52 protein-coding genes and 1 pseudogene (1 of these 53 only partly in view) are annotated in these 56,504 nt (G+C 67.0%); 26 read left to right on the plus strand and 27 right to left on the minus strand.

The window, feature by feature from the left end; translation table 11 throughout:
* Window positions 1-38: 38 nt before the first annotated feature.
* The 6 genes from ACERIM_RS05315 to ACERIM_RS05340 all read left to right on the plus strand — a co-directional run bounded on the left by ACERIM_RS05315 (window position 39) and on the right by ACERIM_RS05340 (window position 4,832).
* Window positions 39-1,127: a hypothetical protein gene (locus tag ACERIM_RS05315; protein WP_373631618.1), complete on the plus strand. Its 1,089-nt coding sequence runs from the start codon at window positions 39-41 to the stop codon at window positions 1,125-1,127.
* A gap of 379 nt (window positions 1,128-1,506) precedes the next feature.
* Window positions 1,507-1,881 (plus strand): translation initiation factor IF-5A, encoded by a 375-nt coding sequence (locus tag ACERIM_RS05320; RefSeq protein WP_006180210.1) that lies wholly within the window; start codon window positions 1,507-1,509, stop codon window positions 1,879-1,881.
* Window positions 1,881-2,729: an agmatinase gene (speB, locus tag ACERIM_RS05325; protein ID WP_373631620.1), complete on the plus strand. Its 849-nt coding sequence runs from the start codon at window positions 1,881-1,883 to the stop codon at window positions 2,727-2,729. The genes ACERIM_RS05320 and speB overlap by 1 nt, the downstream gene beginning before the upstream one ends.
* A 261-nt stretch (window positions 2,730-2,990) precedes the next feature.
* Window positions 2,991-3,488, plus strand: coding sequence for an 8-oxo-dGTP diphosphatase (locus ACERIM_RS05330; RefSeq protein WP_373631621.1), 498 nt, complete (start codon window positions 2,991-2,993; stop codon window positions 3,486-3,488).
* A 160-nt stretch (window positions 3,489-3,648) separates the two neighbouring features.
* Window positions 3,649-4,173, plus strand: a complete 525-nt coding sequence (locus tag ACERIM_RS05335) for a hypothetical protein (RefSeq protein ID WP_006647919.1) — start codon at window positions 3,649-3,651, stop codon at window positions 4,171-4,173.
* A gap of 146 nt (window positions 4,174-4,319) precedes the next feature.
* Window positions 4,320-4,832 carry a hypothetical protein gene (locus tag ACERIM_RS05340; RefSeq protein WP_172704494.1) on the plus strand — a complete coding sequence of 171 codons (513 nt, stop codon included), beginning with the start codon at window positions 4,320-4,322 and terminating at the stop codon, window positions 4,830-4,832.
* A 189-nt stretch (window positions 4,833-5,021) separates the two neighbouring features.
* Here ACERIM_RS05340 and ACERIM_RS05345 read toward each other — a convergent pair whose 3' ends face one another.
* Window positions 5,022-5,996 (minus strand): NADPH:quinone oxidoreductase family protein, encoded by a 975-nt coding sequence (locus ACERIM_RS05345; RefSeq protein ID WP_006647917.1) that lies wholly within the window; start codon window positions 5,994-5,996, stop codon window positions 5,022-5,024.
* Between the two features lie 460 nt (window positions 5,997-6,456).
* Here ACERIM_RS05345 and proS point away from each other — a divergent pair, with 460 nt between their 5' ends.
* Together proS and gltB are read left to right on the plus strand one after the other, a co-directional pair.
* Window positions 6,457-7,938, plus strand: coding sequence for a proline--tRNA ligase (proS, locus tag ACERIM_RS05350; protein WP_373631622.1), 1,482 nt, complete (start codon window positions 6,457-6,459; stop codon window positions 7,936-7,938).
* Window positions 7,939-8,436: 498 nt separating this feature from the next.
* Window positions 8,437-12,996, plus strand: a complete 4,560-nt coding sequence (gene gltB, locus ACERIM_RS05355) for a glutamate synthase large subunit (RefSeq protein WP_373631623.1) — start codon at window positions 8,437-8,439, stop codon at window positions 12,994-12,996.
* A 60-nt stretch (window positions 12,997-13,056) separates the two neighbouring features.
* Here gltB and ACERIM_RS05360 read toward each other — a convergent pair whose 3' ends face one another.
* The 5 genes from ACERIM_RS05360 to ACERIM_RS05380 form a co-directional block, all read right to left on the minus strand.
* Complete coding sequence (locus ACERIM_RS05360; protein WP_373631624.1) at window positions 13,057-13,707, minus strand: class I SAM-dependent methyltransferase; 651 nt, start codon at window positions 13,705-13,707, stop codon at window positions 13,057-13,059.
* Between the two features lie 48 nt (window positions 13,708-13,755).
* Window positions 13,756-14,370: a peroxidase-related enzyme gene (locus ACERIM_RS05365; protein WP_373631625.1), complete on the minus strand. Its 615-nt coding sequence runs from the start codon at window positions 14,368-14,370 to the stop codon at window positions 13,756-13,758.
* Window positions 14,371-14,418: 48 nt separating this feature from the next.
* Window positions 14,419-14,829, minus strand: a complete 411-nt coding sequence (locus tag ACERIM_RS05370) for a DUF123 domain-containing protein (protein ID WP_373631627.1) — start codon at window positions 14,827-14,829, stop codon at window positions 14,419-14,421.
* Window positions 14,830-14,905: 76 nt separating this feature from the next.
* Window positions 14,906-16,033 (minus strand): hypothetical protein, encoded by a 1,128-nt coding sequence (locus tag ACERIM_RS05375; RefSeq protein WP_373631628.1) that lies wholly within the window; start codon window positions 16,031-16,033, stop codon window positions 14,906-14,908.
* A gap of 157 nt (window positions 16,034-16,190) precedes the next feature.
* A complete protein-coding gene (locus ACERIM_RS05380; RefSeq protein ID WP_373631629.1) occupies window positions 16,191-17,195 on the minus strand; it encodes an RAD55 family ATPase in 1,005 nt (334 codons plus the stop codon).
* A gap of 714 nt (window positions 17,196-17,909) precedes the next feature.
* Between ACERIM_RS05380 and ACERIM_RS05385 the strand changes: the two genes are divergently transcribed.
* Window positions 17,910-18,899, plus strand: a complete 990-nt coding sequence (locus tag ACERIM_RS05385) for an NAD-dependent epimerase/dehydratase family protein (RefSeq protein ID WP_373631630.1) — start codon at window positions 17,910-17,912, stop codon at window positions 18,897-18,899.
* On the opposite strand, the gene ACERIM_RS05390 is transcribed toward ACERIM_RS05385, so the two are convergent.
* Window positions 18,896-19,972, minus strand: a complete 1,077-nt coding sequence (locus ACERIM_RS05390) for a peptidase (protein ID WP_373631631.1) — start codon at window positions 19,970-19,972, stop codon at window positions 18,896-18,898. The genes ACERIM_RS05385 and ACERIM_RS05390 overlap by 4 nt on opposite strands.
* A 197-nt stretch (window positions 19,973-20,169) precedes the next feature.
* Between ACERIM_RS05390 and ACERIM_RS05395 the strand changes: the two genes are divergently transcribed.
* Entirely contained in the window at window positions 20,170-21,231 is a 1,062-nt protein-coding gene (locus tag ACERIM_RS05395; RefSeq protein WP_373631632.1) for an NAD(P)-dependent glycerol-1-phosphate dehydrogenase, read from the plus strand.
* A 40-nt stretch (window positions 21,232-21,271) separates the two neighbouring features.
* Here ACERIM_RS05395 and ACERIM_RS05400 read toward each other — a convergent pair whose 3' ends face one another.
* From ACERIM_RS05400 to ACERIM_RS05410, 3 genes are all read right to left on the minus strand, one after another.
* The gene (locus ACERIM_RS05400; RefSeq protein WP_006647905.1) at window positions 21,272-22,111 is read right to left on the minus strand and encodes an ABC transporter permease subunit; all 840 of its coding nucleotides are present in this window, start codon (window positions 22,109-22,111) and stop codon (window positions 21,272-21,274) included.
* On the minus strand, window positions 22,108-23,076 hold the full coding sequence (locus ACERIM_RS05405) for an ABC transporter ATP-binding protein (RefSeq protein WP_006647904.1): 969 nt from the start codon (window positions 23,074-23,076) through the stop codon (window positions 22,108-22,110). The genes ACERIM_RS05400 and ACERIM_RS05405 overlap by 4 nt, the downstream gene beginning before the upstream one ends.
* A 75-nt stretch (window positions 23,077-23,151) precedes the next feature.
* On the minus strand, window positions 23,152-24,969 hold the full coding sequence (locus tag ACERIM_RS05410; protein WP_373631633.1) for a prolyl oligopeptidase family serine peptidase: 1,818 nt from the start codon (window positions 24,967-24,969) through the stop codon (window positions 23,152-23,154).
* Between the two features lie 193 nt (window positions 24,970-25,162).
* On the opposite strand from ACERIM_RS05410, the gene ACERIM_RS05415 reads away from it, so the two are divergent.
* The 3 genes from ACERIM_RS05415 to ACERIM_RS05425 all read left to right on the plus strand — a co-directional run bounded on the left by ACERIM_RS05415 (window position 25,163) and on the right by ACERIM_RS05425 (window position 27,505).
* Window positions 25,163-25,765: a hypothetical protein gene (locus ACERIM_RS05415; protein ID WP_373631635.1), complete on the plus strand. Its 603-nt coding sequence runs from the start codon at window positions 25,163-25,165 to the stop codon at window positions 25,763-25,765.
* Window positions 25,766-25,987: 222 nt separating this feature from the next.
* Window positions 25,988-27,049: a glycosyltransferase family 4 protein gene (locus ACERIM_RS05420; protein ID WP_006647901.1), complete on the plus strand. Its 1,062-nt coding sequence runs from the start codon at window positions 25,988-25,990 to the stop codon at window positions 27,047-27,049.
* 45 nt (window positions 27,050-27,094) lie between these two features.
* The gene (locus ACERIM_RS05425; protein ID WP_006647900.1) at window positions 27,095-27,505 is read left to right on the plus strand and encodes an HIT family protein; all 411 of its coding nucleotides are present in this window, start codon (window positions 27,095-27,097) and stop codon (window positions 27,503-27,505) included.
* Here ACERIM_RS05425 and trpB read toward each other — a convergent pair.
* From trpB to ACERIM_RS05440, 3 genes are all read right to left on the minus strand, one after another.
* Complete coding sequence (gene trpB / locus ACERIM_RS05430; protein ID WP_373631637.1) at window positions 27,500-28,651, minus strand: tryptophan synthase subunit beta; 1,152 nt, start codon at window positions 28,649-28,651, stop codon at window positions 27,500-27,502. The genes ACERIM_RS05425 and trpB overlap by 6 nt on opposite strands.
* Window positions 28,652-29,052: 401 nt before the next feature.
* Entirely contained in the window at window positions 29,053-30,036 is a 984-nt protein-coding gene (locus ACERIM_RS05435) for a YeiH family protein (RefSeq protein WP_373631639.1), read from the minus strand.
* Window positions 30,037-30,040: 4 nt separating this feature from the next.
* On the minus strand, window positions 30,041-30,181 hold the full coding sequence (locus ACERIM_RS05440; RefSeq protein ID WP_373631640.1) for a hypothetical protein: 141 nt from the start codon (window positions 30,179-30,181) through the stop codon (window positions 30,041-30,043).
* A gap of 351 nt (window positions 30,182-30,532) precedes the next feature.
* Here ACERIM_RS05440 and ACERIM_RS05445 point away from each other — a divergent pair, with 351 nt between their 5' ends.
* Window positions 30,533-31,468, plus strand: a complete 936-nt coding sequence (locus ACERIM_RS05445; RefSeq protein ID WP_373631641.1) for a phosphatase PAP2 family protein — start codon at window positions 30,533-30,535, stop codon at window positions 31,466-31,468.
* 23 nt (window positions 31,469-31,491) lie between these two features.
* On the opposite strand, the gene ACERIM_RS05450 is transcribed toward ACERIM_RS05445, so the two are convergent.
* On the minus strand, window positions 31,492-32,286 hold the full coding sequence (locus ACERIM_RS05450) for a hypothetical protein (RefSeq protein WP_373631642.1): 795 nt from the start codon (window positions 32,284-32,286) through the stop codon (window positions 31,492-31,494).
* A gap of 214 nt (window positions 32,287-32,500) precedes the next feature.
* Between ACERIM_RS05450 and ACERIM_RS05455 the strand changes: the two genes are divergently transcribed.
* A complete protein-coding gene (locus tag ACERIM_RS05455; protein WP_373631644.1) occupies window positions 32,501-34,084 on the plus strand; it encodes a sulfatase in 1,584 nt (527 codons plus the stop codon).
* A 41-nt stretch (window positions 34,085-34,125) separates the two neighbouring features.
* On the opposite strand, the gene ACERIM_RS05460 is transcribed toward ACERIM_RS05455, so the two are convergent.
* A complete protein-coding gene (locus ACERIM_RS05460) occupies window positions 34,126-34,302 on the minus strand; it encodes a hypothetical protein (protein WP_373631646.1) in 177 nt (58 codons plus the stop codon).
* Between the two features lie 380 nt (window positions 34,303-34,682).
* Here ACERIM_RS05460 and ACERIM_RS05465 point away from each other — a divergent pair, with 380 nt between their 5' ends.
* The 4 genes from ACERIM_RS05465 to ACERIM_RS05480 all read left to right on the plus strand — a co-directional run bounded on the left by ACERIM_RS05465 (window position 34,683) and on the right by ACERIM_RS05480 (window position 40,319).
* Window positions 34,683-35,021, plus strand: coding sequence for an Hsp20/alpha crystallin family protein (locus tag ACERIM_RS05465; protein ID WP_373631647.1), 339 nt, complete (start codon window positions 34,683-34,685; stop codon window positions 35,019-35,021).
* A 115-nt stretch (window positions 35,022-35,136) separates the two neighbouring features.
* The gene (locus ACERIM_RS05470; protein ID WP_373631648.1) at window positions 35,137-36,444 is read left to right on the plus strand and encodes a hypothetical protein; all 1,308 of its coding nucleotides are present in this window, start codon (window positions 35,137-35,139) and stop codon (window positions 36,442-36,444) included.
* Window positions 36,445-36,495: 51 nt separating this feature from the next.
* Window positions 36,496-39,000, plus strand: a complete 2,505-nt coding sequence (locus ACERIM_RS05475) for a heavy metal translocating P-type ATPase (protein ID WP_373631649.1) — start codon at window positions 36,496-36,498, stop codon at window positions 38,998-39,000.
* A gap of 74 nt (window positions 39,001-39,074) precedes the next feature.
* A complete protein-coding gene (locus ACERIM_RS05480; RefSeq protein ID WP_373631650.1) occupies window positions 39,075-40,319 on the plus strand; it encodes a CynX/NimT family MFS transporter in 1,245 nt (414 codons plus the stop codon).
* Window positions 40,320-40,503: 184 nt separating this feature from the next.
* Here ACERIM_RS05480 and ACERIM_RS05485 read toward each other — a convergent pair whose 3' ends face one another.
* Window positions 40,504-40,902: a DUF393 domain-containing protein gene (locus tag ACERIM_RS05485; RefSeq protein WP_373631651.1), complete on the minus strand. Its 399-nt coding sequence runs from the start codon at window positions 40,900-40,902 to the stop codon at window positions 40,504-40,506.
* A 162-nt stretch (window positions 40,903-41,064) separates the two neighbouring features.
* Here ACERIM_RS05485 and ACERIM_RS05490 point away from each other — a divergent pair, with 162 nt between their 5' ends.
* Together ACERIM_RS05490 and ACERIM_RS05495 are read left to right on the plus strand one after the other, a co-directional pair.
* Window positions 41,065-42,315, plus strand: a complete 1,251-nt coding sequence (locus tag ACERIM_RS05490; RefSeq protein ID WP_373631652.1) for a hypothetical protein — start codon at window positions 41,065-41,067, stop codon at window positions 42,313-42,315.
* A 159-nt stretch (window positions 42,316-42,474) separates the two neighbouring features.
* Window positions 42,475-42,876 (plus strand): hypothetical protein, encoded by a 402-nt coding sequence (locus ACERIM_RS05495; RefSeq protein ID WP_373631653.1) that lies wholly within the window; start codon window positions 42,475-42,477, stop codon window positions 42,874-42,876.
* Between the two features lie 18 nt (window positions 42,877-42,894).
* Here ACERIM_RS05495 and ACERIM_RS05500 read toward each other — a convergent pair whose 3' ends face one another.
* Complete coding sequence (locus ACERIM_RS05500) at window positions 42,895-43,158, minus strand: helix-turn-helix transcriptional regulator (protein WP_006647886.1); 264 nt, start codon at window positions 43,156-43,158, stop codon at window positions 42,895-42,897.
* Between the two features lie 225 nt (window positions 43,159-43,383).
* Here ACERIM_RS05500 and ACERIM_RS05505 point away from each other — a divergent pair, with 225 nt between their 5' ends.
* Window positions 43,384-43,791, plus strand: coding sequence for a hypothetical protein (locus tag ACERIM_RS05505; protein ID WP_373631654.1), 408 nt, complete (start codon window positions 43,384-43,386; stop codon window positions 43,789-43,791).
* Between the two features lie 126 nt (window positions 43,792-43,917).
* Window positions 43,918-44,289 (plus strand): hypothetical protein, encoded by a 372-nt coding sequence (locus ACERIM_RS05510; RefSeq protein WP_373631655.1) that lies wholly within the window; start codon window positions 43,918-43,920, stop codon window positions 44,287-44,289.
* A 144-nt stretch (window positions 44,290-44,433) separates the two neighbouring features.
* Here the strand turns inward: ACERIM_RS05510 and ACERIM_RS05515 are convergent, their stop codons facing one another.
* From ACERIM_RS05515 to ACERIM_RS05545, 7 genes and pseudogenes are all read right to left on the minus strand, one after another.
* Window positions 44,434-44,712, minus strand: a complete 279-nt coding sequence (locus ACERIM_RS05515; protein ID WP_373631656.1) for a HalOD1 output domain-containing protein — start codon at window positions 44,710-44,712, stop codon at window positions 44,434-44,436.
* A gap of 152 nt (window positions 44,713-44,864) precedes the next feature.
* Complete coding sequence (gnd, locus tag ACERIM_RS05520) at window positions 44,865-45,764, minus strand: phosphogluconate dehydrogenase (NAD(+)-dependent, decarboxylating) (RefSeq protein WP_373631657.1); 900 nt, start codon at window positions 45,762-45,764, stop codon at window positions 44,865-44,867.
* Between the two features lie 63 nt (window positions 45,765-45,827).
* Entirely contained in the window at window positions 45,828-48,245 is a 2,418-nt protein-coding gene (locus ACERIM_RS05525) for a PAS domain S-box protein (protein WP_373631658.1), read from the minus strand.
* A gap of 69 nt (window positions 48,246-48,314) precedes the next feature.
* Entirely contained in the window at window positions 48,315-48,749 is a 435-nt protein-coding gene (locus tag ACERIM_RS05530) for a hypothetical protein (RefSeq protein ID WP_049905350.1), read from the minus strand.
* A gap of 90 nt (window positions 48,750-48,839) precedes the next feature.
* Window positions 48,840-49,304, minus strand: coding sequence for a hypothetical protein (locus tag ACERIM_RS05535; RefSeq protein WP_006647880.1), 465 nt, complete (start codon window positions 49,302-49,304; stop codon window positions 48,840-48,842).
* An 80-nt stretch (window positions 49,305-49,384) separates the two neighbouring features.
* Window positions 49,385-49,939, minus strand: a complete 555-nt coding sequence (locus ACERIM_RS05540; protein ID WP_373631659.1) for a metal-dependent hydrolase — start codon at window positions 49,937-49,939, stop codon at window positions 49,385-49,387.
* A gap of 42 nt (window positions 49,940-49,981) precedes the next feature.
* Window positions 49,982-50,467: pseudogene (locus tag ACERIM_RS05545) on the minus strand (deoxyuridine 5'-triphosphate nucleotidohydrolase); the annotation flags it as partial.
* A 299-nt stretch (window positions 50,468-50,766) separates the two neighbouring features.
* On the opposite strand from ACERIM_RS05545, the gene ACERIM_RS05550 reads away from it, so the two are divergent.
* A complete protein-coding gene (locus tag ACERIM_RS05550; protein WP_049965779.1) occupies window positions 50,767-52,740 on the plus strand; it encodes an aconitate hydratase in 1,974 nt (657 codons plus the stop codon).
* A gap of 166 nt (window positions 52,741-52,906) precedes the next feature.
* Window positions 52,907-53,830, plus strand: coding sequence for an LLM class oxidoreductase (locus tag ACERIM_RS05555; RefSeq protein ID WP_373631660.1), 924 nt, complete (start codon window positions 52,907-52,909; stop codon window positions 53,828-53,830).
* A gap of 3 nt (window positions 53,831-53,833) precedes the next feature.
* On the opposite strand, the gene ACERIM_RS05560 is transcribed toward ACERIM_RS05555, so the two are convergent.
* A complete protein-coding gene (locus tag ACERIM_RS05560; protein WP_373631662.1) occupies window positions 53,834-54,274 on the minus strand; it encodes a hypothetical protein in 441 nt (146 codons plus the stop codon).
* An 85-nt stretch (window positions 54,275-54,359) separates the two neighbouring features.
* Entirely contained in the window at window positions 54,360-55,598 is a 1,239-nt protein-coding gene (locus ACERIM_RS05565; protein WP_373631663.1) for an MBL fold metallo-hydrolase, read from the minus strand.
* Between the two features lie 124 nt (window positions 55,599-55,722).
* Here ACERIM_RS05565 and ACERIM_RS05570 point away from each other — a divergent pair, with 124 nt between their 5' ends.
* Window positions 55,723-56,241, plus strand: a complete 519-nt coding sequence (locus ACERIM_RS05570) for an Lrp/AsnC family transcriptional regulator (RefSeq protein WP_006647872.1) — start codon at window positions 55,723-55,725, stop codon at window positions 56,239-56,241.
* Between the two features lie 109 nt (window positions 56,242-56,350).
* Here ACERIM_RS05570 and ACERIM_RS05575 read toward each other — a convergent pair whose 3' ends face one another.
* Window positions 56,351-56,504 carry the end of an acyl-CoA dehydrogenase family protein gene (locus ACERIM_RS05575; RefSeq protein WP_373631664.1) on the minus strand. The gene runs 1,016 nt beyond the window's last position, so the window shows 154 of its 1,170 coding nt (coding positions 1,017-1,170); its start codon lies off the right edge, out of view; the stop codon is at window positions 56,351-56,353.

A 56,504-nucleotide genomic window follows, 5' to 3' on the forward strand; every position in this document is an offset into this window, starting at 1 on the left:
CCGCAAACGCTCTTGGGGCTCGCTGTCGTCGGGTCAGTATGGAGTACGATCGGATCGCCGACCTCTCATTGTCGATCGACGACGTTTCGACTGCCCGCCTCGAGCGCGAGACCACGAGCGATTTCACCCGGGTAACGACGGTGATCTCGCTGTCAGGGCCCACGCCGGACGGGGACGGGACGATCACGGGACGCGGCGAGGACGTCACCTACGAGACCGCCGATCACGACCGGCTGGCCGAGACCGGGCTGCCGGATCTCACCGGCGAGTACACGTTCGACTCCTTTGCCGACCGGCTCGACGACCTCGACCTGTTCCCCGGCGGCGCGCCCGATCGGGAGGTCTTCCGCAACTACCGGCGCTGGGGACTCGAGAGCGCTGCACTGGACCTCGCACTCCGGCAGGCCGAGACCGACCTCGGGAGCGTTCTCGATCGCAGCCTCGATCCCGTCCGGTTCGTCGCCAGCACCCGGCTGGGCGATCTGCCGACGGCCGACCGGCTCGCGGGACTGCGCGATCGGATCCCGGACCTCGAGTTCAAGCTCGATCCGACCCCCGAGTGGGACGCGGGCCTCGTCGACGCGATCGACGAGACGGTCGGGACCGACGCCGTCCGCATCCTCGACCTGAAGGGCCACTACGAGGGGACCGACGTCGACGTGCCGGCCGATCCCGAACTGTACGAACGCGTCCTCGAGTCGTTCCCCGAGGCCGTCATCGAGGACCCCGACCTGACCGACGAGACGAGACCGCTGTTCGACGATCCCGAGGTCCGAGCGCGGGTCTCGTGGGACGCGCCGATCCACGGCGTCGCGGACGTCGAGGCGCTGCCCTGGGAGCCCGACTGGCTCAACATCAAACCCTCGCGCTTCGGCTCGCTCGAGTCGCTGTGCGAGACGTTGCGCTACTGCGACGACCGCGACATCAGGTGTTACGGCGGCGGCCAGTTCGAACTCGGGGTCGGTCGCGCTCAGCTCCAGACGCTGGCCGCGGTCGGCTATCCCGACGGACCCAACGACATCGCGCCGCGGGCGTACAACGACCCCGGGGTCGCGGACGGACTGCCGGCGAGCCCGCTCGAGCCCGCGACCGATGCCGTCGGGTTCGGCCAAGCGTTCGACGGCTGAGCGGGCGCTGGATCGATCGACGCTCGAGTCCCCAACTGGTCGGCCAGCAACACTTTACTCGTGTGACCGCAATCGAAGATGTCCGGGTTGGACTGGATGGATGTGAGCGTGCGGTCCAGCCTGGATGTGAGTTTTTCACCCGGACACTCGTTCGGTTTCTGATCCTCCTCAAAAATAGATGCGGTTCCGGCAGCCAGCGAGACACCGCCCGGGCCGCGATACGGCCGGCGGTTCCATGCCGATACTGGCCGTCGGCTCCTGACCCACTGTCGGGCGGAACGGCCGTTCGCGACGAACCCGACCGGCCCTGTTAGCACATCGAACGCACGCCAGCGGCCATTCCAAACGGTTTATGCACGTCGATTGATTACGCCGGGACATGGCGAAACAGCAGACCGAAGTTCGCGATCTCCAGGAAGGCAGCTACGTCATGATCGAGGACACACCGTGTAAGATCAACGCCTACTCGACGGCCAAGCCGGGCAAACACGGCAGCGCCAAGGCCCGCGTCGAGGCCGAGGGCGTCTTCGACGGTAAGAAACGCTCGCTCTCCCAGCCCGTCGACGCGAAGATCTGGGTCCCGATCATCGAGCGCAAGAACGGGCAGGTCGTCTCCGTCGACGGCTCGGACATGCAGGTCATGGACCTCGAAACGTACGAGACGATCACGATGCGGGTCCCCGAGGACATCGATGTCTCCCCCGACGAGAACATCGAGTACCTCGAGATGGAAGACCAGCGAAAGATCGTCTGATGTTTCCCGGGGCGGCCGACGACGGCGAGGTGACCGACGCGGCGGACGCTGCCGACCGTGGAGTCACGAACTTCGTGGTCGTCGGTGCGCCCCTGGACGCCACGACGACCTTTCAGCCGGGGACCAGATTCGGTCCCGACCGGATCCGTTCGTTTGCCGAACCGTTCGACGATTACGATCACCGGACGGACCAACACTTCTCCGACCTGGGCGTCGTCGATCGCGGCGACGTTCGCGCGTGGAACGACGTTGAAGCCTATCTCGAGTACCTCACGAGTACGCTCCGCGAGGCCGTCTGGAACGACGCCGTCCCGCTGACGCTGGGCGGCGAACACACCGTCTCGCTCGCGGGCGTCCGCGCCGTCGAACCCGAGGTGGTCGTCTGTTGTGACGCCCACCTCGATCTGTACGACGCCTACGACGGCGAGCGGTTCTCACATGCCGCCGTCACCCGGCGGATCCTCGAGGACGTCGACTCGGTCGAGGCGGTCATCCTGCTCGGCGTCCGCACGGGCAGCGAGGGCGAGTGGGACCGAGCAGCCGACGACGACGTGACCGTCATCCCGCCCGAGGACGTGGGCGACTGGACGCCCGACGGCCGACTCGAGGACCGCGAGGTCTACCTGAGCGTCGACATCGACGCCGCCGATCCCGGCTACGCGCCGGGGACGGGCACGAAAGAACCGTTCGGGCTCGAGCCCCGCGAACTCCGCGACGTCGTTCGGGCAGTCGCCCCCCACGCCGGCGGGTTCGACGTGGTCGAGGTCAACGACCGCGACGACGGGCAGGCGGCCGCACTCGCGGCGAAACTGGTCCGGGAGTTCGTCTTCGCCCACGCCGACGGGTGAGCCGTCGGCTCGTTCCCGTCGGTGTCCTGCGGTGGCGCGTGCTGAGCGACGGTGAGCCGACGGCGAACCGTCGTTCGAAGCCGCGCGAGGGATGAGCGAGGACGGAGTCCGAGCGAATCGGCTGGGGAGGGTGTGGCCACTCCCTGTTGCCACGATAGCAGAGCAGCCTTTTCGATTCCTCTCGTTGAGATCTATCCGTAACCCGAGCGTCCTCTCGAAGCGAGCGTACACCCTTTTCACGCTCCGAGCGAATCCCCGCGTATGATCGAGGCGACGCTGTGTTTTCCGCTCCGCGAGGCTGGCGACGCCGACGAGGTCCTCCTCATCGAGAAACGCCGTGGCCTGGGCGAGGGCTGGTACAACGGCCCCGGCGGCAAGTGCGAACCCGGCGAGACCCCCCGCGAGTGCGCGGTCCGCGAAACCGAGGAAGAGGTCGGCCTCGAGGTTCGTGCCCTCGAGAAGGCCGGCGAACTCACCTTCCTGCTCGACGGCGAGGGCCACACGCGCTGTCACGTCTACCGCACCCGGTCGTTCGCCGGCGAGCCGACCGCCTCCGAGGAGGCGTACCCCGAGTGGGTCTCCGTCGACGACGTGCCCTACGACCGGATGTGGGACGACGACTCCCTCTGGCTACCCGGCGTCCTCGCGGGGAAAACCGTGGCCGGCGAGTTCCGGTTCGAGGGCGGCGAACCGTTAGACGAGGCCGAGTTCACCGATCACGACCTCGAGTGGGGTGTGTCGCTCGAGGGTCGCGAATAACGGAGCATCGGTTGTCCGTGGACGAGGTAGCGTGAGCGAAATAACCGTCCGGGTGAACGCTAACGGAACGATCGAAACAGCGTTCCCCGAAGACGGTCCGGCTGTTCACGTCTGGATTCGTGATCAGCAAGAATGGCGGGATACTCTGTCGACTACTGAGATGACTCACATCATGGATACCTTCGAACTCGTCGTCCGGTACGACAGCGAACTCAGAGAGCAGTTAGAAGCCGGTTCCGAGGACCCGCTCGGATGGGTTGACGCTACCTACGCAGGTGACCGAGCGTTGATCGGTGGCACAGATACTGAGGGGATGAAGGAATATCTCGTCAGCTTCTTCGGCGGACTGCTCCAGTCGGTCCCGGACATCCTCGAGGGCGATCGTGTAATCGTTCGGACGGGTAACGGGCCGGTGTATATCGTTCTCGAACCACGAGAGGAGTCGGCTATCACGATTTCAGTCTGTTATTCTCAAGCGACTGCTCGCTCACCGGACGCACGAGAATCGTACGAGCCAACCGCGACAGTTCGTACTCGTCCATTCCTCATGGGACTGCTCGAGGCTGTGACTGAATTCGAAGCGTTCGCTCTCTCCGTGAATCCAGCTCTCGCCGAACAAAGCGCATACCAGGGACTTCGTGCGGACATCGAACGCATCGAAGCCATCTACGAACAACGCTCGTAACCGATAGACGACTAAATCACAGCTCACCAAAGGAGTGAAGTCATAATCAGAAACGGTAACATCTAGCTGCCTATCCGAAAAAGGGTCCAGCAGTCTGGAAGTACATCGGTGAAAATGACGGTGGCTGGAGACAGCAGGGTGAAACCATGGAAGGCAAATATAGTGACATAGAGCTGGAGTTCAAACCTCCGGCAGCGGAATGTCTCGAGAAGGCACGGATGCCGTCGACCTCCCTACGAATACACCCGGGTGGAATCGAGGGTGGAGAAGACCGGGTCTGGCACGACGCGAGCCTTCCGAACGAAGTGTTCTCTGATTGTCTCCGATGTGTGGCTGCAGTTCTTGAAAACAAAGAATGCACTGCAGAATTCGATATGGGAGAACTCGAGTTCACACCTGTCCCAGAGAACGACGCGGTCGGCGTGTATTTCCACATCGATGGGGTACCGCGAGAGATCCGAGATGACTCGCCCCAGCTCGTTGATCGCGCTGCTCTCGTCGAGGCGACCTATAGTTGCATCCGAGACTGGTACGAGGAAGCGTATTCTATCAATCCCAACGTGGAAACGACGGATTGGTTCCAAGAGATCGAGAACGCTGTAGACGGAGCGACCACGACTCTCCAAGAATACGGATTCCAGGTTCACGAAATCGAATGACTGTTTCCCGTCAGCCGCGGCCGAATCACTCGCGAAGAAGACTTCGCTGTCGCCGATATCCGAAAAATGGAACAGTACCGGTTTCGGTTGCGGTCCGTCGTCGGACGAGATGACGGTGATCCAACATCGGTTCGCTTCTCGTTCTCTGAAGACCCGACTCTAAGGCTTCGGCCGCGTCGAAGCCCGTTTTCAGGGGTTCAGCACGATTTTCCCGGAACTCTTCCGGTCCTCGATGTACTGATGGGCCTCGGCGGCGTCCTCGAGCGCGAACGATTCGCCCAGAATAACCTCGAGATCGCCGCTCGCGAACCCTTCGGTGAGTTCGGGGACCGCTTTCATCACCCGGTCCGGGTCGTGCATGGTGGCCTGCCCGAGGTGGAATCCCTTGACCGTCTTGTTCTCGAAGAGCAGCCGCTGGTTGCTCACTTCTGCGGGAACGCCGCTGGCCACGCCGTAGGTGACCATGCGTCCGAAGTGGCTCATCGCGTCGAGGCTACGATCGAAGACGTCGTCGCCGACGCTCTCTAAGACGAGGTCGACGCCCTCGCCGTCGGTCTCGGCCTCGACGACCTCGCGGAAGTCCGTCTCGGTGTAGTTGATCGGGTGATCACAGCCCAGCTCGGCCGCGAGGTCGAGTTTCTCCTGTGTACTCGCGGTGCCGAAGACCTCCGCGCCGTGGTTCGACGCCAGCTGGACGGCGGCCGTGCCGACCCCGCCCGCGGCGGCCTGAATCAGGACGGATTCGTCCGTCTCGAGACCGCCCCACTCGAACAGACTCGCGTGAGCGGTGAGGAACTGGACGGGGAAGCCGGCGGCCTCGTCGAAGCTCATCGCCTCGGGGACCGGAAAGAGCATGGCCGCTGGGGCGGTGACGTACTCGGCGTAGCCACCGGTGTCGAGCATACCGACGACGCGGTCGCCGACCGAGAGATCGTCGACGCCCTCGCCGACCGCGTCGACCGTTCCCGCGGCCTCCATGCCGGGAACGTAGGGGGCTTCGGGTCCGTCCGGGTAGTGGCCCCGTCGCTGCATGATGTCCGCGAAGTTGATGCCCGCGGCCTTGATTTCGATTCGTACCTCGCCCGCGCCGGGCTCGGGTGTCGGGACGTCGACGACCGATAGTTCGTCACTGTCGCCATAAGAGTCGACCTCGATTGCTTTCATGTCGATCCCCTATAAGACGGTCGCGTCCATAAACCTGTGAGAACCGGATGAAACGAAGCAAGGGTTTCCGAGTGTTTCGCTCCGATTGCTGTCGGCGGACGTGACTGCTCGAGTCGCCCGCGGTCCCGCCGGTACCGGTTCGGTGGTGGGTGCAGGTACGATATAGTAGTCGCTGAAACGATTCACACACTGATCGCAACGCTGTCGGACGATCAGGTGTGCAATGACTTTCAGCGGCTACTATAGCTGACGCTCGAGAGTGTTAGAGAGACGGTGTAGGTCGGACAGCGGAACCGCCACGGAAACCGCGACGGCTGAAAGGGGCCGGCCGACCGTGCCGCCTACTCCCACCGAGTGGCTATCGGTACAAAACACCTCCGGTACGCGGACCCGAACAGCGGCTGCGAGCGGGCGTTGCTCTTCGCATGGTTTAAGCCCGCGCTGACTGCATGTCGTACTAATGAGCGACGAGAGTCAGGAACTCGGCATCACCGAGTCGAAATCGCACAAGCCCGGCGAGTGGTACGCCGAGGTCGTCCAGAAGGCCGACCTCGCGGACTACGCACCGATGGGCGGCTTTATCGTCACCAAGCCCCGCGGCTACGCCCTCTGGGAGGCGATTCAGGACTCGCTCGACGGCTGGTTCAAGGAGACCGGCGTCGACAACGTCTACTTCCCGATGTTCATCCCCGAGAGCTTCCTCGAGCGGGAGAAAGACATCGTCGAAGGGTTCGACCCCGAGGTCGCGTGGGTCACTCAAGGTGGCCACGAGGAACTCGAGGAACGACTCGCCGTACGACCGACGAGCGAGTCGATCATCGCGCCGTTTATGGCTGACTGGACGCGCAGCCACCGCGACCTCCCGATGCGGCTCAACCAGTGGTGTTCGGTCGTCCGGTGGGAGGCGACGGAGACGAAGCCGTTCTTCCGCACGAAGGAGTTCATGTGGCAGGAGGGCCACACCGCCCACGCGAGCAACGAAGGCGCATGGGAGGAGGTCTGGACCCGTCTCGGCCAGTACGAGCGGGTCTACGAGGACGTGCTGGCGATCCCGGTCCTGCGGGGCAAGAAGCCCGAACACGACAAGTTCCCCGGCGCGGACACCACGACGACCGTCGAGGCGCTGATGCCCGACGGGAAGTCCGTCCAGGGCGCGACCAGCCACAACCTCGGCCAGAGCTTCGCCGAGGCCTTCGACATCTCCTTCGTCGACGAGGACGAGGAGGAACAGACGGCCTACACCACCTCGTGGGGGCTCTCCTGGCGCGCGCTCGGGGCGCTCATCATGACCCACTCCGACGATCAGGGGCTGGTGCTGCCGCCGACGGTCGCGCCCACGCAGGTCGTCATCGTCCCGATCTGGCAGGAAGACACCAAGGAGGAGGTCCTCGAGTACTCGGAGGGGATCGCCGACGACCTCGAGGACGCCGGCTTCCGCGTCGAACTCGACGACCGGGACGAGCGCAATCCCGGCTTCAAGTTCAACGAACACGAACTCAACGGCGTGCCACTCCGACTGGAGATCGGTCCCTACGAGGTCGAGGACGAGGAGGCCACGCTGGTCCACCGTCCGGACAACGAGGAGACCGTCGAGGACCGCGACGGGATCGTCGACGCCGTCGACGAGCATCTCGAGGAAATCTACGACAAACTCTACGAGGCCGCCGCGGAGACTCTCGAGGACAACGTCCGTGAGGCCCACAGCCCCGAGGAGATCCTCGGGACGATCGGGAAACACGGCGGCTACGTGAAGACGCCGTGGTGTGGCGACGAGGCCTGCGAGGAGGTTATCAAGGAGAAGATCGCCGCCGAGATCGTCATGCAACCCCTCGAGGACGAGGGCGGGTCGTCGGGCGGTGAGGTACCCGAACCCGACCACGACGAGTGTGGTGTCTGTGGCGATCCCGCCGACGAGATCGCTTACTTCGCGAAGTCGTACTGACCGCTCCCGGCCGATCTCCGTTTTTCACCGCTGTACGGACTCGACGTCTGCTCGAGATCGGGCGCAGTTTCGTGGGGACCCACGTATGACGGTGCGGTTCGTAAGCTAGCTGGCATACTCCAGCGACGGCATCCATCTCACCCCCCGGGACGCCAGTATCCGTTGTGACGGACCGTTTTCACGGGTGACTGTTTCACGCACACCTAATTCTTTAGCCCAAGATTGCTTAGGGGAGGATACCGTTCCAATGGATGTGGTGTTCACTCTGGTGGGTGAACACTACGTGCCTCTGACATTTCGTCCCGTCACCGGGAACTCGCGTTTCCGGGTCGGGATTTCGATCGTCGCTCCGACGACTGCGTGTTTTCCCGTCCGATAATCGGCACCGGTAGTCGAAACTAAGGTGTTTACATATACCTTATATTGGTCTATATGTGTTTATAATACACTTAGCCATAATGGATTAGCCTCTTATATCTGTTCCCGCTACGGGGGTGTATGTCACAGCCACATATGGAGTCATCCACCGAGCGTTCACAGGGGCTCGCCGACCCCGCGGACGCACGGTCGAACTGCGGCGTCGGTGTCGTCATGGATCTCGATGGGGATGGGGGCCACGACATCGTCGCCGACGGACTCGAACTGCTCGAAAACCTCGAACACCGCGGGACGACCGGCGCGGAGAAAGACACCGGCGACGGTGCCGGCATCATGCTCCAGACGCCCGATTCGTTCTTCGAGAGTGTCCTCGAGACCGATCTCCCCGAGACCTACGCCGTCGGCTCGCTCTTTCTGCCGCAGGACGACCGGGCACGTGAGCAACTCCGCGATCTCGCTGCCGACACCTTCGACACCTACGATCTCGAGGTCCTCGAGTGGCGCGACGTCCCGACGAACAACGACGATCTCGGCCGGACGGCCGTCGACTCGGAACCCGACGTTTTCCAGGTCGTCGTCGCACCCGAGGACGATCTCTCCGAGGACGACTTCGACCGCCGGCTCTACGTCGCTCGACGCGCGCTGGAAAACGCCGTCGAGGACGCCGACATCGAGAACAAAGAGCGGTTCTACGTCGTTTCGCTGGATGCCGATACTGTCGTCTACAAGGGGCTGCTCAAGGGCGTCCAGGTCCCCGCCTACTACCCCGATCTCACCGACGAGCGGATGGAATCGACGTTCGTGATGGTCCACGAGCGGTTCTCGACGAACACGCTCGGCGCGTGGCACCTCGCACATCCGTACCGCAACATCATCCACAACGGCGAGTTCAACACCATTCAGGGCAACATCAACTGGATGCGGGCCCGCGAGACCGACATCGAGAGCGACGTCCTCTCCGATCTCGAGGCGGTCAAGCCGATTATCGACGATCCCGATCAGTCCGACACCGCAAGCGTCGACAACGCCCTCGAACTGCTGATGCAGGACGGTCGCGACCTCGCACACGCCCTGCGAATGCTCGTTCCCGAGGCCTGGCGGGGCGACGACGCGATGGATCCCGATCGGAGGGACTGGTACGACTTCCACGCGTCGCTGGTCGAACCGTGGGACGGTCCCGCGCTCGTGGCGGCGACCGACGGCGAACGCGTCGGCGCGGTGCTGGACCGTAACGGACTGCGCCCGTGCCGGTACGACGTCACGACCGACAACCAGCTCATCATGGCCAGCGAGGCCGGCGCGCTCGAGACCGAGCCCGGGAAAATCGAAGAACGTGGCCGTCTCAAGCCCGGCCAGCTCTTCCTCGCCGATCCCGAGGAGGGGCGGGTCATCCCCGACGAGGAAGTCTTCGACGACCTCACCGACGACCGATACGGCGAGTGGGTCGACCAAGAGCAGGTCCATCTGGACGACATTCGGACCACGAACGATCGTTCGCCACAGACGGAAATCTCGGCACTGCGCGACCAACAGGCCGCGTTCGGTTACACGCACGACGAACTCGAGAACCTGATCGAGCCGATGACCCAGAAGGGGAAAGACCCCGTCGGCTCGATGGGCGACGACACGCCGCTGTCGGTGCTGACCGAGTTCAACCGACCGCTGTTTTCCTACTTCAAACAGCTGTTCGCACAGGTTACGAACCCGCCGCTTGATTACATCCGCGAGGAACTCGTCACCTCGATGGAGTCGCGGCTGGGCTTCCAGCGCAACCTGTTAGACGAATCGCCCGAACACGCCCGCCAACTCGTGCTGGACTCGCCGATCCTGACCGACGCCGAACTCGAGTCGATCCGTGACTGTTCGGCCAACGGGATCACGTCCGCGACGATCGACATCACCTACGAGCCCGAGGGCGACGAACTCGGCGCGGACCTCGAGGCCGCGGTCGAGCGCGTCCGCGAGGACGTCGTCGACGCGATCGAGAACGGCGGCCACGACGTCATCGTCCTCTCGGATCGGAACGTCGATGAGGACCGGGTCGCGATCCCGAGCCTGCTGGCGACCGGCGGCGTCCACCACCACCTCGTGCGCAACGGCCTGCGCAATCACGTGGGCCTCGTCGTCGAGTCGGCCGACCCGCGGACCGTCCACCACTTCGCGACGCTGGTCGGCTACGGTGCCGGCGCGGTCAACCCGTACCTGGCCTACCAGACCATCGAGGACATCACCGCCGGCCCCGACGGTGCCGACACCGAGGTCGCCATCGACGCCTACGTCAACGCCGTCGAGGACGGTCTCCTGAAGATCATGGCCAAGATGGGAATCTCGACCGTCGAGAGCTACCAGGGCGCCCAGATCTTCGAGGCCGTCGGCCTCGATTCGGACCTCGTGGCCGAGTACTTCGAGGGCACCGAGAACCGTACCGAGGGGATCGGCCTCGCCGAGATCGAGGAGGACCTCCGCGAGCGCCACGCGACCGCCTTCGGCGACGACGGCGAGGAGTCCGACCTCGACCGCCACGGCGAGTTCGAACACCGCTCGGGCGGCATCCACCACCAGTGGAACCCCGACACCGTCGGCGCGCTCCAGCAGGCCGTCCGCTCGAACGACTACGAGCGCTACCAGGAGTTCGCTGCAAAGATCAACGACCAACAGGAGAACCTCCAGACCCTGCGTGGCCTCCTCGAGTTCGACTCCGACCGTGATCCGATCCCGGTCGAGGACGTCGAGCCGATCAAGGACATCGTCCAGCGGTTCTCGACGGCCGCGATGTCGCTTGGCTCGCTCTCGCCGGAGGCCCACGAGAACAACTCGATCGCGATGAACCGGCTCGGCGCCAAGAGCAACTCGGGCGAGGGCGGCGAACCGCCGGAGCGGTTCAACACCGAACGCGAGTGTAACGTCAAGCAGGTCGCCTCCGGCCGGTTCGGCGTCACTTCGACGTACCTCTCGAACGCCGACGAACTACAGATCAAGATGGCCCAGGGCTCCAAGCCCGGCGAGGGCGGCCACCTCCCCGGCTCGAAGGTCAACGAGATGATCGCCCACGTCCGCAAGTCCACGCCCGGCGTGGGGCTGATCTCGCCGCCGCCGCTGCACGACATCTACTCGATCGAGGACCTCAAACAGCTGATCTTCGATCTCAAGGCCGCCAACGAGACGGCCGACATCAACGTCAAACTCGTCTCCGAGGCCGGCATCGGGACGGTCGCGGCGGGCGTCGCGAAGGCAAACGCCGACGTGGTCCACATCTCCGGCCACGACGGCGGGACCGGTGCCTCGCCCAAGACCTCGATCAAGAGCGCCGGCCTCCCGTGGGAACTCGGCCTCGCGGAAGCCAACCAGATGCTCTGTCGGACCGGCCTCCGGGACCGCATCCGCGTCTCCGCCGACGGCGGGATGAAGACCGGGCGCGACGTCGCCGTCGCCGCCCTGCTGGGTGCCGAGGAGTACATCTTCGGCACCGCCTCGCTGGTCACCGGCGGCTGCGTCATGGCTCGGCAGTGTCACAAGAACACCTGCCCGGTCGGCGTCGCCACCCAGCGCGAGGACCTGCGCAAGCGGTTCCCCGGCGAGCCCGAACACGTCATCAACTACATGACCTTCATCGCGCAGGAACTGCGCGAGATCATGGCCGAACTCGGCTACGAGACGATCGACGAGATGATCGGCCAAGTCGACGCCCTAGAGCAGCGCGACGACGTCGACCACCCGAAGGCCCGCAACGTCGACCTCTCGGAGGTGCTTGCCGACCCCGGCAGCGAGGTCCGACGCAAGATCCGCGAGCAGGACCACGAACTCGAGGACCAGCTCGACCGCGACCTCATCGCCGCCGCGGCCGACGCCATCGAGGACCAGGAGCCGGTCAGTCTCGAGACCGAGGTTACCAACGTCGACCGCACCGTCGGCGCGATGCTCTCGAACCGGATCACCGACCGCTACGGCGAGCCCGGCCTCCCCGAGGACACCATCACCGTCGACGCGGAAGGGACCGCCGGCCAGAGTTTCGGCGCGTTCCTGGCAAGCGGCGTCTCGATGCACTTAGACGGCAGCGCCAACGACTACGTCGGTAAGGGCCTGTCCGGCGGCAAGCTCACGATTCGAACGCCCGAGACCGCCGCCTACGACCCGACCGAGAACGTCTCGATCGGCAACGTCGCGCTCTACGGCGCGACCGACGGCCAGCTGTACGTCAACGGCGTCGCCGGCGAGCGCTTTGCAGTGCGCAACTCCGGCGCCAAGGCCGTCGTCGAAGGCGTCGGCGACCACGGCTGTGAGTACATGACCGGCGGCGTCGTCGCCGTGCTGGGCGAGACGGGCAAGAACTTCGCCGCGGGGATGAGTGGGGGCGTCGCCTACGTCTACGATCCCGACGACGAGTTCGAAGCCAAGGCAAACACCGGCATGGTCTCGCTCCACGACGAACTCGAGGAGAAAGACGAGCGGATGCTCCGTCGACTCGTCGAGAACCACGTCGCCTACACCGGCTCCGAGCGGGGTGAACTCCTGCTCGCAAACTGGGAGCGCGCGCTCGAGGCCTTCGTGAAGGTCATGCCCGAGGCCTACTACGAGGCGATCACCGAACAGGGCAGCGACGACGTGCGCAACGAACTGCCCGGCGAACCCGAGGCCGCGGCCGCGGCCGAATCGGCCAGCTTCGCGGCGAGCGACGACTGATTCCGTCGGCGCGTTTTTCTTCGGTTCGCGCCGGCCGACACGCCCGTCCCCGGCGCTCGACTACTCCGACAGCCGCGCATGGAAATACGGGAACCGAGCGTCCTCCTCGTCGGCGAGCGCGTCAGTGAACTCCCCCGCCGTGACCAGTTCGAACCCGGCCGATTCGAGCTGCTCACGTGTCGCTTCCGCCCCGGCCATATGCCACTGCATCTCGGTCCCGGTCTCGAGCCAGTTCGGGTTCGAACCAGTCCACTCGGTCCACCCTTCCGTGAGGAGGAGCCGTCCGCCGGGCTTGAGAACGCGTTCGAACGCCTCGATCGCCGTCTGATGGTCGTCGGTCGGGACGTGAATCAGCGAATACAGTACCGTGACGGTGTCAAACGTGTCCGCAGCGAACGGCAGTTGACTCATCTCTCCCTGACACAACGCTGCGTCGGGAACGAGTCGCGTTGCCGTCTCGAGTTGCCCCCGCGAGAGGTCGAGCCCGACGGCTAGCTCCGGATCGCACTCGTTGGAGGGGTCGAGGGCGTACTCGAGCGCCGGGGTTCCGTGTCCGCAGCCGGCATCGAGGAGGCGACACCCGTCCGGCACCGCATCGAACAGCGCCGCGAGCGCTGCCGACTCGGACTCGTCGTGCGTTGCGACTCGCTCGCTCGTGTACGTCGCCGTGATTTCGTCGTACGCACAGCGGACGTCTTCCCTGTCGACCATGGCTGCCCGTCTCCCGTGAGCGACAAGTGCCTTTGGTCGCCGTGCGGTTCACTCCTGCCCGAGCGTGTGAAACTCGTCGTTGGGCCGCATCTCGGCGAACGTCGCCATGCGATTGCTCATGTTGTAGTACGCGGTGACGGCTCCGATGTCCCAGATCGCCTCCTCGCTGAAGCCGGCCTCCCGTAACGCCTCGAGGTCGGCGGGCTCGACTTCGGTCGGCCGCTCGGTCAGCTTCACGGCGACGTCGAGCATCGTTCGGTGGGCGTCGTTGATGTCCGCGGTCCGATAGTTCGCAACCAGCTGGTCCGCGAGGTGCGGGTCCTCGGCGTAGATCCGGACGAGCGCGCCGTGGGCGACGTTACAGTAGTAGCAGTGGTTGACGCCGGAGACGGCGACGACGATCATTTCGATCTCCTCGCGCTCTAAGGCGGTGTCCTCGACGAGCGCGTCGTGGAACTGGAAGAAGGCCCGGAAGTGCGAGGGCTTGTACGCGAACGCCGAGAACACGTTGGGCGTGAACCCGGCCTCCTCGGTCTCCTCGGCGATTCGCTCCCGCAGGTCCGCAGGGAGGTCGTCGAACGCGGGAACCGGGAACCGAGCCATCGCGTCGTCGTCCAGTTCCGCTGTCGGTTCGGCCGTCGAGTCAGTGTCGGAATTGGCCATAGCTACCGTTTTACAAGGAGGCGTAAGAACGCACCGGCGAAGTGGGCGTTACTGGTCGACGACGCCGCCCGCGTCGACTGCGGCGGTTCGAACTGTCGGTGCGTCGGGAACCGCGAGGAGGTGTGCCTTGCAGTCACAGTCCGACGCGCCGAACCCGTCGACCGGATCCCCCGGCAACCCGGCCGCCAGTTCGCACTCCCGATCGGCATCGGGGAACGTGATCACGGTCTCGAGTCGTGTCGCGGGATGGCCGAGCAGGTAATCGACGTGCCAGTGGCGCGTCTCGCGGTCGCCGGCGGCCAGTTCGCGGTGGCGATCGACCCGGCTGAAGCCGCCGGGGCCGAACGCCGACCCGACGTACGCATACGCGCCCGCGGCAAATTCCCGCTCGCCCAGCGCCCCGACCTCGATGGTCGCCGCTCGCGCCGCCTCGATTACGAGAACGTACGTGCCGCCCATGTCGCACCCTCGGAACGGGGCCGACAAAAACGAGGGTGATGTCGCTCGGCGGGAGTTGGCGTCTGCGGGCCGCGTCTCAGCGCGACCGCTCCTCGTCCCGGTCTTCGGGGGTCGGATCGCGCTCGTGAACGTGCCGTCGGTTGCCCATGTCGTCGTCCTGGAACTGGCGGTTCTCATCGCCGCTCGAGCCCCGCGACTCGCGGGACTCGGTCCAGTCCCCCTGTTCGGAGCGGCGTCCCTGCTGGCGGTACTCGAGGCCGCCGCCGGATTGCTGCTCGCGGTTCATGCGCTCGCCGGTGGTATCGCGGTCCTCGCCGCGGTCGAACTGCTGGGTGTCGCCGTAGTCCCGTTGCGAACGGCCCGTTCCCTGCACACTGCGGTCCCGCTGCCGTCCGGGTTCGTGGCCCGCGCTCCGCTGGTGGCGACGGGACTCGGGCTGGCCCTGTTGGTACTGGCTCCCGTGTTGCTGCCCGCGGTGCTGTCGGCCCCGTTCGCTCGTCGTCGCGCCCGGCTGGGCATCGCGGTTCTCGTGCCAGCGCTGCTGGGCTCCCTGCCGGTCGTCGACCGTCGCCGTCTCCTCTCGGTGCTGTTGGGACTGGCCCCCCGTTCGGTGTCCCTGTTCCGTGGGGCCGCGCTGGCCGTGTTGGTCCTGCTCGCCGGGTTGTCGCCGCTGCTGGCCTTGTTCGTGCTGTCTCTCCATCCCGCCTCGCTGCTGGCTCCGTTCGCCGTAGTCGCGCATCCCTCCTTGCTGCTGTCCCTGTCCGCGTCGGCCCTGCATGCCGCGTTGCCCGCCACGGTGTTTCTCATGGCGGGCCTCGCCGCCGTACTCGAGGTTGGCCTCCTGCATCGCGTTCGTTTCGAAGCCGCTGTCCCCCCTGCGGCCGCCCTGCTGTCCGGCCCCGCCTCGTCGTCGGCCGGACTGCTGGCCGCGCTGGCGGTCGGCCCCCTGACTCCGCTCGCGACGCTGGCCCGACCCCTGCTGCTGGCGGTCGGGCTGGCGACCTTCGGCCCGGCGCTGTTCCTGTCCGCGTTCAGGGCCCTGTGTCCCTCGATCCTCGCTCTCGCCGCGGCTGAAGAGGCCGTGGAGCCAGCCGCGGTCGCTGTCCTCGCGGTTCCGGTCGCCGCCTTGGTCCCGCGTGCCGCGTCCGCGGTCGGTCGATCGCTCGGTACGCCGTCGATCTCGGTCCCGGTTTCGGTCGGTCATGGTGTGGCTGTAGATCGTCTCTCACTGACGCTCGAACGACGCGCCCGCCGCTGGTCGGTGTGTGACTGCGGTCGGTCCTATACCGAACGTCGGGATAAAGCCTGAGCGTGCGTTCGCGTGCAGTCGGCATCGGAACTGACCCTCCACTCCCCGGCCGCTACCGGCGCTGGGCCGACTGGGTGGACCCGTTCCCGAGGTCGCGGGCCTGTCGGGTGTCCGTGTTCGGGCCAAACGCGAACAGCCCGCGGGCGGGCTCGTAGTCGTACGTTACCCACTGGGGGAGAAACGCCGCCCCGGTCAGTTTCCGGACCGCGAGCTGTTTGTGCCGAGTCTCCGCCGCGCTCCCATCGCGCAGCCGCAGGTCGACGATCCCGTCGAAGACCCGCTCGGTTTCGGGATACGCCGCCTGCCCCGCCGTCGTGGCTGCGGCGACGATCGGGACGAACCGTGCCGTACAGACCGTCGCCCGAACGTCTTTCACGAAGTCGTGGACGAGCCCGGAACCCGAAAGCGACTCGAGTTCGTCCAGCGAGTCGATCGTCACCAGCCCCGTCTCGGTCATCTCGAGGTCGTCGAGCGCCCGGTGAAGCCCGGTTGCCACCTCGCGGCGGTCGCCCGGATCCTCGACCTCGATGACCGCGTCGGCGGCGGCCTCGCCGAGAAAGGTCGCCCACTCGTTTCGCCCGGCGCGAAACTCGTCGCGGTCGTCGAGCCGATGGGTGAAACAGTCGACGATCCGCAGGCGGTCGCTCTCCAGCGCCGGCAGGACGTTCCAGCCGTTCTCGTAGAAGCGCTCGAGCGTCGCCGTCGGCGGGTTCGCGACCGAACAGACGACCGCGGGTTCGCCCCGCTCTAAGGCGCGCCAGACGAGTTCGGTCCCGAGTTCGGCCCGGCGGGTGCCCTCGTCGCCCGATAGGAGGAGCATCGAGTCGGCCGGGATCCCGTTCGGAACCAGCGAGTCCAGCGGTTCGACTCCCGTCATCACCCGCTTGTAGGCGTCGGGGTCGGGCATCGTCGCGCCGTCGTCGACGGCCTCGCGGCAGGCGGCCGAACAGTAGCGCCCGTCCTCGTCCGCTTCGGGCTCGCCGGGGATCGGATAATGGCAGTGATCGCACTCGAGGGGGTACTCCCGGGCGCGATCCGTCCAGAGCTGGTCGGACATATCGACCCGCCCTACCACCGACGGCGGCAAAGAACCCGTCCCTGCAGGCGACCGTACTGACCGGCTGGGCCTCGCTCGAGTCGGTTTCGTCCGCTTTTCAGTGACGCTTTAGTCCGACTATAGTAGCCGCTGAAACGATTTACACACTGATCGCAACGCCGTCGTTCGATCAGGTGTGCAATGACTTTCGGTGGCTACTATAGCGAACGTCGACGGGGGTTCGCGGGGGATTCCAGCCGATGCCATCAGTGCCTCTCACTTCGGCCCGATCAGTCGATCTGCGGTGGCGCGCGCTGTCGATCGGCCAAACGATAGTGAGGTCGATCGACGACACTGTGCGAGGGATGAGCGAACGAAGTGAGCGAATCGGCTGGGGAGGGTGAGGCCCTTCCGTGTTGCCACGATAGCAGAACACTCGTTGTACCGTCCCTTTCGATCGAGGCCGTTCTGCTATCGTGGCTACTAGGGAGTACCACGTCCTCCCCAGCCGATTCATTCGTTCCCGTTGGTCACTCACTCATCCCTCGCACAGTGTCATCAACTGCTCTCGCCGTCGTTCGAGCAGTTGAGAGCGCGCGCCACCGCACGTTCGAGTCGGATGGCATACGCAAGTCTGCTTTCAACACGGCGCTCGAGCGGCCCCACTGCTCTCGACCCGATACCCACCGACCGCTCGTCCGCCATCGTTTTCCCCGACAGCGGTGACGGGCCGGTATGGACGACGCCTTAGTCATCGGCGGCACGCGCTTTATCGGCCGCCACCTCGTCGCGGACCTACTCGACCACGACTACGACGTGACCCTGTTCACGCGGGGCACCCGCGAGAACCCCTTCGCGGACGACGACCGCGTCACCCACGTCGAAGGCGACCGGACGAACGACACGGCCCTCGAGGCCGCTGCAACGACCGTCGACCCCGACGCCGTCTTCGACTGCGTGGCCTACCACCCGAAGGACGTCCGGGCCGCGACCCGGATCTTCGCGGATTGCGAGGCCTATGTTTACGTCTCGAGCGGCGCGGCCTACGGCCGCGAGGAGATCCCCAAGCGGGAGGGCGAGACGCCGCTACACGAGTGTACGCCCGACCAAGCGACCGACGATAGCTTCGAGACCTACGGCAACCGGAAGGCTGAGGGCGACCGGGCGGCGTTCGCGGCGGCCGACGACGGCGTGCCTGCGATGGTCGTCCGGCCGCCGATCGTCTACGGCCCCCACGACTACACCGAACGACTGAACTGGTGGATCGACCGCGTGAACCGCTTCGACCGCGTCGTCGTCCCCGGCGACGGGACGAACCTTCGCCATCTCGTCTACGTCGAGGACGTGGCCGCCGCGCTGCGGATCGTCGCCGAACGCGGCGAGCCCGGCGAGGCCTACAACGTCGGCGACCGGCGGCTCGTCCCGCTCGAGGAACTGGTCGACCTGCTCGCGGACGCGCTCGAGACCGATGTCGAGATCGTCCATGCCGGCCCGCGCGAACTCGCAGCCGGCGAGATCTCCCTCGAGGACTACCCGCTCTACCGGTCGTACCCCCACGTCCTCTCGACGGCGAAACTCGCCGCGCTGGGCTGGGAATCGACGCCGCTCGAGGACTCGCTGGCCCGGACGGTCGACGATCACCTCGAGAGCGATTGGGACGGCGACGACAACGGCCCGGACCGCGAGGCCGAGGAGCGCGTGCTGGCGATCCTCGAGACGCTTTAGGCGTCGCGGAGCCGCTCGAGGCGTCGGCTCGTCGACGGCCGTGGTGCGAGCCGTTCGTGGACTCGACTCCGGTCGTCGGCCAGGTCGGTGCCGGCCTCGATCGCGCTCGCGAGGGCGTCCGTACCGACCGCCCGCGCGGCGCGCCGATCGGCGGCGAACTCGGCGCGCTGGAGCGTTCGGGCGAGCAGCGGCCCGGCGACCGCGAGGCCGACGAGCCCGACGGCCAGCGACACCCAGACGGTCAGCGTCAGGAACAGTCCGAAGAGGACCGCGACGACCAGCGCCCGTCGCTCGAGGAGCCATCGTTCGTCCGCGGCGCTGGCCCGCGCACACAGTGCCGTCAGTCCCTCGTCGTCGAGGACCTCGAACGCGTAGTCCGTGGCGTACGCGCGTCGGTTCCAGAACGGCCCGTCGAGGTATATGCCGGCGACCTCGGTTTCGCGGCCCGGGATCACGCCGGCGATCGTCGCGGCCAGTTCGGCCCGGTCGGCCGCGGCCTCGAGCCGTCGGCGTTGGTCGGGCGTCGGCGCGGTGATCGTCTGCGAGAGCCGAACGCTGTACTGGAGCCAGCCGTAGCAGCCGACGGCGAGGACGACGAACAGGAGCGGGATCCACAGCGGGCTGGGGTCGGAGGCGGCGACCAGTGCCGTGAACGGCGCGAGCGCGACCACCACGAAGAGCGTAATCGCCCCGAGGTACTTTGCGAGGCGGCCGACCGCCGTCACGGCACTGATCTCGAGGTCGCGCCGTTCGCGGGCGAACGGAAAGACGCCGAGGTACGCGACCAGGACGGCGGCGATCGTTCCGCCCGCCGTCGGGAGCCAGGAAAGCGGCGCGGCGACCCCGCCCGCCAGCGCCGGATGGACGGCCGCGAGCGCGCGTTCGGTCGCGTCGACGAGGCCGCCGAACGCGAGGACGAGCAGGGCCACGAGGCCGACGACGGCGAGGAGCCGATACGTCCCGCGGGAGCGGTCCTCCGCATCGGTGCGTCGGAGCGAATACTTGCCGTAGTACCGGCCCCCGACGTAGCCGCCGGCGAGCAATCCGAGCCAGAGCGCGAGTAGGCCGAGCATACGCGGCCATTGGAGTTGGAAATCTTATAATATCGCCGATCGTGTCGACGGATCGTTTCGCCGCCGGTGATCGCTCGCTCGAGCGGGCCGTCGGAGCCGATCGCGACGTCATCACCGCCGTCCCGGACCGCGTCGGGGATCGTTCCGGTCGGGGCGCTGAGGAAAAGCACATGTCCCGGGGGTGTGTGGGATCCGGTATGTTCGAGAAGTCGACGTGGATCCGCCTCCCGCGAAACGTCGTGGTCGGCCACGGCGTTCGCAGCCAAGTCGTCGACGTGGTCGACGATCTCCACCTGCAAGGGCGGCCGCTGTTCGTCACGAGTCCGACGCCCCGCGAGGTCGCCGCCGATCCCATCGCGGCCGACTTCGAGGCCGCCGGGATCGAGCCCGCGATCGTCACGATCGAGAAAGCGACCTTCGACGCCGTCGAACGGGTGATCGAAGTCGCCGAGGCCGAAGGAGTATCCTATCTGGTCGGCATCGGCGGCGGGAAGGCCATCGACATCGCAAAACTCGCCAGTCACCACCTCGAGATGGGTTTTTGCTCCGTTCCAACGGCGGCGAGCCACGACGGGATCGTCAGTAATCGCGGCTCGGTGCCGGACGGCGACTCCAGACACAGCGTCGCCGCCGAACCGCCGCTGGCGGTCGTCGCCGATACGGGAATCCTCGCCGACGCGCCGTGGGAGCTGACGACCGCCGGCTGTGCCGACATCATCTCCAACTACACCGCCGTCATGGACTGGCGGCTCGCCCAGCGGCTGCAGGACGTCGAGTACTCCGAGTACGCCGCCGCGCTCTCGGAGATGACCGCCGAGATCCTAGTCGACAACGCCGACCTCATCCGGCCGGGCCTGGAGGAGTCGGCCTGGGTCGTCACCAAGGCGCTGATGTCCTCCGGCGTCGCGATGAGCATCGCCGGTTCCTCGCGGCCGGCCAGCGGGGCCGAACACCTCTTTTCGCACCAGCTCGACCGACTGGCACCCGGTGCGGCCTTACACGGCCATCAGGTCGGCGTCGGCTCGATCATGACTGCCTACCTCCACCAGGGAGCGGACGGGATCTGGCGGGCCATCCGCGACGCCCTGGCGAGTATCGACGCGCCGACGACCGCGGCGGAACTGGGCATCGACGACGAGACCGTCATCGAGGCGTTGACGACCTGCCACGAGATCCGCGACCGCTACACGATCCTCGGCAGCGGAATGAACGAGCGGGCGGCTCGAGACGTGGCGACGAAAACTGGCGTCATCGATTGACTGGCAATCGAATTCGCGGTCGGCGGTGCGAACCGTTCGATTAGCCGAGGTCCGTTCGCCGGAACTGCCACGCGCCCAGCAACAGCGGGACGACGATCCAGCCGGCGAGGATCACGAGCATAAACCAGCCCTGGATGTAGAACGGATTGCTCCCGGCCGTCGTGGCCTGCAGGGCGGTGAAATCGTCCGGAAAGACGAGTTTCATCCCGTTGAGGTAGGCCCCGGTCGGACTGAGGCTGAAGATGAGGTCCAGCAGCGAGTCGCTGTAGTCGACGCCGAGTTCCTCGAAGACGAACCTGGCCATCTGGACGGGGCTGACCGGCAGGAAGTTCCATCCGAGGTTGAACACGAAGAAGAAGCCGATCGCGCCGCTCATCGCCCGCGAGCGACTCGCGGTGGCCGCGGAGATCGCGACGGCGACGGCGACGTACGCCAGCGCGTACAGCAGCGTCAGTGCGACGAAAGCGGCGTAGCCGTCGTACTCGAGGGTCATGTCGGGGACGAGTACCTGTGCGGCGACGATCCCGATGGCGAACGCGATCAGCAGCGACGCCACGACGACGCCGGTGCGGGCGAGCAGTTTGCCGACGACCACGTCCGACCGCGAGACCGGGAGACTCAGCTGGTAGCGAATACTGCCGGACTCGCGCTCGCCGGCGATCGAGAGGTACGCCGCGACGATCGCGACCAACGGGATGACCAACGCTCCGCCGATCCCGGCGAGACTCCACAGGACCATGTAGAAGTCCGGCTCCGGACGACTGCTCTGGCCCCAGTAGAAGATGAGCATGAACAGGGCGTACAGCAGGGCAGGGATCCAGACGAGCTTGGCCCGCCGAACGTTCAGGAAGTCCCGCTTGGCAACGGAGAGCGCGCTCATGCGGACACCTCCTGTTCTCGCTGCTCCGCTTCCGGCGCGACCGATCCCTCGTCCGCGCTCTCGGCCCCGGTGTACTGGTTGAACAGCTCCTCGAGCGAGGTATCTGTCGAAAGGATATCGGTCACGATCGCCCGCTCGTCGATGTGGCGGACGATGTCGACCTTGACTGCGGGCTCGTCACAGACCGCAGTGACGGTATCGCCGTCCGCGGAGACCCGCTGCACCCCCTCGATCGAGCCGACGTCGAGCGCGTCGGGATCCACCGCCTCGGCGAGTTCGACGTCGATCGTCGCCGCGCCGGTCGACTCGTCTCGGAGGTTTTCGATGCTGTCGAGGGCGACGAGCTGGCCCTCGTTCATGATGCCGACGCGGTCACAGACCGCCTCGACCTCCGAGAGGATGTGACTCGAGAAGAAGACGGTCGTTCCCGAGTCGGCCTCCGCTCGAAGCAGTTCCCGCATGTCCTGAATCCCCGTCGGGTCGAGCCCGGAGGAGGGCTCGTCGAGGAGCAGTAGTTCGGGATCGCCGACCAGCGCCATCCCGAGGCCGAGGCGCTGGCGCATCCCCTTCGAGAAGCCGCCGGCCGTCCGGTCGGCGTCCTCGAGGATCCCGACGCGCTCTAACAGCGCGTCGACGTCGGTATCGACGCCTTTGGTGTCGGCGACCCACTCGACGTGTTCGCGGGCGGTCAGGCGCTCGTAGAGGGTTGCGCCTTCCGGGAGGACGCCGATCCGCTCGCGGATCTCTCCGGTTTCGTCCTGTGCGTCGTAGCCCAGCACTGTCGCGCTCCCGTCGGTGGGCCGGACGAAGTCCAGTAACATGTTGATCGTCGTCGACTTCCCGGCCCCGTTCGGACCGAGAAAGCCGAAGATCTCTCCCTCCTCGACGGTCAGGTCGAGGTCGTCGACGGCGAGGACCGAGTCGCCGTACCGCTTGGTCAGCGAGGTGGTTTCGATGGCGGCCATACCCGACAGTCCGCGATACTGTCATGTATATGTTTTGTAATAAGCTCGCGAACGAGTTCGACGGCGAGGGCCCGATCAGACGTGTTCGTCGAGGAAGTCCGCGATCTCGCTGTAGGCCTCGATACGGTTCTCGAGTTTCGAGAAGCCGTGGCCCTCGTCTTCGAAGAGCAGTTTCCGAACGGGGACGCCCTGCTCGGCCGCCCGGTCGGCGATCTGTTCGGCCTCGCCGACGGGCACGCGGGGATCGTTTTCCCCGTGGAGGACGAACAACGGGGCCGCGATGTTCTCGACGTTGTTGATCGGCGAAATCTCTTCCAAGAACTCGCGGTCATTCTCGAGGCTCCCGTACTCGGCTTCCCGCAACTCGCGCCGCCAGTCGCCCGTGTTCTCGAGGAAGGTGACGAAGTTGGCGATCCCGACCACGTCGATGCCGGCGGCCCAGAGGTCGGGGTACTCGGTTAGCGCGGCCAGCACCATGAAGCCGCCGTAGGAGCCGCCCTTCGCGGCGATTCGGTCGGGATCGATTGCGTGGTGGTCTTGCAACCACTCCACGCAGGCCCGGATGTCGGCGACCGAATCCATCCGATTTTCGACGTCGTCCAGCGCCGCGTAGTCCGCGCCGTAGCCGGACGACCCCCGGACGTTGGGTTCGAAGTAGGCGTAGCCCCGATCGAGGAAGTACTGCTTGACACTCGAGAACGAGGGGCGGCGCTGGCTTTCGGGGCCGCCGTGGATGTCGACGATGACGGGTGTCTCGCCCTCGGTGTACTCGTCCGGAAGGGTGAGAAAGCCGGGTACGTCCAGCCCGTCGAAACTCTCGATGTCGACGAGGTCGGCGCCGTCGAACGACTCCCGAGGGATGCCGGCGGTCGGTGCGTCGGTCCAGCGCTCGGCCTCGCCAGTCTCGATATCGACCACGAAGACGTTCGTGTTGACCGCGTCGCCGCTCGTCGAGAGAGCGAACCGTTCGGCGTCGGGGTCGAAGCTCACGCCGCCGGCCACCCCGCCCGGCAGGTCGGGGTCAGGGAAGGTCTCGAACGCGGTCGGGTCGTCGGGATCGAACTCGCCGACGGTCAACTCGGTGTAGCCCTCGACGTTGCGCGAGCAGACGAACCGGCCGGTCTCGTCGTCCAGCGCGATGCCGTCGACGTTCCACCCCTCGCCGTCGATGACCGTCTCGAGGTCGTTCGTCGCCAGGTCCAGATACGCCAGATAGAGCGTGTCGGCGTCGCCCTCGTCGGTCACGAGGTAGATCCCCTCGCCGTCCGGAGCCCAGCTCGCGCTCTGGTAGCGGACGTCGCCGTCGTGGGGCGTGAGATGATCGAGGTCGGGCTCGTCGGCCTCGAGGTCGAGGACGTAGAGGTCCTGATCGAAGTTGGAGTAGGCCTGCGAGACCAGCAGCCGGGAGTCGTCGGGGCTCCAGCCGGACAGCGAGAGCCAGCCGTCGCCCTCGTAGACCAGTTCCGCTTCGTCGCCGGTCGCGTCCCGGTCCTGCACGTAGACATCGAAGACCGACTCGTCGCGGCGGTTCGAGGTGAAGGCGAACCGGTCGCCGTCGTGGCTCCAGCCGCCCCAGCGGTGTTTGGCATCCGGCATCGCGGTCAGGGTCTCGATCTCGCCGGTCTCGGCGTCGAGTCTGAACAGTTGGGCGCGTTCGTTGCCGCCCTCGTCCATCCCGAAGATCAGTTCCGGTCGCTCGGGCGACCACGAGGCGAAGGTCACCCGCTCGTCGTAGAACGTCCGCTGTTCGGGCCACTCCTGCGGTCCTTCGAGGGTCCAGACCTGCGACGTGCCGGTCGTATCCATCAGAAAGGAGAGTCGGTCCCCCTCGGGACCGAACGAAGCACCGTGGGCACTGCGAATGTTGAGGTAGCGCTCGATGTCGTAACCCATGCCAGGGCCGTACGGACGCGGGGGAGTAATCGTTTCGGTCACCGGCCCCCTCACGAGCCCGCGGTACCCAGTAGGGACCGATTTCTCGCAGTCGGCCCGTGGACGCTCGCTCGAGCGCCGTGGCCGGATCCGTTCGTCCCTCTCGCGGAATTGCATCGGTTAACAAAGCCGTCCGAGGGAGTGGCGTCACTCGATGGCAACCGAAACCGACGCCTCGTCGGTCGGCGTCGTCCTCGTGACGACCGTTCTCATCCTCGCGGCCTTCGGGCTCACCGTCGCGGCCGTCGGGTCGGAACTGTTCGTGGGGGATCCGGTCGAGGACTCGACGACCGACGGCGGAGTCGAGCAGCCGGAGTTCGACGTGGAAAGCAACGATTCCGACAGCGACGACGGTGACGACGGCGCTTCGAGTGACGACGGCGGGGACGAGAACGGCGATGAGGCGTTCGGGGATGGAGATCCGGATGACGAGAACGACTCGGACGGCAACGAAAGTGACGAGCTGGATGATGCGGACGATTCCGTTGGCGACGATGACGACGACAGCAACGAGACGATCGGAGGCGACGATGACGACGACAGTGACGAGACGATCGGAGGCGACGATGACGACGGTAGCGACGAGACGGACGGTGGGGACGACGGATCAGACTCGGAGGAAAGCGATACCGAGGACGAGGACGGCAGTGACGGTGAGACGGAGACCGACACCGAAAGCGACGACGACGGCTTTTTCGAGGGTATCGACTCGTTTTTCGGCGATGACGACGACTCCATCAACGACAGCGGTGACTGACTTCTTCCACGACTGACGTCGTGGGTTCGTGTCGGTCACGGACCAAGCGCCCGACACGGACGGGGATCGCCACGCCGGAGTTTCGTGGTCGACTGCCACGGTTCGGGCCGGGCCAGCCCGGCCCCGACAGGGACCGGCGGCCGCCCGCTCACGCGAATCCGCGGGCCGACGAATCGAGTGAAAAAAGTGACTTTATAGCCCGGGGCTCCGTTGCCGCCGAGTATGCGAATCGCGTTCGTCTCGTTCGAAACGGCTCACCACCGCGATACCGAGACGAACCAGCGGTTCCGAACCGTCTGTGAGATCCTCGCCGAGAACGGCCACGACGTCCACTGCTACTGTGCGGGCTTTTGGGCCGGCGAAGACGCGACGTTCGAGCGAAACGGGATTACCTATCACGCGGTCTCGAGCGGCCTCGAGGCCCGGAGTTCGTTTCTGCTTCGTCTTCCGTTCGTCCTCGCCGCCGCGCGCCCGGACGTGATTCACGCCAGCGCCGAGCCGGCGAGTCAGGTCGTCGCCGCCAAGTGGGGCGCGCGGCTCGCGCGGGCCCCGCTCGTCCTCGAGTGGTACGGCGACGGCGGCGTCACGGAGACGCGCTGGACGCGGGCCGCCGCCCGGCGACCGGATCGGATCGTCACCCCGTCGTCGCTCGTCACGACGTGGGTCCGCGAACTCGGTGCGGACGGTGACCTCGTCGAAGCCCTCCCGAATCCGATCGACTGCGACCGAATCCGGGCGGTAGAGCCGGCCGAGCAGGTCGACGTGATCTACGCCCGCCGACTCGACGAGGGGGCCAACCTCGAGAGCCTGCTGTTGGCCCTCGCGGAACTTCGGGATCGCGAGTGGTCGGCGACGGTCGTCGGCGACGGGCCGGAACGCGATACGTACGAACGGCTCGCGAGTGACCTCCGGATCGAAGACCGCGTGACCTTCGCCGGCGACCTCGACCTCGAGGAGCGGATCGCGGCCTACCGTGGCGCACACGTCTTCGCCCAGACGGCCGACCACTGCGTGTTCCCGACGGAGATGCTGTGGGCGCTTGCGGCCGGCTGTGTCGGGCTCGTGGAGTATCACGTCGACTCGAGCGCACACGAACTCGTCGAGGGCTGGGACCGGGGGTTCCGGACCACCAGCGAGACCGAACTCGTCGAGGCCATCCTCGCGGCCCGGGACCTCGAGCATCGCGAGTACGACGACCGGTTCGCCGACTACGACCGATCGGTGGTGGCCGAACGGTACCGCGACCTGTACCGAACGGTTCGGGACGAGTACGGCGTGCTGTGATGCGGCCGGAGACAGCTATTTGTTAGTTCGTGAGAACATTCGGCTATGCACGACGACTGTGAGTTCTGCCGGATCGTCGCCGGCGAGCAAGCGGCACACGTTCTCTACGAGGACGAGCGGACGCTTGCCTTCCTCGACGAGAACCCTGCTACACCGGGACACACACTCATCGTTCCACGCGCCCACGCGGAGGAGGTAGTGACCGCTGACGAGCCGACAGCGGCCGCCGTCTTCGAGACGGTCCGAACCGTCGCGACCGCGCTCGAGTCCGTCCTCGAGCCCGACGGGTTCAGCGTCTTTCACACGAGTGGCCCGCTGGTCGGCAGCGTCGACCACGCCCACGTCCATCTGGTCCCCCGCCGAACGGACGACGACGTGCGACTGTCGCTGTCACGGACGCCGCTCGAGCCCGACGCGGCAGCCGACCTGACGGGCCGCGTCCGGTCGGTCCTATAGCTCGAATTTCGCGGCCGCCGTCTCCATGTCCTTGTCGCCGCGACCCGAGAGGTTCACGAGGATCGTGTCGTGATCGCCTGCCTCGGCGAGTTCGATCGCGCGAGCGATCCCGTGGCTCGACTCGAGCGCCGGGATGATCCCCTCGGTCTCGCTCAGTTCGCGGAAGGCCGCCAGTGCCTCGTCGTCGGTGACGCCGGTGTACTCACAGCGTCCCACTTCGCGGAACATGGCGTGTTCGGGGCCGACGCCGGGGTAGTCGAGTCCCGCCGAGACGGAGTGAACCTCGACGTCGTCTTCGATGACTCTGGTCTTCATCCCGTGAATCGTGTCGTCTTTCCCGTCCGCCAGCGGAGCGGCGTGACGGCTCGAACCGGCCCCCTCCCCGCCGCCCTCGGCACCGTAGAAGTCGACATCGTCGTCGCGGAAGGCATGAAAGAGCCCGATGGCGTTCGAGCCGCCGCCGACGCAGGCGACGGCGGCGTCGGGCAGGTCGCCGGTCCGTTCTCGGATCTGTTCGCGGGCCTCCTCGCCGATCACCGACTGGAAGTCCCGGACCATCCGCGGGAACGGGTCCGGGCCGACGACGCTGCCGACCAGGTAGTGGGTGTCGTCGACGTTCTCGGCGAAGTCCTCGAGCGCGGCGTCGACGGCGTCGGCCAGCCCCTCGTCGCCGCGGGTGACCTCGTTGACCTCGGCACCCATCAGCCGCATCCGGAAGACGTTCATCTCCTGGCGCTCGACGTCTTTGGCCCCCATGTAGATCTCCGTCTCGAGGCCGAGCAGTGCGCCGACCATCGCGGTCGCGGTGCCGTGTTGGCCGGCGCCGGTCTCGGCGATGAGCCGGTCGCGACCGGCCTGCTTCGCCAGCAGGGCCTGCCCGAGACAGTTGTTGATCTTGTGCGCGCCGCCGTGGAGCAGGTCCTCCCGCTTGAGATAGATGTCGGCCCCGTAGCGATCGCTCAAGTTCCGCGCGTAGTACAGCGGCGTCGGCCGGCCCGCGAACGTCTCGAGCAGGTCGCGTAGCTCCGACTGGAACTCGTCGGTGGCCGCGATGTCGTCGTACGCGGTGGCCAACTGCTCGAGCGGTTCCTGCAGGGGTTCGGGGACGTGTCTGCCACCGTACCCTTCGAATGCTCCGTTGGACATACGTCCGTGACTGACACGCCGGCGGCAAATAGCTTCTGTGCTGTCCGGCCGCGACGGGCGCCATTGACGGTACTTGGCGTCTCGTGCGGCCGGACGTTGTGGACGTAGCCGCGGCTTCGGAACGGAGCTAGTCGGCCGAGACCGCTTTGGACGTCGCCGATCCGGCGGCGGATCTCCGGAGCCGGCTCGTCGGTGCCGTGGATCGGCTGGTCGCCGAGGGTCACTTGACAGCTATCTGGAATGACACGGTATCGCCAGCCGTTTCGTGATCCTGCTCCGTCAGCCCCACATGGCTGTCCAAGCGAGCGATTCCGGCTATCCCAGCGTCGATCGGATGGTGCGTATTTTGCCGGCTTCTCGAACACGACTACGGCCGCGGTATTGGGTCCGGGTCGCTCCGCTCAGAACAGCAGGACCAGCGCCGCGAGCGAGAGGGCGCTACTGGCGAGCAGTGCGATCAGAACGACGACGGCGGGCGTCCATCCAGTGGTACGGAGATCGGCGAGTCGGATCTCGGTGCCGAGACCGGCGAACGCGACCACGAACAGCCAGTTGTAGGCGTTCTCGATCGATGCCAACTGGGCCGAAGAGAGGACGCCGGCGCTCGCGACGACGGCGAGCCCGAGAAATCCCAGCACGAACTTCGGGAACTCGTCCCAGAGCGTCCGAACGGAGGGCCGACTGTCGCCGGCCGCGCGTGCGTAGTAGCTCGCGTATGCGAGAACGACGACGCCGATCAGGGCGTTTCGCGAGAGCTTCGTCATCGTCGCCCACTGTCCGGCGGCCTCGGAGTGGGCGAAGCCGACGGCCACGACGGGTCCGGTCGAGAACATGCTGACGCCGGCCCACGTCCCGAATACCATCCCCGAGAGACCCAACAGATCGCCGACGATCGGGTAGACGACGATCGTGACCGCGTCGAACAGCAGGACCGTCGCGGCCGCGTATGCGATCTGCTCCTCGCGGGCCCGAATCGAGCCGGCGACCGCGACGACCGCCGAGACGCCACAGATGCTGGCACCGGCCGCGAGCAGCGACCCCATTCGGTCGGCAAGCCCGAACACGTTGCGTGCGAGGAGTTCCACGACCAGCAGCGTCGTCGCGGTCACGCCGACGACGAGTAGCAGGACGACTCCACCGACTTCGAGGACGGTCTCGAGCGAGATCGACGCTCCCATGAGTACGATCCCCGTGCCCAGCCAGAGCTTGTGCGTCTCGATACCGGGCTCGAGGAAATCGGGAACCCCGACGGCGTTCGCCGCGACGAATCCGAACGCGATCGCGAGCAGGAGATGATTGACGCCGAGCGCGCCGGCGAGCGTTCGTGCGAGGAGCGCACCCAGACAGAGAGCCAGCAGGCCCGGCAGTAGTCGACGCCCGTTCATCGCCTCACCACGGAATCTGCAACTCGAAGAGGGCGACGAGTGCGACGATCGCCGCGCCGATCAGCACGCTCTGCCAGTCGCGCTCGAGGACCGTCCAGCGATCCGTCACGGCGTCGCCGATCGGCAGCCAGCCATCGGTCGACATGTGTCCGTGTTCGAGAGACGGCCGTAGTTAACTGTTGTCGATTTCGTCGTAGATTGCGGCGTGTGTTTCCGCTATCCTCGACAGGCCGATTCGATCGACGGACTGTCGGTTCGCTTCGACGACTCGCTCGAGGCCGGGGACGCATTCGGGGGACGGCACCCGCAGCTCCCGCATGAGCGGCGCCGACCATCAGAGACGAGCGATCGTCCCGCTGCTTGCACGCACTGGCTCGAGGCCTCGAGCATCTCGGGCGGCACCGGGTGGGCGTTGAAACACGGGCTGTGGATCGCGAATCGGGCCGGCCGCGCTCGTCGGAATCGTTTATGTATCCCGTCGCCCGTAGCGTGGGGTATGTCTCGAGGGTTCGAGTGGTTCGACGCGTTCCGCGAGGTCGCCCCCGAGTGGGCCGTCGTCCTGCTCGGGCTCGTGACCCAACTGGGAGACGTCTGGTTCCTCGGGCTGATCGTGGGAGTCGCCTACTGGGGGGCGACGGCCCGCCGGGACGAGGCCGCCGCCGTACTCGGCGCGATGTTAGCTGGCCTGTCGCTGATCACGGGCCTGAAGCACGTCTTCGCCCTCCCCCGGCCCGAGCGGGTACTCGTGGAGGCGAGTGCGCTGCCGGCGGCGGTTCAGCCGCTCCACCGTGCGACGGCGACCGCGACTGGCTACGGCTTTCCGAGCGGTCACGCCCTGATGACGACGGTCGTCTACGTCAGCCTTGCCGAGTACCTCTCGGTCGGCACGCGACGGCAGCGGTATCTCACCGCCGCCGCGCTCGTGACGGTCGTCTGCCTCTCTCGGGTCGGGCTCGGCGTCCACTACCTCGTTGACGTCGTCGCGGGCGTCGGCGTCGGGCTGGCGTTTCTGGTCCTCCTCTGGCGGCTGCTGGATCGGTATCCGACCCGCCGCGGCACGCTCGGACTCGGGCTCGCGGTCGGGTTCGCCGCCGTCGCCGTCGCCACGAGCGACGCTGATCCCGACGCCGTCCTCCTGTTGGGTACGTCGATCGGCGCGTTCGCCGGCTGGCAGCTCCCGGCCCTCGCTCGAGGGCTCGAGGCCGGACGCGGTCCGATACGAACGAGCCGACCGCTCGCGGCGCGAGCCCTCGCCATCCTCCTCGCGGCCGCGTCGCTGGCCGTGCTTACCAGTATTTACTGGCCCGAACCGCTGCTCGCCGCGAGCGGGGTTCTCGGCGTCGTCGCCGCTGCGTTCGTCGCGGTGCCCGTTCTCTACCACTCGGACCTCGAGAACTGCCTTGGGCGTCAGTCGCCCTCGCGATCGCAGTAAGTCCGTCGGGGCGAGGGCCGTGTTTATTTCTCGTCTTCGTCCGCCTCGTCGTCCGTCGCCTCCGCGTTGTCCGTCGCCGCCTCGTCGTCCGTCTCCGACTCGGATTCGTCGTCATCGGGCGGCTCGACTTTCATCTCGGAGGCGTCCTCAGCGGGGCTGGCCTCCGGTTCCGTCTCCGCCGTCTGGGTCGGCTGGGCCTGAGTCGGGTCCGGCCCGGTCGCCTCGCTTGTCTCGTCGGCCATCGCGGTGTCGGAGACGTCTACTTCCACCTCGTCCGTTCCGGTCTCGCGTCGGGGCTCTCCCTCGTCGGCTCCGAGATCTGGCCGGGACTGCGAGGGGTCCTCGTCCGGCTCGTCGGTGAACTCGATCCGCGAGCCCGAGTCCGCGGGGTCGTCGATCCCCCGGTCGGCCGTGATCTCGCCGTCGCCCTCGATCTCGGACTCACGGCCGGAGTCGACCCGCTCGGCGGCCGCACTGGCCGCGTCCGAGACGTCTTTCCCGTCGGTGCCGCCCTCGATATCCGGCACGCCACCGCTCTCGGCGCTCGAGCGGCGTCTGCGAAGCCCGTACCCGGCGAGCGCGCCCCCGGCGACGGCAAGCGGGATCGCCCGCCGGCGGTTCGCGGCCAGCGAGCGGACCGCGGCCGCGAGCAGGAGGCCGCCGCCGAGAACCGACAGGGTCCCGCCCCCGAGCGCGTCGGATGCCGCTGTGAGTCCGCTCTCCGGGTCGACCAGTTCCTTGCGGTCCGTGAGATCCTCGATCCCGGGTCGGTCATCGATCGATTCGTCGGTCGTCGCGTCGTCGTGGGGTGCAGTCATCCGTTCATCGCTGGTACGCCGTCCGGCCGGATGAAGATTCGACCGGCAACTGACTACCCGGCCGGGACGGTCCCGGTCATCGCCCGCCTCGAGCGATATCGGATATTGCGGTTCTGGAGCGCTTCCGACGACAAATCGGGCGATAGAACTGATTACGGCCCTGCATACTCCGGGCTGGTGACCTTCCCTCCACCGCGTGGAGATACCCCCATCCATGTCGGACTCGAACGGACGTGACGACGAGTCACATCGTACTGTGCGGAACGTGGTTCTCGTGGTTCTCGATACGGCGCGATCGAAAAGCGTCGGACTGCAGGGGTTTTCCGAAGGGCACGTAGCGGACCCCGATCACGTCGGCTCGAAATCGCTTCCGGGTGACCGGGCGGCGGGCGACGACGGCGGGGGCGCGCGCCCGACGCCCGCGGTGGCGCGACTCGCCGCCGAGGGTGTCGCCTTCGAGAACGCCTTCGCGACCGCGCCGTGGACGCTGCCCTCCCACGCGTCGCTGTTTACCGGCACCTATCCCTCCGAACACGGGACCCACGGCGGCCACACTTATCTCGAGGGCGATCTGCGGACGCTACCGGAAGCCTTCGCCGACGCGGGGTACGAGACGGTCGGCGTCTCGAACAACACCTGGATCACCGAGGAGTTCGGCTTCGACCGCGGCTTCGACCGATTGCGCAAGGGGTGGCAGTACATTCAGGCAGACGCCGACATGGGCGCAGTCGTCCGCGGCGAGGACTTCCGGGAGAAACTCGACGCGACCCGTGAGCGACTCTTCGACGGCAACCCCGTCGTCAACGCCGCCAACATCCTCTACAGCGAACTGCTCCAACCGGCCGGCGACGACGGCTCCGCCCGCGCGGTCGACTGGACCGCCGACTGGCTCGAGAGCCGACGCGACGACCGTCCTTTCTTCCTGTTCTGTAACTTCATCGAACCCCACGTCGAGTACGACCCGCCCCGCGAGTACGCCGAGCGGTTCCTCCCCGATGGGGCCGGCTACGAGGAAGCGACGGCGATCAGGCAGGATCCCCGCGCCTACGACTGCGAGGACTACGAGATCTCCGACCGGGAGTTCGCCATGCTGTGGGGCCTCTACCGCGCGGAACTCGCCTACGTCGACCATCAGGTCGGCCGACTCCGGACTGCACTCTCCGACGCCGGCGAGTGGGAGGACACCCTGTTCGTCGTCTGTGGCGACCACGGCGAACACGTCGGCGAACACGGCTTCTTCGGCCACCAGTACAACCTCTATGACACCCTGCTGAACGTCCCCCTCGTCGCCCACGGCGGCCCGTTCACCGGCGGCGACGCCCGCCACGACCTCGTGAGCCTGCTCGATCTCCCCGCTACCCTGCTCGAGACGGCCGGCGTCGACGACCCCGCGCTCCGCGAGGGGTGGTCGAGCCGGTCGCTGCATCCCGACTCGGACGACAACCCCCGCGAGGCCGTCTTCGCCGAGTACGTCGCCCCTCAGCCCTCGATCGAGCGCCTCGAGTCCCGCTTCGGCGCGATCCCCGACCGCGTCCGCGCGTTCGACCGGCGGCTGCGGGCGGTCCGGACGGCCGACTACAAGTACGTCCGCGGCGACGACGGCTTCGAACGGCTCCATCACGTCCGGTCGGATCCGCTCGAGGGGACGGATATCACCGGCGAGGAACCCGAGCGGGCCCGGGACCTTCGGCGGCGACTCGAGGCGCGGTTCGACCCACTCGAGGCGGCCGGAGAGTCGGGCGAGGTCGAGATGCGCGAGGGGACCAAAGACCGGCTCGCGGATCTGGGCTATCTGTAACGAGCGACGTCATCGCGAGACGAGCGGGTAACTGAACTGGCTCACCCTTCCGCGTACCACAGTGACGCCAGTCCGATCCCGACGGCGACGAACACCGAGAGGACGAGAACGAAGATAGTGATCCGTTCGCTGAAGAACACGATCGTCAGCACGATTCCCAGAAGGCTCGCGTTGAGGGCGATGAGGACGTCGAGGCGGCGACGGATGCCACGATCCATATTTCATTTCTCTATTCGGATCTGATAACTGTAGGTGTGATGTGTCGTCCGTTTGCTCCGGGTTGCTGTAGACCGAGTAACCGGCTGTGAGACGAGCGCTCTGCTATCGTGGCAACACGGCGGAGCCACGCCCTCCCCAGCCGATTTCTGCTCACGGGTGCGCAGCACCCGTTCGCATGGTTCGCGGGACCTCCGGTCCCGCGCTAACGCTCACTGCGCTCGCTCATCCCTCGCGCAGCGTTATCGGCCGTCCTCACTCCCGTTCGGACGACCGACAGCGCGCGCCACCGCACGTTGTTCCACAGGCCGTGGTACACACGGTATCAAGCGCGCAACTGTACACGCGGGGCGGTTTCCCGCCGCCGTCGGAACGTGGGGCCATGTCCACCAGCGGCCCCGCCGAAACGACGCCGTTCCCGTTTCCGACGCAGGTCGTCTACGACGGCACGTCTGATCGCCTTCGCGCCGCCGTCGACGTCGCCCCCGCAGCGATGGACGACGTGACCGTCGAGGTCGGCTCGCGTCGCCTCCGGATCGCGGTCGATCGCGGCGACAGCGTCGGGATCGGCGACCAACACGGCGACGAGCAGACTGCGAGTGATGACCGCATCGTCGAACGCACCGTCACGCCGCTTCCTCCCGGCCTCGAGTTCGGGGACGACCGACACGCGTTCTACAACAACGGCGTCCTCACCGTCTCGCTCGAGACGGAATCGTGAGTCTCGATCGACCACCCCGACGGGCTCTCATTTCCGGTCGATCGGAACCGAGCGGACTGCCTGCAGCACGTTTTTGCGCCCTTGCCCGGTAGGAGAGACGACAGTCACGGGACCAATGGTGACCCAGGACGCACGCTCGAGCGACGGCTTCCTCCCGTTCTTTCGCGAGTACACGAAGACCTGGATCCACGCGGTCGCGGCGGCCGGACTGACGGCGTTCGGGACGCTGTCGGTCTATCACCGCGCGTTCATCGCCCTCGCGCTGGCGTCCTATGTCGTCCCGCCGATCGTGTTGTACCTGTGGCGACCGGCGGCGGGCCGGGACGATCCACCCGAGCGGGCGGGCGACGCGACGGCCGCTCGAGACCGCGCGGCGACCGGTGACGCGGCGCTCGAGCGCCCGGATGTGGCGGCCGAATCCGCGGACGGCGACGGACACGACGGCGTCGCTCTCGGCTCGGACGACGACCGTCCCGACGTCGATACCGGCGATGGAGCATCCGGGACCGACGCCGCCAGCGAGACCGAGCGGCCCCACGCCCGCGAGTGGCGGCCCGTCGACGTTCCCACCGAGGCGACGCTGCGGGACGTCTGCGTGACCGACGGCGGCGCGGCCCACGCCGTCGGCGAGGACGGGGTCGTCCTCTCGGCCTCCGGCGGCGACACCGAGTGGTCGGTCGCGCTCGCGGACGGGCCCGCCGCGCAGGGCGAGGAGTTACAGGGGGTCGACGCGACGGCCGACGGCGCGGCAGTCTGGGTCGCCGGCGACAGCGGCGCGGTGGGCCGGCTCGAGCCCGAGACGGGACTGCACACCGATTACACGGCCCCGCTCGAGATCACGAACAACTGGCTGGGGGTCGCCGTCGCCGGCCGGAGCGGCGACGAGACGGTTCTGCTGATCGACGGCTCCGGAGCCGTCTGTCGCGGGCGCTACCGCGACGGCGAGATCGGGTGGGACAAGCCCGTCACCCCCGGCAGCGGCTCGAGCCTGAGCGGGGTGGCGCTGGCGGATGCGTCGGTCGGCTACTGCTGTGACACGAACGACGCGGTCTTCGAGACGACCGATGGCGGGGCGTCGTTCGACCGCGTCGGCCCCGTCGGCGCCGGCGGCACGCTCGAGGCCGTGGCGACGCTCGGCCGCGGCGACTGTCTGGTGAGCGCGGACGACGGCGTCGTCCACCGCTACGGCGGGTCGACGTGGACGCCCGAGCGAGTCGGCGAGGCGGCGATCTGCGGGCTGGCCCGTCGAGAGGGGGAGACCATCGCCTGCGACGCCGACGGCGTGATCCACGAGCGCAGCGGGACGGACTGGGACGCGATCGACGCGGGGCCGCTCGAGTCGCTGATCGGCGTCGCGGTCGCGCCAGACGGCCGGCGGGCGGTCGCGGTCGGCGACGAGGGGACCATCGTCGAGCGGCGATGAGCGACGGTCGGATCGGCCACTGTTATTGCCGTCGAACTCACAGCGCCTAGCGTGAGCGATCGAGACGCGACTGGCGACGGAACCGACCGCTGTCGGCTCTGCGGCACGCCGCTCTCGGGGGCCAGTGAGCGGGCCGCCGACGGCTTCTGCTCGAGCGGCTGTCGCGATATCGCCGCCGAGTACGGAACCGGCGACGACGCCGGCCCCCGTTCGACGGACCAGCCGGCCGACGCGAGCCCGGACGCGACGGCGGAGACCGACGGGACCGTCCGGACCTTCTTTCGGGTCGACGGCATGCACTCGGCCAGTTGCGAGGCCTACCTCGAGTCCGTCGCCGAGGGCCGCGACGGTGTTCGCGACGCCGAGGCGAGCTACGTCACCGAGACGGTCCGGGTCGATCACGACCCTGATCGGATCGGCGCGGACGCCCTCGAGGATGCGCTGAGTACGCTTGGCTACACCGCGTACCGGCGCGAGGACGCAAGCGCTGACGAGGATACCGGTGGCACCCGCCGCTCCCGGGAGATGGACGGGCTCCGGAAGCGCCGCGCCGACGACATGCTCGAGATGCGGTACGTCGTCGGCGTCGTCTTCGGCTCCTTCCTGCTGTTGCCGTTCGTGGCGGTCTTCTATCCGATGTACCTGACCGCGTTTACCGACTGGGGCGCGATCGCCCACTTCGAGGGGTCGTTCACCGGCTTTAGCGGCTCCCTCTATCTCCCGCTGTTCGTCGTCCTGACCGGCGCGATCGTCTACCTGACCGGCGGCCCCGTCCTCCGGGGCGCGTACGTCAGCCTGAAGCTCCGGCGGCCGACGACGGACCTGCTCGCGGCGCTGACGATTCTGGGCGCGTACACGTACGCTTCGATCACCGCCGCGCTCGGCCGGACCGACGTCTACTTCGATCTGACCATCGTCGTCGCTTCGCTCGTGATGGGCGCGACCTACTACGAGTCGACCGTCAAGCGCCGTGCGACCGACCGGCTGACCGACCTCACCGTCTCGCAGGTCGACACTGCTCGGCTGTACGCCGAAGACGGCTCCACGACCGAGATCCCCGTCGCCGACCTCGAGTCCGGCGACCGCCTGCTCGTCCGCGAGGGCGAGCGGATCCCGGTCGACGGCCGGCTGGCCGAAGGCGAGTGTACCGTCGACGAGGCCGTCGTCACCGGCGAGTCGCTCCCGGTCCCGAAGGAAGCCGGCGACGAGGTGGTCGGCGGCTCGGTCGTCACGACCGACGCGGCGGTCGTCGACGTCGGCGAGCGGACCACCAGCAGCATCGAGCGGCTCACCCGGGTCGTCTGGAACGTCCAGAGCGCCGACCACGGCGTCACGCGCCGAGCCGACGAACTCGCCGCCCGACTCGTCCCCGCCGTCCTCGCGGTCGCCGCCCTCGTCGGCGTCGGGGCCGCTCTCACCGGTGCCGGCACGACCGCGACCGCGCTCGCGGCGCTCATGACGCTTATGGTCGCCTGCCCGTGGGCGCTCGGGTTTGCGACTCCCTACTCCGTCGCGACGAGCCTGGAAGCGGCCCTCGAGCGGGGCATCGTCGTCTTCGACGAGACGGTCTTCGAGCGCCTGCGCGCGATCGACGTCGTCGTCTTCGACAAGACCGGGACGCTGACGACCGGCGAGATGTCCGTCCGCGAAGCCGACGCCCCCGATGACCTGCTGGCGGCCGCCGCCGCCCTCGAGCAGCGGGCGGCTCACCCGGCCGCGGCGGCGATCGCGGCGGCGTTCGGCGACGGGAGCGAGACAACTGGCGAGGCCGACGGCGCGGCCCGGGCCGACGGGGGCTCGGCCGCCGCGAGCGACCTCGAAGTCCGGGAGTTCCACACCCACGCGACCGGGGTTGAGGGTATCGTCGACGGACGACGGGTAGTGGTCGGCCACCCGGACCTGTTCCGGGAGCGGGGCTGGACGCTTGAGGACGGGCTCGAGACGCGCCTCGAGCGGGCTCGGGAAGCGGGACGGCTCCCGGTCGTCGTCGGCCGGGACGGCGATGCGGAGGGGCTCGTGATCGTCGGCGACGAACCGCGTGAGGGGTGGGAAGAGACGGTGACGGCGCTCTCCGAGTCCGGCGTCGAGGTCGTGGTCCTGACCGGCGACGACGGGACAGCCGCCGACGCCTTCGCGGCGCATCCGGGCGTCGATCACGTCTTCGCCGGCGTCTCGCCCGACGGGAAGACGGCGGCGATCGAGCGGCTCCGGGCCGACGGCCGCGTGGCGATGGTCGGTGACGGCACCAACGACGCGCCCGCGCTGGCCGCGGCCGATCTGGGGATCTCGCTGGGCAGCGGGACGGCGCTGGCCGCCGACGCGGCCGACGTCGCCATCGCGGACGACGACCTCGCCGCGGTCGAACGGGCCTTCGCGCTGGCTCGGGCAGCCCGCGGCCGGATCAGACAGAACCTCGGGCTCGCGTTCGTCTATAACGCCCTCGCGATCCCGCCGGCAGTCCTCGGGCTCGTGAACCCGCTGGTGACGACCGTCGCCGTCGTGATCGGCACGCTGCTGATCGTCGGCAACGCCGAGCGGTCGTTGCTCGCGGACTGACCCGGGGAGTCGATGCCGGGGAGACATACCGGGAGGACAAACTACAGGGATCGCCGTGACCGATCCACGGCCGGATGACTGGACGGATGGACCGTCGCCGCGCGTACGCGGCCGTCGTCGTCGGGACGCTGGGCTACACCTGCCTGATGTTCGTCTGGTTCTCGCTGCCGGCCTATCTCTCGACGATCATCGACGATCTCGGGCTCTCGGGGACCCAGGCCGGCGTCGTCGCCGGGGCGGTGCCGCTTACCTACATCCCGATCGCGCTGTTTTCGGGCGTCGTCGTCGACCGGATCGGGCCGGGCCGGAGCCTCGCCGCGGGCGTGTTGATCTACGGCATCGCACAGGTCGCTCGCAGCTTCGCGGCCGGCTTTCCCTCCCTGCTCGCCGCGACCCTCCTGATCGGCGTCGGCGCGACCGCGATCACCTTCGGGCTCCCGAAGCTCGTCTCGGTGCTGTTCCCGCCCGACGAGACCGGCCTCCCGTCCTCGATCTATCTGGTCGGCGCGTCGACGGGGACTGCGAGCGTCTTCGCCGTCGGCCGGCCCGTTCTCGGCCCGCTGCTCGGGGGCTGGCGGCCCCTCTTTCTCTGGAGTGGCGTCGTCGCGATCGCGTACGGCCTGCTGTGGCTCGGCGTCGCGCACCGACTGGGGATCGACGCCCGCAATCGAGCGGCCAACGACGCCGACGACGCGGACTCCTCGCTCTCGCCTGCGGCGATCGCTCGCGACCTGAAACTCGTGCTGACCCACCGCGAACTGCAGCTGGTGGTCGTCGTCGGGACGATGTACCTGCTGATCGCCCACGGGACCCAGAGCTGGCTCCCGACGCTGCTCGAGGCTCGGGGTTACTCGGCCGATCGGGCCGGCCGGACGACGAGCCTGCTGGTGGCCGCGAACGTCGTCGGGGTATTGACCGTCCCGGCGGTCGCCGACCGGCTGGGGGTCCGCCGCACCGCCCTGATCGTCTGCGGACTGATCGCCGCGGTCGGCCTCTCGGGTATCCTCTCGAGCGGGCTCGGACTCGCCCTGCTCGGGAGCGTCCTCGTCACCGGCTTCGGCTTCGGCTTCGGCGGACTCTCGCCGCTTATCCGGGCGATCCCGCCGGAACTCGAGGGGATCGGCGCGCGCCTGACCGGCACCGCGGTCGGCTTCATCTTCGCCGTCGGCGAGATCGGCGGCTTCCTCGGGCCGGTACTCGTCGGGACGCTGTACGACCGTACCGGCTCGTACGCGCCGGGGTTGGGACTGTTGGCCGCGGCGGGGCTCGTCGTGGCGGTCGCCGGCAGCGTGTTGCGGTTTCGGTACGGGGACGCCTGACAGCCGCGAACGCGCCGGCACCGGCGACCGGCCCGGGATCGATCATCGTCTCGGTCACCGTCGGGTCCGCTCGAGGCCGTACGGGATCACGAGCCCCGGCCGGCGTGACTCGAGCTATAGTAGCCGCTGAAACGATTCACACACTGATCGCAACGCCGTCGTTCGATCAGGTGTGCAATGACTTTCAGTGGCTACTATAGCCGTCGTCCGACTTCCGTCGTGCCGGTGGGGTCTTCGAGAGGTACGTCCCCAACCGGCCGCGGTTGTCGGCGACCCACCGGTAGGCGCGCTCCCGAAACCGTTCGTAGTCCTCGAACTGCCGGAGGAACCCGACGGCGTCGCCGGCGGGCTCGACGACGTCCGTCCGCCTGAACGCCTCCTCGATCGAGGCCCCACAGGAGTAGACCCCCTCGTCGGTGACCATGTGCGAACACTCCTCGTAGTCCTCGGGCAGCCGAGCCAGCAGGTCCTCTGAGAGATCACTGAAGCCGACGATCCGGAGGTCCGTCCGGTCGTCGAAGAAGTCGGCCCACCACGTACAGAACCCGCAGTCGTCGTCGTAGACGAGCGTGGCCTCGCTCATACCCCATCTGGGGGCCCGACGCTACTAACGCTTGTTCTCGAGGTGGGGTGACGATCGATCCAACGGGCTCGAGTTCGCTCGAGCCGGACGTTCGCCGTCCGCACCGACCCGCGCTCGGTTCCCCGCCGGAACCTTCTTGAAACCGCTGGGCAATCCTGAGCCATGAGCAGTGCGGCCCGGCCGCTCTCGGAACCGCAGGTACTGGCCCACGCCAAACGGCGACTCTTTCCCGCCGACGACGAGTCGGCCGCCTACGCAGTCGCCGACACCCAGTTCGCCAGCGAGGAGTGGCTTCCCGGCCGCCCGGTCGCGCCCGCGATCCGCGAGCGGTTGGCCCCGTTCAACCACGTCCGACTCGGCAGCGGCTACCCCGATCTCGTGGGGGTGCGTGCCCTCGAGCCTGAGCTGCTAGCGGTCGAGCGGGTCGGCGACGAGCCGCCCCTGATCGCGATCGAGGCGAAAGGCGAAACCAGCGGCGGCGTCGACACCGAGCGCGGGATCGTCCAGGCCTACGACCGCCTCGGCGAGGCGAACGCGGCGTATCTCGCCGCGCCGATCGACGCGATCGCCGAGACCGACCGCACGCTCGCGACCGAACTGAACGTCGGGATCCTCGGCGTCGACAGCGCGGGCTCGGTCGAGCCCCTCGAGGTGCCCCGCGTCGTCGGCAACCGGACGACGACCGAGGCGACGGCGCTGCGGTTCCAGGCGAGCGTCCAGGGGGTCGCCAACGCCTCCTTCGGGCTGAACCATCCCAAGAACTACCTGGGGTATCCGCTGGCTCACTACGCGGCCGGCGAGACGGCGACGCTGCTGTCGGAATACGACATTGTCGGGGCCGTCGACGACGCGCGCCGCGGAGCCGCGTTCCTGGGCCTGATCGAGGACCGGCCGGGTCTCGAGGGCGATTCCCTGACGCCGCTGGGCGAGGAAGTCGTCCGGTTCGCGAAGAGCCATAGCGGCTCCGTCGAGGCGGCGCTTTCGGAGTTCGCGGACTGGTACCGATCGCGGAAGCGCTTCGTCGACCTCGCGCCGGCGTGGGGGCGGCTCGCCCGGCGGGTCCTCTTCGACTACGAGGCGACGGGCCTCCTCGTCCGGGAACTCCAGCACATGCACGAGGACGGGATCGCCGATCCGTCGCTGGTCGACGTCGTCGAGTATCTCCACGAACTCCACCCCTCCTTCACCGTCGAACTGTTCGTCCGCGGCGACGACGGCGTCCGCGGCCGGGTCCTGACCGACGACGGCGAGCTGCGGCGCGGCCCCCTCGAGGACGGGTCGATCTACCACTCGCCGACCGTCTTCCAGCTGAAGACGATGCTGTTCCACGCTGGGATCCTCGAGACGCGGGGGACGGAACCGCACCGGCTCGAGCCGCTCGCGGATAGCTGGGCGCTTCGGGAGCCGGTGTGATCGCTTCGGCTGGTCGCTTCGAGCGGCCGTTCGGTGATCTCTCCAATCAGTACTCTTTCCGCGTTGGCTCTCGAACCAACGACAGAGCGGACGGTTTCGGCCAACGATCTCGACACGTCCGGCCGATCACACGTCTACGACGACGGCAGGTGATACATCATGCCCACCACAAACGTACTCCTGGTCACGATCGGGGTCGCCGACGGACTCTCCAAGGAGGGCCGCGAGGCGATTCGAACGCTGCGGGGCGGCGAGTCCGTCGACCGACCGGCGACGGTAACGTTCGCGAACGAGCGACAGTTGAGCGACGTGTTCAACGAGCGAACGTACGCGCTGCTTCGCGTGATCCGCGACGAGGATCCCGAAAGCATCCGCGAGACGGCCCGGGTCGTCGGCCGCGACGTGAAAAACGTCCACGAGGAACTGACGACCCTCGAGGCGCTGGGGATCATCCGGTTCGACGACGACGGCCGGTCGAAGCGGCCGGTCTTTCCCTACGACGACCTCATCATCAGTCCGTTCGCGCACGACAGCAGTGATTCCGCTCCCGCAGCTCCCTAATTACGTGATCGTCGGCTCCTACTCGCTATCGGATTCGAGATCGTCGGCATCGAGTTCCCCCTCGAGATACTGCACTCCGGGGCCAGCGATTTCGTAGTAGCCGCGCTCGACTCGAGTGACGAGTCCGTACTCGACGAGGACAGAGAGACGTCGGTTCACGTGGACGCGTGACTTGTCGATATTCTTCGCGATGACTTGCGGCGAGAGCAGCAACCCCGAGTCGAGAATCTCGAGAATGCGCTCGTCGGTGGGTAATTGCATCCACTCGCCGGGTTGTCGCATTGTTTTTGGGTAGCAAAACAGCTCCTTACGACTATCGATACGATAGATGTACGCTACCCACAGAATTCACCAGTGTTACTAATTAGTAACAAACGTTATTAGGGAACGGATGGAACTTGTTGGTACACGGGAACGAATCGTGAGACGACAACCTTGTCTCAGGAGAAAGCGGCGCGGTGCCCTGACACCGGGCCGCGACAGCTCCCGTATCACGCTACGGAAGCCATGTCCGACGACAATTCACGGGACCATGAAGGTCCCGACCGACCCGACGTATCGATCCCATCCGCGTCCGATGCCGAACTGACGGATGGCACCGTCCGCGAGCGCCTCGAGGTGATCGACCGACTCACGCGGTCGTTGCTCGCCGATATCCAATCCGGGGCAGAAACCGCGCCGCCCGCGGACGCCGACGATCGCTCCGAGGCCTGCCGGCACGTTCGGGAGATCAGGGCCGAGGCCAGCCGCGTCGGCCTCCTGCTGTTCGGCCCGGAGATGGCGATCCCCTACGATCCCGCTACCCACGACGGCGACGCGCTGGCGGTTTCTCGTAGTGGCTCGCTCACGACGGCGTTTCGAGGTCCGGAACCCGGGTCGCTCGAGCAGAATCGTCAGCGGGACAGTGATGGATAGGTAACGGCTTTCGTTCGTTTCGGGGTTCGAATGTACGGGCTCGGTTTATTCTCGATTTCGGCTCCTCGAAGGTCGATTCTGGTCTAATTAGAGGAACTGGTCGCCTATCCAGGGACACAGGCGCGGATGGCCAAGACAGCGCTGGTCATATATCGGTCAGTTCACAATATTGCTGATCTTCTCAACAGGATCGTCAGCCGCACTGTGGAGTCCCTTGTTGTGTTTGTCCGGAGAAAGATCCATTATCGTTCAGTCCATATTATTTCCAAAATGAGAGGGTTGTTGAAATCCAAGGTGTTCACAACTAACTGGAATGCATGGGATAATAAATGGGCCCCCATCGTAGCTGCACCGTTTTTAGCCATTCTCGGTGTGGGAATTGGTACAGTTTTGAGTGGTTACGTTACATCATCCGAACTGGGTCAGACCCTAGTAATGGGTTTCTTTTTATTTGTGACAATGATGACGGGATTCACACTTCTTGCGCTTGTTGATTAGCACAGTACGGGCGCGAAACCCTTTCTCGCGGGACTTCTCATCTCTGCCATCTCGGTCTGGAACCGAGGACTCCATCCACTGCGCGACGCGGCCTCGAGCGACCCTATCACCACGAAAAGGAGACCAATCCCCTCCCGAGTCCGCTTACCGTTCGCGTTCGGGCGCGGACGGATCCTCGAGCGCGACCTCGATCCCACCCGCTTCAGCAGAGACGGTGATCGAGTAGCCGTGATAGTCGAACGCAAGACTCTCGAAGCCCGCGGCATCGGGCAGCGAGTCCAGCAGGTCGGGATCGATCGCGTCGTAGAGCGACTCGAGCGCCGTTGGATCGGCATCCTCGAGTTGGGAGACGAGGTCGATGACGGCCATACTGAGCTGCTCGCCTTCACTGAGAGAAACGGCTGTCGTCTCGATCGATTGCATCACTCTTGCTGGGGGGCCGTCGGTAAAGAAAATATCCCACTATTGCAGCCCATCCGTTCTGGACGAAACGACAGTCAGATAGCCAGATACGTGTGCGGCGGTGCGACGGCCCCGCTCTCGGTGCCCCGGTCGTGGCGTCGCCGACTCGAGTGTCACTCCCGGCGGGGGACCTCGTGGCGACCGAAGCCGTACCGCAGGCGGTTGGCGAGCCGTCGCGAGAACCGGCCGTCGTCGGCCCGCGAGCCGAACCGCTCGGAGAGGGCGGTGTAGATCAACGGCAGCGGGACCTCCTGCTCGAGGCCTTCCTGGACGGTCCAGGTGCCGGTCGAGCCGCCCTCGACGCGGTCCGCGACGGTGCCGAGATCGCTGCCCTCCTCGCGGAAGGCTTCCTCGCAGAGTTCCAGCAGCCACGAGCGGATCACCGCGCCGTTGTTCCAGACCGACGCGACCGACTCGAGGTCGAGGTCGTACCGGCCCTCGTGGAGGAGTTCGAACCCCTCGCCGTAGGCCTGCATCAGGGCGTACTCGACGCCGTTGTGGATCATCTTGACGTAGTGGCCGGAGCCGGCGGGCCCCATCCGGCCGTGGCCGTCCGGGCCCGTCGCGACGGCGTCGAAGACCGGCTCGAGTTCGTCGTAAGCCCACTGGGGGCCGCCGACCATCAGGGAAAAGCCCAGTTCCGCGCCGGCGGGGCCGCCGGAGGTGCCGCAGTCGAGGTAGGCCGCGGGACAGGACTCGGCCCGGCGCACCGAGTCCTCGAAGTAGGAGTTGCCGCCGTCGACGACGACGTCGTCGCCGTCGAGGTGGGGCGCGAGCTCCTCGAGCGTGACGTCGACGGCCTCGCCGGCGGGGACCATCAGCCAGATGCGTTTGTCCGCGCCCAGTCGCTCGAGGAGGTCGTCGATCGAGTCGGCGGGGGTCGCGCCCGCGTCGGCGGCCGTCGCGACGGCTTCCTCGTCGAGGTCGAAGGCGACCACGTCGTGGCCCGCCGCGAGGGTTCGGTCGACGACGATCTGTCCCATCCGTCCGAGTCCGATTACGCCCAGTTGCATGGATAGGGGTCGGCCGGCCGGTGTGGTAGGGGTTGCGGTTCCGGGTCCGCGGGCGCGTCGGGATCAGTCCCCGTCGGCCGACGGCGCGGGCTCGAGCGCGATCTCGACCCGGCTGCCGCCCAGCTCCGACTCGGCGAAGGAGACGCTGCCGCCGTAGCTGTCGACCATCCACCGGACCAGCCAGAGGCCGAGCCCGCTGCTGTGGGTCAGCTGCGTGATATCGGTCTCGCCGGTGACGACGTCGATCTCGGCGGGCGGGATGCCGGGCCCGTCGTCGGCGACCGCCAGCCGGACCCGACAGTCCTCGCGTGCCACGGCGACGTCGACGGTCGGCTCCGGACCCCCGTGTCGGATGGCGTTCTCGACGAGGTTCTCGACGACCAGCCCCAGTCCGGGATCGGCCCAGGCCGAGGGGTCGTCGGCCGCCGAGACGGAGACGGTCGCGCCGTCGGGGTCGAGCCCCTCGACGGTCTCCGTGACGGTCGCGGCGACGTCGATCGGCTCGAGGTCGCCGTCGCGATCGAGCGCGTACTGGATGGCACGGGTCTTCTCGCTGGTACCCGCGAGGTCGGCCGCGGTCTCTCTGAGCGTGTCGGCCGCGTCGACGAGGTCCGGGTCGTCGAGCCGTTCGCGGAGGAGTTCGGCGTAGCCGATGACGACGGTGAGATCGTTCCGGAGGGTGTGCCGGAGGACGCGGTTGAGGACCTGCAAGTACTGTTCGCGTTCCTTGCGCTGGGTGATGTCCCTGACGACGCTGACGGTACCGTGGAACTCGTCGTCGTCGCCGTCGTGGGGCAACAGCGAACACTCGATCTCGACCGGGAACCGCTCCCCGTCGGCGGTCGTGTAGGTGGCTTCGAAGGCCCCGCTGTCACAGTCGGCGTCCGAGAGCAGGTCCTCGATGTGGTCGACCGCGCGGTCGTCGGACTCGTCGGCGAAGATGCGGGACACGGGCTCGCCGACGAGTTCGTCGCGAGCGTAGCCCAACCGTTCGGCGAGCGGGTCGGTCACGAGCGTCAGGCGAGCGTCGCCGTCGATGGCGTACACCATCCCCTCGACGGTCTCGAGGATCCGTTCGTGGCGCAGCAGTTCCTCGCCGCGTTCGGCCCGTTCTAAGGCGGCGGCCGCGCTGGCGGTCAGCAACTGCGCGAGCTGGACGTGCTGGTCGTCGAACGCGTCGACGACCGGCGACCCGACGTTGAGCAATCCGTGGTCCCCGAGCGGGACGCACATGCCGGCCTGCAGCTGGTCGTACTCGTGTGGCGAGTTGGTTCGGAGGTCCTCGATGAGGACCGGTTCGCCCCGGCGAAACGCCTCTCCCATCGGCCCCTCGCCGAGGCCGACTCGCGTTCGCCTTCGGATTTGATCGCCGCTTGCCTCCGAGACGGCCGTCAGGACGAGATCGTCGGAATCGGCGTCGTGAAGCCGGACCGTGGCGAGATCGAACCCGAGAACGCGTTCGGCGGCCTCGACGACGACCTCCGAGACGTCGGCACGTGATTCGCAGGCGAACAGCGAGCGGGTCGTCTCGAGCAACCCGGTGACGACGTCCGCGCGGCGGCGGCGTTCGGTCACGTCGCGGACGACGCAGACGAACGCGATATCGTCCGAACCGGCCGCCGAAAGCGGCGTGACGTTAGCCTCGACGTGGACGACTCCGCCGTCGACTCGCTGGAGTTCGGTTTCGACCGTTTCGCCGGGGGTCGGTGATCCGACTACGGCCATCCAGTCACGGTACGCATCTTCGTCGATGATCGACGCCGCCGAACGCCCGACGAGACCCTCTCGGTCAGCACCCACGAGATCGGCGAAGGCATCGTTGACGTGGACGAATCGCCGATCCGAATCGACGACGATGACGGCGTCGTCGAGCCGATCGAGGGTGCGTTCGCGGGCGGTGCGAACCCGCTCGAGTTCGCGCCGTCGGGACCGGTCCTCGAGTCGCTCCCCGAACGGGTCGTCCCCGGACACGATCGCGTGGAGCCGACCGAGGATCGCGTCGCGCTCCGCAGGCCCGACCGGTGGGGCCTGCCCGTCAACCGTTTCCGTCCGAGCGGTGAGGTCGGTTCCCACGTCGGCCGAAGCGGGCGATTCGGTCGCGGCGTCGACCGTGGCCGGTCGGATCGTGCTGTCTCTCTCGCCGTTCGAGAGGGCCTCGATGCGATCGATGAGGGATGGTTCGCCCGTCCGGACGACGTACTCCGTCGCACCGGCTCGCGTCGCCGCGGCCGCGGCGCTCCCATCGGGCGTTGCCGTCGTATAAATGATCGGCACCGCCGGTGCGACGTCGCGGACTTCGGCGACGGTTTCGACGCGATCGCTGCCGGTCCCGTCGACGATCACACAGTCGACGCGCGTCGTCTCGAGGCAGTCGACGACCGCCGCCCGGTCGCCCGCCGTGACCACGTCGAAGGCGGCGTCGAGGTCACACGGCGGCGTCGGATTACCGACGAAAACGACGTGCTGGCCGGCTCGGGACACGGTCTGGCCAACGGTTGGTGCCGTTGGTCATTAATGTTGTGGCGAGATACCATGGGTCGAGGGAGCAACCTACGCGATCGGTTCCTCGAGGCGCGCCCAGCCGATCGCATCGAGGACGACGATGCGGTCGTTGTACCGAACGTAGACCCCGTTGTACCCGTCATCGTCGGCATCGTAGTACGGCAGCGACTGGCGGATCCGGTCGACGACCGACCACGCGCCGTCGCGCTCGAGCGTGACATGTTCCCACTCCTCGTGTGCGCCGTTGCGGACCGCGCGATCGAGCGCCTGTCGTGCGCCGGGAATCCGCCCGAGCCGCTCCGCCGAGGCGTCGACGATCGTGGCGTCGTCGGGGACCTCGTCCGGGCCGATGACCCGCGCGCCGAGGTCGGCTTTCGATCGCGAGGCGCCGGTCGCCGACCGGTCCGAACTGAGTACGTAGCCGGCGACGGCGGCCGTCCCGACCGCAAGCAGTGATAGTGCCATGTCCTTACCCCTGATCATTAGCGAGTACCTTACAGTAACTGACTAAGTATCTTTCGCAAGAACGTTCGTTGCGAAGGTGTTCCGCCGGAAACCGATCGTCAGTCGCCGCTATAGGAAGCTAGCGACGTTGCCCGACAGCAGCCCCGCAACCACCAGCAGGCCAACGGCTGCGATCGCCGCCGCGCGGAAAACGGGCAGGGCGTCGCGGGCCGGCTCGCGGATCTTCTTGCCGGTGAGACCGGTCTCGAGTCGCTTCGCCCCGATCTCGACGAGGGCAGTCAGCGCCAGCCAGAGCGCGAGCATCGAAAGGACGAGGTGGCCGTTCGTCGAGCCAAAGAGCGTCTCGCTGGTGTAGAGCCGCCCCGCCAGATGCCCGCCCGAGAGAAAGAGGACGAGCGAACTCACGCGCGAGACGGTCGTCAGCTTCCCCGAGATCACCTCGAGCGGGTGGGTCGTGTTGAACGCGCCGTCGCGTGCCAGCGGCAAGACGACGGCGGCGACGAAACAGACGCTGCCGGCCCAGAGGGCCGCGAAGACGAGATGGAGTGTTCTGGCTGCGAGAACGTCGATCATACGGCATCGCTCGAACAGCGGGCGTATCAGCGTTCCGACTTCGGATCGCCCGACTGTCGCGACGGCTGTCGTGTCCGCGGTCACTCGAGCCAGTCGGGCGTCCACGCGACCAGCCGTCGCCGACAGAGCGCGTAGAGCAACGACACCGCGAGGCCGCCGGCGGCGGCGGTGACGAGCCATCCCTCGAAGACGAGCAGGGCCGGAACCGCGAGCGCGACGCCGAGAACGGCGTCTTCCGGCGCGCCGTCGTAGCGGATCCAGCGCCGCGGCCGGAGCCAGCGGCCGCGCACGTGATCGTAGACCGCGCGGTCGGAGCGGTCGTTCCACGGGTCCATCTCCGGCCCGCCGCCGATCGAGTCACTGACGGCGTGGAGCCAGGCCGTGACCGCGAACGCGGCGACCGCAAGCGTCGCGCTCGCCGGAGCGACGGCCGCGACGGCGACGGCGGGGGCGGCGGTCGCGAGCCCGGCGACCGGAAAGTGAAACGTCCGCCGATGCGCGAACGCGAGGTCGAGATCGGGAGCCAGTCCGCCGAGGATCGCCCCGAGCGCGAGCGCCGTCCCGAACTCGGGAACGTGGTACGCGACGGGGGCGACGACCGCGAGCCCGGTAAACACGTGCGTGGTCGCCATCATCGGTACGAGCGGCTACGAGGGGAACGGCAAAAACGGCCGCGGTCACTCGAGGTGTTCGCCCTGATAGCTCCCCTCGTAGACGTCCTCGTGATCGGCCCTGGCAAAGACCAGTTGGGCGATCCGCGCGCCGCGTTCGAGTTCGATGTCGTGGTGGACCTGCAACAGGCCCTCGCCGCGACCCTCGTAGCCGGCGTCCCAGACGGCCGTGTTGAGCATACAGGAGTTTCGCATGAGCGACGACCGGGGGTAGACGAAGCCGACGTGGCCCTCCGGGATCGCGATCCGCTCGCCGTACCGGACGACGTAGGCCCCCTTCGGCAGATAGTAGGTGTCGGGATCGGCCTCCTCGAGTTCCTCGAGCGGGCGGGCGATCCGGTCGCCGATCTGCTTCCCGTCCCGGGTGATGCGGCCCGGTTCCAACTGCTCGAAGACGACGTCGGCGGTCAGGTCAACCCCGTTGGGCTGGACCTGCTCGTCGGTCGTCGGCGAAACGTGGTCGGCGACGAACGCACCGGAGCGGAACATCGTGTTGGTTCGACGCCGCGGCGTTGAGAAAAGCGTATCCGTTCACGGTGACCCGACGGTGCGGTAGCATCCGTCACGCCGCGACCCAGCCCGTCACGGTCCCGTCCGCCGGTTCGTGCCGGCCGGCCCGTCGTCGCGTGTCCCTTGCGGGAGCATCTGGTCCTGCTGAAACTGCGTTCAACGAACGGGCAGCCGACCGGCAATATTTACGGATCGCGTTCCGATTCGGGAGGTGGTATTGGGCCCTACATCGGTAGAAACACGCTGGATTTATCAGGACGGACGGCCGACTTTTGGGTGCTATGGGACAGACTCTCACCGAAAAGATTCTCGACGACCACCTCGTCGAGGGCGAACTCGAGACCGGCGAGGAGATCGGGATCGAGATCGACCAGGTACTTACCCAGGACACGACCGGAACGATGGTCTGGCTCCAGTTCGAAGCGATGGGACTGGACGAAGTCCAGACCGAAATCGCCGCGCAGTACTGCGACCACCAGACTTATCAGTTCGACTTTAAGAACACCGACGACCACCGTTTCCTGCGTTCTGCGGCCGGTAAATACGGCGCTTACTTCTCTCGACCCGGCAACGGCATCTGCCACAACGTCCACCGCGAGAACTTCGCGGCTCCCGGCAAGACCCTGCTGGGTTCGGACAGCCACACGCCCACGCCCGGCGGCCTCGGCGAACTCGCCATCGGCGCCGGCGGGATCGACGTCACCGTCGCCATGGGCGGCGCTCCCTACTACATCGAGATGCCCGAAGTCGTCAACGTCCGCCTCGAGGGCGAACTCCCCGAGTGGGCCACCGCGAAAGACGTCATTTTGGAGCTGCTCCGTCGCCTGACGGTCAAGGGCGGCGTCGGCAAGATCCTCGAGTACACGGGCCCCGGCGTCGAGTCGCTGACCGCGCCCGAGCGGATGACCATCACCAATATGGGCACCGAACTGGGCGCAACCTCGTCGATCTTCCCGACCGACGAGCAGACCGAAGACTACCTCGAGCGTCTCAACCGCGGCGACGAGTACGAGCGGCTCCAGCCCGACGACGACGCCGAGTACGACGACGAGATCGTCGTCGACCTCTCCGACCTCGAGCCGCTGATCGCACAGCCCTCGATGCCGGACAAGGTCGTGCCGGTCCGTGAGGTCGCCGGCCAGTCCGTCGAACAGGTCATCGTCGGCTCCTGTACCAACGGCGGCTACGAGGACGTCCTCCCGGCCGCGAAGATGCTCGAGGGCCGCGAGGTCAACTCCACGACCGAGATGATCGTCGCGCCCGGCTCCAAGCAGGCCTCCGAGATGCTCGCCCGCGAGGGCTGGGTCGCGGAGATGATGGCCGCCGGCGTCAACTTCTCCGAGGCGACGTGTGGTGCCTGTATCGGCATCGGCCACGTCCCCTCCTCGGATTCGGTCTCGCTGCGGACGTTCAACCGCAACTTCGAGGGCCGCTCGGGTATCGAAGACGACAACGTCTTCCTCTGCTCGCCGGAGGTCGCCGCCGCCGCGGCGATCAAGGGCGAAATCATCGACCCGCGCGACCTCGCCGACGAGGAAGACGGTCTCGAGGCCCCCGGCATTGAGCTGCCCGACGAGTACGACGGCTCGAAGACGGACCTCATCACGCCCGAGGAAGCCCCCGACGACGAACTCGTCAAGGGCCCGAACATCGGCGACGTCCCGCTGAAGGACCAGCTCGACGCCGACATCGCTGGCGAGGCCCTCCTCAAGATGGAGGACAACATCACGACCGACCACATCATTCCTGCGACCCAGGACATCCTGATGTACCGGTCGAACATCGACAAGCTCTCCGAGTTCACCCTCTCCCGTGTCGACGACACGTTCGCCGAGCGCGCCCGTGAGGCCGACGGCGGCGTCCTCGTCGCCGGCGAGAACTACGGGCAGGGCTCCTCGCGTGAACACGCGGCGATGTGTCCGATGTACCTCGGCATCGAGGCCGTCCTCGCACAGAGCTTCGCTCGCATCCACCGCGCGAACCTCTTTAACTTCGGGATCGTTCCGCTGACGATCGACGAGGATACCTACGCCGACATCGACCAGGGCGACGAGGTCGAGATCGTCGACGACGTCTACGACGCCGTCACCTCCGGACAGGAGGAGTTCACCGTCCGCGTCAACGGCGAGGAGTACACCGCGACGCTCGACGCCTCCGAGCGCGAACGCGCGATCCTCGCGGCCGGCGGCAAGCTCTCCTGGACGAAAGAACAGGCCCAGAGCGACGAGGGCGGCGCGACGCCCGCCGACGACTGATCGGCTGCTTGCGACTCTCAATTCTGTCTTTTTTACCGGACTCGAGTGGCGACGCTCCCGGCGGTCGGTTCCCGTTACCCGATCATAGCCGAGGGCTGCCAACCGGTGCCGGCAACGATACCGGACAACGCCACCGTCATACCGTTCGGCCGGATAGCACGACCGAATGCCCGCCGACGGACACGAAAACGCTGGGTATCGACGACTGTTCGAACCGGACGGCTTGACCTTCGGTGCCGGCTTTCCCCTGACCGGAGCGAACCGATCGACGCCCGACATCGAGGCCGAAGTCGAACTCGCGAGACACGCTGAAGCCGTCGGCTTCGACGGCCTCTGGGCTCGCGACGTGCCGACCTACTGGCCGAAGTTCGGCGATGCCGGTCAGACGTTCGACACCTGGCCGTGGCTCTCTCACGTCGCGGCCCGGACCGATAATATCGCGCTCGGGACTTCGAGTGTCGTCCTCACGCTTCGGCATCCGCTCCACGTCGCGAAGTCGGCCGCGACGGTCGACCGGCTGTCCGACGGGCGACTCGTCCTCGGGGTCGCCTCCGGCGATCGCGACCCCGAGTACCCCGCCTTCGACGTCGACCGCGAGGAGCGTGGCGCGCTGTTTCGGGAATCCGTCGACGCCCTCCGGACGGTCTGGCGCGAGGAGTTCCCCGAACTCGAGGGCCGCTGGGGCCGGCTCGAGGGCGACCTCGATGTGGTCCCGAAGCCGACGACCGAGACGATCCCGCTGTTGCCGACCGGCAACGCCCGCCAGTCCCAGGAGTGGATCGCCGACCACGGCGACGGCTGGCTGTTCTATCACCTCCCCGAATCGACCCTCGAGAGCTATCTTGCCGAGTGGCGCGCGGCCGCCGGCGACAAGCCCTTCGCGATCGCCGTCCGGGTCGAACTGGCCGACGATCGGACTGCTGACCCCGAGCCGCTCCACCTGGGCTTTCGGGCCGGTGTCGAGTGGTTCCGGGACTATTTCCGCCGACTCGAGACGTACGGCCTCGATCACGCGATTATCGGGATTCAAAACGACGACCGCGAGGCCGCACTGGCGACGTTCGCCGACGAGATCATCGACGACCTGTAGGTCTTACTCGCCGTCACCGTCGTCGGCGCGCTCGCGCAACTGCCGCTTCTGCCGGCGCTCGGTCACGTGATCGATCCCGTCGGCCAACTCCGCTCTGACCTCGTCCTCGAACCCGTCGACCGCCTCGAGGAACTCCCCCGAGAACTCCTCGACGAGTTCGAAGGTCCACTCGTCGCTGATCGCGCCCGCGGGGAGATGCTCGTCCCGGAGGGCGTCGGCCCACTCCTCGTGGCCGGCCTCGCGGAGCCGGTCCTCGGCGTCGCCCATTCGATCCATCGCGTGCCCGAGTTCGTGGTGGAACTCGAGCAGGGTGCCGTAGGCGCGATGGACGTGTTCGATCCCGAGTTGGAGTTCGTGTAGCGCCGCCTGTTCGGCGTCGCTCAGCTCGAGGTCGTCGAGGTCGACGTCCGTCTCGGGACCGGCCGTGGAATCGGGATCGCTCATACTAGGTCCGACGGGGACGGCGGTCAAAACGGTCGGCGTTGAACGTGCCGGACCGGCTCCTGCGAGTGGCGGCTCGGCCGCATCGTCAGCACTCGCAGCGATCGCCGAGTTCCGGCGCGGCAGCGTCGAAGCCATCGGTACGAAGCTCCGCGGCGAACGCCGCACAGCGGTCGCCGTGGTTGACCAGCACGCGCGTGTCCTCGTAGGCCGCGAGGAAGTCGCGCAGGCCGTCGCGGTCTGCGTGGGCCGAGAAGTCGTACTGCTCGACCTGCGCGCTGACCGGCAGCATTCGGCCGTCGATCTCGGCGCTCCCGGTCTCGAGCAGGTCCCGGCCCGGCGTCCCCTCGACCTGATAGCCGGTCATGGCGATCTTGTTGGTCGGGTGCGAGCGAACGGCAGGGACGTAGGTCATCGCGGGGCCGCCGTGGAGCATCCCGCTGGTGGTGACGATGACGGTGTTTTGCTCGGCGATCCGCCGCCGCTGGCCGTCGCGGCCGTCGACGAACCGGGCGTTGCCCTTCGCCCGGCGCAACAGGTCGGGATCGCGCAGATAGCCGCGGTTCGCCTCGCGCAGGAACAGTTCGGTGACGCGTTTGCCCATCCCGTCGACGTAGCACTCGAGGTCGTACGCCTCGCAGAGACACAGCACTTCCTGCGTGCGGCCAATACCGAAAGCCGGGACGACGACGGTCCCACCCTCCCAGATCGTCGTCCGGAGGCTCTCGACGAACTCGCGTTCGATCTCCTCGCGGGGTGGCCGAGTCACGTCCGAGTACGTACTCTCACAGACGACGACGTCGGCGTCGGGCCGGGCGGTCGTGCCGGCGAGCAGCCGCTGGTCCTCGGTGTGGAAGTCGCCGGTGTAGAGCAGCCGCGTGTCGCCGTCGTCGACCAACACGTGGGCGCTGCCGGGGACGTGGCCAGCGTCGAAGAACGTGACCTCGTAGCCCGCGGCCTCAAAGGATTCCTCGTAGCCATGGGTCTCGGAGACTTCGGCGACGCGGGCGAGTTCCGCCTCGGTGAACGGGCAGTCGTAGCTGCCGCCGTGGAGCTTCAGCGTGTCCCGAGCGAGGACCATCGTGAGGTCGTAGGTCGGCGGCGTCCAGTGGATCTCGGGGCGGGCGTCGCCGGACAGCAGTGCCGGTACCGAACCGACGTGATCGAGGTGGCCGTGGCTGACGACGACGGCCTCGGGGTCGACGTCGCCGATCGGGAACGCCGGCGGGTTCCCCGAGTCCATTCCGAAATCGAGAACGAGCCTCTCGTCGATACAGAGCGCGCTCCGACCGATCTCGCCGGCACCGCCGAGAAACCGTACGTCCATTACCGAGCGGTAACGGTCCGGACCGTTTGACGCCATCGGTTACACCCGGCTGCATACTCGCGATCGGCCCGGCGGACTGATCACCGAAAGAGAATAGGCTCGGGTACGTCAAACGAACGCACGGATGAACAACACACTCGACGAGCGGGACGTCAAGATTCTCTTTGCGATCGCCGATCGGGAGACCGATAACACGGAAGTCATCCACGAGGAAACGGGGATCCCGAAGTCGACGGTCCACTATCGCCTGCAGAATCTCAAAGAGGCGGGCGTCATCACGAACGATCTGTACGAACTCGATCTCGACGAAGTCGGCCTGGGGCTGACCGTCATCTCCGAGGTCTGGGCGGAGTTCGATGAGGGGTATCACGAACGGGTCGGCGAACAACTCGCCGATATCGAGGGGATCAACCAGGTGTATTTCACGATGGGTGACACCGACTTCATCCTCATCGGGCGACTGACCTCGCGGGATATGGTCGAACGACTCGTCGAGGACTACGAATCGATCGACGAAATCAACCGGACGAGTTCGAAGTTCGTCATCTCGACGATCAAGACCAGCGAGGGGATCGGCACCCTTCGCGACTACGATCAGGCATCGTTTCTCGAGGCACACGGTCTTTCGGACGAGACGGAATAGCGACGGCGGTGTCTCCGCGACGCGTTCCGATCGCTCATTCGTATCGTGCCACTGACAGTCAATACACACCTGCTCACACGACGGCGGTGCGATCAGTGTGTCAATCGTTTCAGCGGCTACTATAGGCGGGGATGCCGGTGAACTCCTCGCCGAGGACGAGCGTGTGGATGTCGTGGGTACCCTCGTAGGTGTAGACCGTCTCGAGGTTGGCCATGTGTCGCATCGGCGAGTAGTCGGTGGTAATGCCGTTGCCGCCGAGCATC

It is taken from the genome of Natrinema sp. H-ect1 (assembly GCF_041821105.1).
Taxonomy (GTDB): domain Archaea; phylum Halobacteriota; class Halobacteria; order Halobacteriales; family Natrialbaceae; genus Natrinema; species Natrinema thermotolerans.

Coding starts and splice junctions, on each gene's coding strand:
- ACERIM_RS05490 (WP_373631652.1), top strand. CDS start 41,065: ATGAGCAGTGCGGCCCGGCCGCTCTCGGAACCGCAGGTACTGGCCCAC.
- ACERIM_RS05555 (WP_373631660.1), top strand. CDS start 52,907: ATGCCCGCCGACGGACACGAAAACGCTGGGTATCGACGACTGTTCGAA.
- ACERIM_RS05375 (WP_373631628.1), bottom strand. CDS start 16,033: ATGACCGACCGAAACCGGGACCGAGATCGACGGCGTACCGAGCGATCG.
- ACERIM_RS05390 (WP_373631631.1), bottom strand. CDS start 19,972: ATGCTCGGCCTACTCGCGCTCTGGCTCGGATTGCTCGCCGGCGGCTAC.
- ACERIM_RS05370 (WP_373631627.1), bottom strand. CDS start 14,829: ATGGGCGGCACGTACGTTCTCGTAATCGAGGCGGCGCGAGCGGCGACC.
- ACERIM_RS05480 (WP_373631650.1), top strand. CDS start 39,075: ATGACTGGACGGATGGACCGTCGCCGCGCGTACGCGGCCGTCGTCGTC.
- ACERIM_RS05425 (WP_006647900.1), top strand. CDS start 27,095: ATGCACGACGACTGTGAGTTCTGCCGGATCGTCGCCGGCGAGCAAGCG.
- gltB (WP_373631623.1), top strand. CDS start 8,437: ATGTCACAGCCACATATGGAGTCATCCACCGAGCGTTCACAGGGGCTC.
- ACERIM_RS05440 (WP_373631640.1), bottom strand. CDS start 30,181: ATGTCGACCGATGGCTGGCTGCCGATCGGCGACGCCGTGACGGATCGC.
- ACERIM_RS05470 (WP_373631648.1), top strand. CDS start 35,137: ATGGTGACCCAGGACGCACGCTCGAGCGACGGCTTCCTCCCGTTCTTT.
- ACERIM_RS05360 (WP_373631624.1), bottom strand. CDS start 13,707: ATGGTCGACAGGGAAGACGTCCGCTGTGCGTACGACGAAATCACGGCG.
- ACERIM_RS05420 (WP_006647901.1), top strand. CDS start 25,988: ATGCGAATCGCGTTCGTCTCGTTCGAAACGGCTCACCACCGCGATACC.
- ACERIM_RS05565 (WP_373631663.1), bottom strand. CDS start 55,598: ATGGACGTACGGTTTCTCGGCGGTGCCGGCGAGATCGGTCGGAGCGCG.
- ACERIM_RS05560 (WP_373631662.1), bottom strand. CDS start 54,274: ATGAGCGATCCCGATTCCACGGCCGGTCCCGAGACGGACGTCGACCTC.
- ACERIM_RS05495 (WP_373631653.1), top strand. CDS start 42,475: ATGCCCACCACAAACGTACTCCTGGTCACGATCGGGGTCGCCGACGGA.
- ACERIM_RS05400 (WP_006647905.1), bottom strand. CDS start 22,111: ATGAGCGCGCTCTCCGTTGCCAAGCGGGACTTCCTGAACGTTCGGCGG.
- ACERIM_RS05445 (WP_373631641.1), top strand. CDS start 30,533: ATGTCTCGAGGGTTCGAGTGGTTCGACGCGTTCCGCGAGGTCGCCCCC.
- ACERIM_RS05410 (WP_373631633.1), bottom strand. CDS start 24,969: ATGGGTTACGACATCGAGCGCTACCTCAACATTCGCAGTGCCCACGGT.
- ACERIM_RS05570 (WP_006647872.1), top strand. CDS start 55,723: ATGAACAACACACTCGACGAGCGGGACGTCAAGATTCTCTTTGCGATC.
- ACERIM_RS05320 (WP_006180210.1), top strand. CDS start 1,507: ATGGCGAAACAGCAGACCGAAGTTCGCGATCTCCAGGAAGGCAGCTAC.
- ACERIM_RS05465 (WP_373631647.1), top strand. CDS start 34,683: ATGTCCACCAGCGGCCCCGCCGAAACGACGCCGTTCCCGTTTCCGACG.
- ACERIM_RS05535 (WP_006647880.1), bottom strand. CDS start 49,304: ATGATCGACGTTCTCGCAGCCAGAACACTCCATCTCGTCTTCGCGGCC.
- ACERIM_RS05435 (WP_373631639.1), bottom strand. CDS start 30,036: ATGAACGGGCGTCGACTACTGCCGGGCCTGCTGGCTCTCTGTCTGGGT.
- ACERIM_RS05460 (WP_373631646.1), bottom strand. CDS start 34,302: ATGGATCGTGGCATCCGTCGCCGCCTCGACGTCCTCATCGCCCTCAAC.
- ACERIM_RS05500 (WP_006647886.1), bottom strand. CDS start 43,158: ATGCGACAACCCGGCGAGTGGATGCAATTACCCACCGACGAGCGCATT.
- ACERIM_RS05380 (WP_373631629.1), bottom strand. CDS start 17,195: ATGTCCGACCAGCTCTGGACGGATCGCGCCCGGGAGTACCCCCTCGAG.
- speB (WP_373631620.1), top strand. CDS start 1,881: ATGTTTCCCGGGGCGGCCGACGACGGCGAGGTGACCGACGCGGCGGAC.
- ACERIM_RS05365 (WP_373631625.1), bottom strand. CDS start 14,370: ATGGCCAATTCCGACACTGACTCGACGGCCGAACCGACAGCGGAACTG.
- gnd (WP_373631657.1), bottom strand. CDS start 45,764: ATGCAACTGGGCGTAATCGGACTCGGACGGATGGGACAGATCGTCGTC.
- trpB (WP_373631637.1), bottom strand. CDS start 28,651: ATGTCCAACGGAGCATTCGAAGGGTACGGTGGCAGACACGTCCCCGAA.
- ACERIM_RS05395 (WP_373631632.1), top strand. CDS start 20,170: ATGTTCGAGAAGTCGACGTGGATCCGCCTCCCGCGAAACGTCGTGGTC.
- ACERIM_RS05335 (WP_006647919.1), top strand. CDS start 3,649: ATGACTCACATCATGGATACCTTCGAACTCGTCGTCCGGTACGACAGC.
- ACERIM_RS05315 (WP_373631618.1), top strand. CDS start 39: ATGGAGTACGATCGGATCGCCGACCTCTCATTGTCGATCGACGACGTT.
- ACERIM_RS05385 (WP_373631630.1), top strand. CDS start 17,910: ATGGACGACGCCTTAGTCATCGGCGGCACGCGCTTTATCGGCCGCCAC.
- ACERIM_RS05540 (WP_373631659.1), bottom strand. CDS start 49,939: ATGATGGCGACCACGCACGTGTTTACCGGGCTCGCGGTCGTCGCCCCC.
- ACERIM_RS05340 (WP_172704494.1), top strand. CDS start 4,320: ATGGAAGGCAAATATAGTGACATAGAGCTGGAGTTCAAACCTCCGGCA.
- ACERIM_RS05405 (WP_006647904.1), bottom strand. CDS start 23,076: ATGGCCGCCATCGAAACCACCTCGCTGACCAAGCGGTACGGCGACTCG.
- ACERIM_RS05330 (WP_373631621.1), top strand. CDS start 2,991: ATGATCGAGGCGACGCTGTGTTTTCCGCTCCGCGAGGCTGGCGACGCC.
- ACERIM_RS05455 (WP_373631644.1), top strand. CDS start 32,501: ATGTCGGACTCGAACGGACGTGACGACGAGTCACATCGTACTGTGCGG.
- ACERIM_RS05505 (WP_373631654.1), top strand. CDS start 43,384: ATGTCCGACGACAATTCACGGGACCATGAAGGTCCCGACCGACCCGAC.
- ACERIM_RS05510 (WP_373631655.1), top strand. CDS start 43,918: ATGGCCAAGACAGCGCTGGTCATATATCGGTCAGTTCACAATATTGCT.
- ACERIM_RS05450 (WP_373631642.1), bottom strand. CDS start 32,286: ATGACTGCACCCCACGACGACGCGACGACCGACGAATCGATCGATGAC.
- ACERIM_RS05530 (WP_049905350.1), bottom strand. CDS start 48,749: ATGATCAGGGGTAAGGACATGGCACTATCACTGCTTGCGGTCGGGACG.
- ACERIM_RS05485 (WP_373631651.1), bottom strand. CDS start 40,902: ATGAGCGAGGCCACGCTCGTCTACGACGACGACTGCGGGTTCTGTACG.
- ACERIM_RS05515 (WP_373631656.1), bottom strand. CDS start 44,712: ATGCAATCGATCGAGACGACAGCCGTTTCTCTCAGTGAAGGCGAGCAG.
- ACERIM_RS05415 (WP_373631635.1), top strand. CDS start 25,163: ATGGCAACCGAAACCGACGCCTCGTCGGTCGGCGTCGTCCTCGTGACG.
- ACERIM_RS05550 (WP_049965779.1), top strand. CDS start 50,767: ATGGGACAGACTCTCACCGAAAAGATTCTCGACGACCACCTCGTCGAG.
- proS (WP_373631622.1), top strand. CDS start 6,457: ATGAGCGACGAGAGTCAGGAACTCGGCATCACCGAGTCGAAATCGCAC.
- ACERIM_RS05345 (WP_006647917.1), bottom strand. CDS start 5,996: ATGAAAGCAATCGAGGTCGACTCTTATGGCGACAGTGACGAACTATCG.